The sequence below is a fragment of the Streptomyces sp. NPDC039736 genome, assembly GCF_055596485.1.
The window spans coordinates 288,358-344,655 of the sequence record NZ_JBVIUQ010000001.1 but is presented as its reverse complement, the minus strand read 5'-3'; the positions used below and the strand labels follow the sequence as shown (position 1 = coordinate 344,655).

The 56,298-nt window shown below is 73.5% G+C and carries 50 protein-coding genes (2 of these 50 cut by a window edge); 27 read left to right on the top strand and 23 right to left on the bottom strand.

Annotated features, from left to right (window positions below; all coding sequences use genetic code 11):
• The 4 genes from ACZ56L_RS01445 to ACZ56L_RS01430 all read left to right on the top strand — a co-directional run.
• Window positions 1-776, top strand: the 3' portion of a protein-coding gene (locus ACZ56L_RS01445) for a carbohydrate ABC transporter permease (protein ID WP_471060309.1). The gene continues 226 nt to the left of window position 1, outside the view; 776 of the gene's 1,002 nt are visible here — the last part of the coding sequence; its start codon lies beyond the left edge, outside the window; its stop codon occupies window positions 774-776.
• Between the two features lie 131 nt (window positions 777-907).
• The gene (locus ACZ56L_RS01440; RefSeq protein ID WP_380836622.1) at window positions 908-1,720 is read left to right on the top strand and encodes a carbohydrate ABC transporter permease; all 813 of its coding nucleotides are present in this window, start codon (window positions 908-910) and stop codon (window positions 1,718-1,720) included.
• A 60-nt stretch (window positions 1,721-1,780) separates the two neighbouring features.
• Window positions 1,781-3,067: a glycoside hydrolase 5 family protein gene (locus tag ACZ56L_RS01435; RefSeq protein WP_471060306.1), complete on the top strand. Its 1,287-nt coding sequence runs from the start codon at window positions 1,781-1,783 to the stop codon at window positions 3,065-3,067.
• Between the two features lie 535 nt (window positions 3,068-3,602).
• Entirely contained in the window at window positions 3,603-6,632 is a 3,030-nt protein-coding gene (locus tag ACZ56L_RS01430; RefSeq protein WP_471060303.1) for an alpha-mannosidase, read from the top strand.
• Between the two features lie 473 nt (window positions 6,633-7,105).
• Here the strand turns inward: ACZ56L_RS01430 and cpt are convergent, their stop codons facing one another.
• The gene (gene cpt, locus ACZ56L_RS01425) at window positions 7,106-7,663 is read right to left on the bottom strand and encodes a chloramphenicol phosphotransferase CPT (RefSeq protein WP_471060301.1); all 558 of its coding nucleotides are present in this window, start codon (window positions 7,661-7,663) and stop codon (window positions 7,106-7,108) included.
• A 114-nt stretch (window positions 7,664-7,777) separates the two neighbouring features.
• The gene (locus ACZ56L_RS01420) at window positions 7,778-8,713 is read right to left on the bottom strand and encodes an NAD(P)-dependent oxidoreductase (RefSeq protein WP_471060298.1); all 936 of its coding nucleotides are present in this window, start codon (window positions 8,711-8,713) and stop codon (window positions 7,778-7,780) included.
• A gap of 348 nt (window positions 8,714-9,061) precedes the next feature.
• Between ACZ56L_RS01420 and ACZ56L_RS01415 the strand changes: the two genes are divergently transcribed.
• Window positions 9,062-11,317: a GTPase-associated protein 1-related protein gene (locus ACZ56L_RS01415; RefSeq protein WP_471060295.1), complete on the top strand. Its 2,256-nt coding sequence runs from the start codon at window positions 9,062-9,064 to the stop codon at window positions 11,315-11,317.
• A 126-nt stretch (window positions 11,318-11,443) separates the two neighbouring features.
• Window positions 11,444-11,566, top strand: a complete 123-nt coding sequence (locus ACZ56L_RS01410) for a hypothetical protein (protein ID WP_471060292.1) — start codon at window positions 11,444-11,446, stop codon at window positions 11,564-11,566.
• Window positions 11,567-11,657: 91 nt separating this feature from the next.
• On the opposite strand, the gene ACZ56L_RS01405 is transcribed toward ACZ56L_RS01410, so the two are convergent.
• The 4 genes from ACZ56L_RS01405 to ACZ56L_RS01390 form a co-directional block, all read right to left on the bottom strand.
• Window positions 11,658-12,530: a 5-oxoprolinase subunit C family protein gene (locus tag ACZ56L_RS01405; RefSeq protein ID WP_471060289.1), complete on the bottom strand. Its 873-nt coding sequence runs from the start codon at window positions 12,528-12,530 to the stop codon at window positions 11,658-11,660.
• Window positions 12,527-13,141 carry a 5-oxoprolinase subunit B family protein gene (locus tag ACZ56L_RS01400; protein ID WP_471060286.1) on the bottom strand — a complete coding sequence of 205 codons (615 nt, stop codon included), beginning with the start codon at window positions 13,139-13,141 and terminating at the stop codon, window positions 12,527-12,529. The genes ACZ56L_RS01405 and ACZ56L_RS01400 overlap by 4 nt, the downstream gene beginning before the upstream one ends.
• Window positions 13,142-13,191: 50 nt before the next feature.
• Window positions 13,192-13,959: a LamB/YcsF family protein gene (locus ACZ56L_RS01395; protein WP_471060283.1), complete on the bottom strand. Its 768-nt coding sequence runs from the start codon at window positions 13,957-13,959 to the stop codon at window positions 13,192-13,194.
• A 451-nt stretch (window positions 13,960-14,410) separates the two neighbouring features.
• Window positions 14,411-15,325: a LysR family transcriptional regulator gene (locus ACZ56L_RS01390; RefSeq protein ID WP_471060280.1), complete on the bottom strand. Its 915-nt coding sequence runs from the start codon at window positions 15,323-15,325 to the stop codon at window positions 14,411-14,413.
• A gap of 209 nt (window positions 15,326-15,534) precedes the next feature.
• On the opposite strand from ACZ56L_RS01390, the gene ACZ56L_RS01385 reads away from it, so the two are divergent.
• A complete protein-coding gene (locus tag ACZ56L_RS01385) occupies window positions 15,535-17,295 on the top strand; it encodes an amidohydrolase family protein (RefSeq protein WP_471060278.1) in 1,761 nt (586 codons plus the stop codon).
• A gap of 66 nt (window positions 17,296-17,361) precedes the next feature.
• Window positions 17,362-18,060 (top strand): YczE/YyaS/YitT family protein, encoded by a 699-nt coding sequence (locus ACZ56L_RS01380; RefSeq protein ID WP_471060275.1) that lies wholly within the window; start codon window positions 17,362-17,364, stop codon window positions 18,058-18,060.
• Between the two features lie 4 nt (window positions 18,061-18,064).
• Here ACZ56L_RS01380 and msrB read toward each other — a convergent pair whose 3' ends face one another.
• The 4 genes from msrB to ACZ56L_RS01360 all read right to left on the bottom strand — a co-directional run bounded on the left by msrB (window position 18,065) and on the right by ACZ56L_RS01360 (window position 21,559).
• Window positions 18,065-18,472 carry a peptide-methionine (R)-S-oxide reductase MsrB gene (gene msrB / locus ACZ56L_RS01375; RefSeq protein ID WP_345217703.1) on the bottom strand — a complete coding sequence of 136 codons (408 nt, stop codon included), beginning with the start codon at window positions 18,470-18,472 and terminating at the stop codon, window positions 18,065-18,067.
• 14 nt (window positions 18,473-18,486) lie between these two features.
• A complete protein-coding gene (gene murC / locus ACZ56L_RS01370; protein ID WP_471060272.1) occupies window positions 18,487-19,893 on the bottom strand; it encodes a UDP-N-acetylmuramate--L-alanine ligase in 1,407 nt (468 codons plus the stop codon).
• Window positions 19,894-19,995: 102 nt separating this feature from the next.
• Window positions 19,996-20,466, bottom strand: a complete 471-nt coding sequence (locus ACZ56L_RS01365; RefSeq protein WP_345217700.1) for an indole-3-glycerol phosphate synthase — start codon at window positions 20,464-20,466, stop codon at window positions 19,996-19,998.
• 217 nt (window positions 20,467-20,683) lie between these two features.
• Window positions 20,684-21,559, bottom strand: coding sequence for a pyrimidine reductase family protein (locus ACZ56L_RS01360; RefSeq protein WP_471060269.1), 876 nt, complete (start codon window positions 21,557-21,559; stop codon window positions 20,684-20,686).
• Window positions 21,560-21,595: 36 nt separating this feature from the next.
• Between ACZ56L_RS01360 and zapE the strand changes: the two genes are divergently transcribed.
• From zapE to ACZ56L_RS01340, 4 genes are all read left to right on the top strand, one after another.
• Window positions 21,596-22,705, top strand: coding sequence for a cell division protein ZapE (gene zapE / locus ACZ56L_RS01355; protein ID WP_401758460.1), 1,110 nt, complete (start codon window positions 21,596-21,598; stop codon window positions 22,703-22,705).
• Window positions 22,706-22,753: 48 nt separating this feature from the next.
• Window positions 22,754-23,182 carry an OsmC family protein gene (locus ACZ56L_RS01350; protein WP_345217695.1) on the top strand — a complete coding sequence of 143 codons (429 nt, stop codon included), beginning with the start codon at window positions 22,754-22,756 and terminating at the stop codon, window positions 23,180-23,182.
• Between the two features lie 224 nt (window positions 23,183-23,406).
• Window positions 23,407-24,852, top strand: a complete 1,446-nt coding sequence (locus ACZ56L_RS01345; RefSeq protein WP_471060266.1) for an alkaline phosphatase PhoX — start codon at window positions 23,407-23,409, stop codon at window positions 24,850-24,852.
• 156 nt (window positions 24,853-25,008) lie between these two features.
• A complete protein-coding gene (locus ACZ56L_RS01340) occupies window positions 25,009-25,959 on the top strand; it encodes a PPK2 family polyphosphate kinase (RefSeq protein WP_471060264.1) in 951 nt (316 codons plus the stop codon).
• On the opposite strand, the gene ACZ56L_RS01335 is transcribed toward ACZ56L_RS01340, so the two are convergent.
• Window positions 25,946-26,404 (bottom strand): GNAT family N-acetyltransferase, encoded by a 459-nt coding sequence (locus tag ACZ56L_RS01335; RefSeq protein WP_345219031.1) that lies wholly within the window; start codon window positions 26,402-26,404, stop codon window positions 25,946-25,948. The two genes, ACZ56L_RS01340 and ACZ56L_RS01335, sit on opposite strands and share 14 nt — an antisense overlap.
• A 108-nt stretch (window positions 26,405-26,512) precedes the next feature.
• Here ACZ56L_RS01335 and ACZ56L_RS01330 point away from each other — a divergent pair, with 108 nt between their 5' ends.
• Complete coding sequence (locus tag ACZ56L_RS01330) at window positions 26,513-27,370, top strand: polysaccharide deacetylase family protein (protein WP_471061635.1); 858 nt, start codon at window positions 26,513-26,515, stop codon at window positions 27,368-27,370.
• Between the two features lie 44 nt (window positions 27,371-27,414).
• On the opposite strand, the gene ACZ56L_RS01325 is transcribed toward ACZ56L_RS01330, so the two are convergent.
• From ACZ56L_RS01325 to ACZ56L_RS01315, 3 genes are read right to left on the bottom strand one after another with little or no spacing between them, the layout of a single operon-like run.
• The gene (locus tag ACZ56L_RS01325; RefSeq protein WP_471060261.1) at window positions 27,415-28,092 is read right to left on the bottom strand and encodes an ABC transporter; all 678 of its coding nucleotides are present in this window, start codon (window positions 28,090-28,092) and stop codon (window positions 27,415-27,417) included.
• Entirely contained in the window at window positions 28,089-29,006 is a 918-nt protein-coding gene (locus tag ACZ56L_RS01320; protein WP_471060259.1) for an ABC transporter ATP-binding protein, read from the bottom strand. The genes ACZ56L_RS01325 and ACZ56L_RS01320 overlap by 4 nt, the downstream gene beginning before the upstream one ends.
• Window positions 29,007-29,018: 12 nt before the next feature.
• Window positions 29,019-29,696, bottom strand: a complete 678-nt coding sequence (locus ACZ56L_RS01315; protein ID WP_401758444.1) for an AIM24 family protein — start codon at window positions 29,694-29,696, stop codon at window positions 29,019-29,021.
• A gap of 72 nt (window positions 29,697-29,768) precedes the next feature.
• Between ACZ56L_RS01315 and ACZ56L_RS01310 the strand changes: the two genes are divergently transcribed.
• The 6 genes from ACZ56L_RS01310 (at window position 29,769) to ACZ56L_RS01285 (ending at window position 36,857) form a co-directional block, all read left to right on the top strand.
• Window positions 29,769-30,515: a peptidyl-tRNA hydrolase gene (locus tag ACZ56L_RS01310; RefSeq protein WP_471060256.1), complete on the top strand. Its 747-nt coding sequence runs from the start codon at window positions 29,769-29,771 to the stop codon at window positions 30,513-30,515.
• Window positions 30,516-30,695: 180 nt separating this feature from the next.
• Window positions 30,696-31,460 (top strand): DUF4142 domain-containing protein, encoded by a 765-nt coding sequence (locus tag ACZ56L_RS01305; protein WP_471061632.1) that lies wholly within the window; start codon window positions 30,696-30,698, stop codon window positions 31,458-31,460.
• Between the two features lie 127 nt (window positions 31,461-31,587).
• Window positions 31,588-33,108: an MbnB/TglH/ChrH family RiPP precursor modification enzyme gene (locus ACZ56L_RS01300; protein WP_471061629.1), complete on the top strand. Its 1,521-nt coding sequence runs from the start codon at window positions 31,588-31,590 to the stop codon at window positions 33,106-33,108.
• Between the two features lie 9 nt (window positions 33,109-33,117).
• A complete protein-coding gene (locus tag ACZ56L_RS01295; protein ID WP_471060252.1) occupies window positions 33,118-34,173 on the top strand; it encodes a TIGR04222 domain-containing membrane protein in 1,056 nt (351 codons plus the stop codon).
• A gap of 133 nt (window positions 34,174-34,306) precedes the next feature.
• The gene (locus tag ACZ56L_RS01290; RefSeq protein ID WP_471060248.1) at window positions 34,307-35,074 is read left to right on the top strand and encodes a TIGR04222 domain-containing membrane protein; all 768 of its coding nucleotides are present in this window, start codon (window positions 34,307-34,309) and stop codon (window positions 35,072-35,074) included.
• Between the two features lie 157 nt (window positions 35,075-35,231).
• Entirely contained in the window at window positions 35,232-36,857 is a 1,626-nt protein-coding gene (locus ACZ56L_RS01285) for an alpha/beta hydrolase (protein ID WP_471060246.1), read from the top strand.
• Window positions 36,858-36,949: 92 nt separating this feature from the next.
• Here ACZ56L_RS01285 and hemQ read toward each other — a convergent pair whose 3' ends face one another.
• Window positions 36,950-37,696 carry a hydrogen peroxide-dependent heme synthase gene (gene hemQ, locus ACZ56L_RS01280; protein ID WP_345217673.1) on the bottom strand — a complete coding sequence of 249 codons (747 nt, stop codon included), beginning with the start codon at window positions 37,694-37,696 and terminating at the stop codon, window positions 36,950-36,952.
• A 4-nt stretch (window positions 37,697-37,700) separates the two neighbouring features.
• Window positions 37,701-39,176 (bottom strand): protoporphyrinogen oxidase, encoded by a 1,476-nt coding sequence (gene hemG / locus ACZ56L_RS01275; RefSeq protein ID WP_468683277.1) that lies wholly within the window; start codon window positions 39,174-39,176, stop codon window positions 37,701-37,703.
• Window positions 39,177-39,335: 159 nt separating this feature from the next.
• Between hemG and ACZ56L_RS01270 the strand changes: the two genes are divergently transcribed.
• The 3 genes from ACZ56L_RS01270 (at window position 39,336) to ACZ56L_RS01260 (ending at window position 43,295) form a co-directional block, all read left to right on the top strand.
• Window positions 39,336-40,313: a DUF4349 domain-containing protein gene (locus ACZ56L_RS01270; RefSeq protein ID WP_471060241.1), complete on the top strand. Its 978-nt coding sequence runs from the start codon at window positions 39,336-39,338 to the stop codon at window positions 40,311-40,313.
• A gap of 310 nt (window positions 40,314-40,623) precedes the next feature.
• Window positions 40,624-42,012 (top strand): FAD-dependent oxidoreductase, encoded by a 1,389-nt coding sequence (locus ACZ56L_RS01265; RefSeq protein ID WP_471060238.1) that lies wholly within the window; start codon window positions 40,624-40,626, stop codon window positions 42,010-42,012.
• 143 nt (window positions 42,013-42,155) lie between these two features.
• Window positions 42,156-43,295 carry an abortive phage infection protein gene (locus ACZ56L_RS01260; RefSeq protein WP_471060235.1) on the top strand — a complete coding sequence of 380 codons (1,140 nt, stop codon included), beginning with the start codon at window positions 42,156-42,158 and terminating at the stop codon, window positions 43,293-43,295.
• On the opposite strand, the gene hemE is transcribed toward ACZ56L_RS01260, so the two are convergent.
• Window positions 43,292-44,359, bottom strand: a complete 1,068-nt coding sequence (gene hemE, locus ACZ56L_RS01255; protein WP_345217663.1) for a uroporphyrinogen decarboxylase — start codon at window positions 44,357-44,359, stop codon at window positions 43,292-43,294. The genes ACZ56L_RS01260 and hemE overlap by 4 nt on opposite strands.
• Before the next feature lie 91 nt (window positions 44,360-44,450).
• Here hemE and ACZ56L_RS01250 point away from each other — a divergent pair, with 91 nt between their 5' ends.
• From ACZ56L_RS01250 to ACZ56L_RS01240, 3 genes are all read left to right on the top strand, one after another.
• The gene (locus ACZ56L_RS01250; protein WP_345217661.1) at window positions 44,451-45,146 is read left to right on the top strand and encodes a DUF3000 domain-containing protein; all 696 of its coding nucleotides are present in this window, start codon (window positions 44,451-44,453) and stop codon (window positions 45,144-45,146) included.
• Window positions 45,147-45,401: 255 nt separating this feature from the next.
• A complete protein-coding gene (locus tag ACZ56L_RS01245) occupies window positions 45,402-46,067 on the top strand; it encodes a response regulator transcription factor (protein WP_345217659.1) in 666 nt (221 codons plus the stop codon).
• 263 nt (window positions 46,068-46,330) lie between these two features.
• A complete protein-coding gene (locus tag ACZ56L_RS01240; protein ID WP_345217657.1) occupies window positions 46,331-47,617 on the top strand; it encodes a ribonuclease D in 1,287 nt (428 codons plus the stop codon).
• Window positions 47,618-47,701: 84 nt separating this feature from the next.
• Here the strand turns inward: ACZ56L_RS01240 and ACZ56L_RS01235 are convergent, their stop codons facing one another.
• The 6 genes from ACZ56L_RS01235 to ACZ56L_RS01210 form a co-directional block, all read right to left on the bottom strand.
• Window positions 47,702-48,571, bottom strand: a complete 870-nt coding sequence (locus ACZ56L_RS01235; RefSeq protein ID WP_468683292.1) for an ABC transporter permease — start codon at window positions 48,569-48,571, stop codon at window positions 47,702-47,704.
• Window positions 48,568-49,365, bottom strand: coding sequence for an ABC transporter ATP-binding protein (locus ACZ56L_RS01230; RefSeq protein ID WP_345217654.1), 798 nt, complete (start codon window positions 49,363-49,365; stop codon window positions 48,568-48,570). The genes ACZ56L_RS01235 and ACZ56L_RS01230 overlap by 4 nt, the downstream gene beginning before the upstream one ends.
• Window positions 49,359-50,102 (bottom strand): PIG-L deacetylase family protein, encoded by a 744-nt coding sequence (locus ACZ56L_RS01225; RefSeq protein ID WP_471060227.1) that lies wholly within the window; start codon window positions 50,100-50,102, stop codon window positions 49,359-49,361. The genes ACZ56L_RS01230 and ACZ56L_RS01225 overlap by 7 nt, the downstream gene beginning before the upstream one ends.
• Window positions 50,103-50,137: 35 nt before the next feature.
• The gene (locus ACZ56L_RS01220) at window positions 50,138-50,827 is read right to left on the bottom strand and encodes a papain-like cysteine peptidase (RefSeq protein WP_380836571.1); all 690 of its coding nucleotides are present in this window, start codon (window positions 50,825-50,827) and stop codon (window positions 50,138-50,140) included.
• Between the two features lie 200 nt (window positions 50,828-51,027).
• Entirely contained in the window at window positions 51,028-52,542 is a 1,515-nt protein-coding gene (locus ACZ56L_RS01215) for a glycoside hydrolase family 3 protein (RefSeq protein WP_471060223.1), read from the bottom strand.
• 144 nt (window positions 52,543-52,686) lie between these two features.
• Window positions 52,687-53,919: a hypothetical protein gene (locus ACZ56L_RS01210; RefSeq protein ID WP_468683300.1), complete on the bottom strand. Its 1,233-nt coding sequence runs from the start codon at window positions 53,917-53,919 to the stop codon at window positions 52,687-52,689.
• 444 nt (window positions 53,920-54,363) lie between these two features.
• Here ACZ56L_RS01210 and ACZ56L_RS01205 point away from each other — a divergent pair, with 444 nt between their 5' ends.
• The gene (locus tag ACZ56L_RS01205; protein ID WP_345217646.1) at window positions 54,364-55,587 is read left to right on the top strand and encodes a thiolase family protein; all 1,224 of its coding nucleotides are present in this window, start codon (window positions 54,364-54,366) and stop codon (window positions 55,585-55,587) included.
• Window positions 55,584-56,298 carry the start of a 3-hydroxyacyl-CoA dehydrogenase NAD-binding domain-containing protein gene (locus ACZ56L_RS01200; protein ID WP_471060218.1) on the top strand. The gene runs 1,418 nt beyond the window's last position, so the window shows 715 of its 2,133 coding nt (coding positions 1-715); it begins with the start codon at window positions 55,584-55,586; its stop codon lies beyond the right edge, outside the window. The genes ACZ56L_RS01205 and ACZ56L_RS01200 overlap by 4 nt, the downstream gene beginning before the upstream one ends.

The window sequence follows — 56,298 nt, the reverse complement described above, 5'->3', positions numbered from 1 at the left end:
TGTCGCTGACGGACGCCCAGATCCTGCGGGGCGGCGGGTTCGTGGGCTTCGACAACTACGTGCGGGCGCTCCAGGACGACACGTTCTGGCTGGCGCTGGTCAACAGCGTCGTCTACACGGTCGTGGTGGTGCCGTGCCTGGTGTTCCTGCCGTTGGCGCTGGCCGTGCTCGTACAGAAGAAGATTCCCGGGATCGGGTTCTTCCGGTCGGCCTTCTACACGCCGGTGATCGCGTCGGCCGTGGTGGTCGGGCTGATGTGGCAGTGGATCCTGCGCAGTGACGGGCTGGTCAACACGGTCTTCCAGGAGCTGAGCCTGATCAGCGAGCCGGTTCCGTTCCTGACCGACTCCACGATGCTGCTGGTCTCGGCCATGATCGTGACGGTGTGGAAGGGCCTCGGCTACTACATGGTCTTCTACCTGGCCGCGCTCGGGAACGTGCCGACCTCGCTGTACGAGGCCGCGGCAATCGACGGCGCGGGGCCGGTGCGCCGGTTCTTCTCGATCACCGTGCCGACGGTGAAGCCGATGATGCTGCTGGTGGGGACGCTGTCGGCGATCTCCGCGCTGCGGGTGTTCACCGAGATCTACATCCTGGGCGGCGAGAGCGGCGGTCCGGGCGGCGACTCCCGGACGCTGCCGTTCCTGATCCGGCAGGTGGGCCTGGGGTTCGCGGGCGAGACCGGGTACGCGGCGGCGATTTCGATTCTGCTGTTCCTGCTGACGCTGGTGTTCAGCGTGCTGGGACACCGGCTGTCCAAGGGGGACGAGAATTGAGCACGACAGGCCCGGCCGCCGCGAAGGCTGTCGCACAGGCCGCCGCGGAGGCCGGCACGCAGGCCTTCGCGGGGGCCGGCCCGGAGGAGCGGGCCGCCGGCGCCCGGAAGCCGAAGCGGTACAGCAGGCGGGTGATCGTCGGCCTGTCCGGCCGGTACCTGACGCTGTGTCTGATGCTGGTGGTGCTGGTCGGGCCGATCGTCTGGCAGTTCCTGACCTCGCTCAAGGGCCGTGGCGAGAACGTGTACGAGGGGGTGCTGCCCAGCGACCCCACACTCGACAACTACACGCGCGTCGCGGAGGCGTTCCCGCTGTTCCAGTACGTCGGGAACACGCTGGTCGTCGCCGCGCTGGCCATCACCTCCAACTGCCTGTTCGCGGCGATGGGCGGGTACGCGCTGTCGCGGGCCGGGTGGCGGGGGCGCAAGACGGTGTTCACCGTGCTGATCGCGACGCTGATGTTCCCGTTCGAGTCCGTGATGATCTCGATGTTCCTGACGGTGCGGGAGATGGGTCTGGTGGACACCCTGGTGGGTGTGTGGCTGCCCGGCGCCGTGTCGGTGCTGAACCTGATGATCATGCGGGCCGCCTTCCTCGCCGTGCCGAAGGAGGTGGAGGAGGCGGCCGTGCTGGACGGGGCCAACGAGTGGCAGCGGTTCCGGCGGGTGTTCGTACCGAGCGCCAAGGGCGCGCTCGCGGTGGTCTGCATCACCAGCTTCATGGGGGCCTGGGACGACTTCCTCTGGCCGCTGATCGTGCTGACGGACAGCGACAACTACACCTTGCAGCTCGGGCTGAAGACGCTGGCCGGGGCCACCACGGTCAATGACCAGCGGCTGATCGCCGCCGGGGCGATGGCCGCGCTGCTGCCGATGCTGCTGCTGTTCTTCGCGTTGCAGCGGTACTTCTTCCGGGGGGTCGGAGAGGGCGCGATCAAAACCTGACCCGCCCCTCCTTCCTTCTCCGAACTTCCGTTCCGCGCACGTGAAATGGGGATTCCGCAGATGAACGCCGCCGTACCTCCGCGCCCGCGCTTCGGGGCCAACTACACGCCGTCGGTGGGCTGGTTCCATCACTGGCTGGACTTCGAACTCGACGACGTGCGGCGCGACTTCGACTCCCTGGCGGAGCTGGGGCTCGACCACGTGCGGGTCTTCGCGCTGTGGCCGCTGTTCCAGCCGAACCGGTCGTTGATTCGGGGGCGGGCCGTCGAGCAGCTCGGACAGGTGGTGGACGCGGCGGGCGAGCGAGGGCTCGACGTCGCGGTGGACGCCCTCCAGGGACACCTGTCGAGCTTCGACTTCGTACCGTCGTGGCTGACGACGTGGCACCGGCGGAACATGTTCACGGACCCGGAGGTGGTGGAGGCGGAGGCACGGTACGTGGAGACGCTCGCGTCGTCCTTGGCCGGCCGGCCGAACTTCATCGGCATGACGCTCGGCAACGAGGTCAACCAGTTCTCCGACCGGCCGCATCCGGACCCCGATCCGTGCACGTACGAGCAGGCGGGACGGTGGCTGGAGCGGCTGCTCGCCGCGTGCGAGCGCGGAGCGCCAGGGAAGCTGCACACCCACTCGGAGTACGACGCGGTGTGGTTCCAGCCCGGGCACCCCTTCACCCCGGCGCATGCCTCGCGGCTCGGGGACATCACCACGATCCACTCGTGGGTGTTCAACGGGACGGCGCAGCGGCACGGGCGGACGGGGGCGGCGACGGTCCACCTCGCGGAGTACCTGGTCGAGCTGTCGCGCGCGTGGGCGCCGGCGGGCCGGCCGGTGTGGCTCCAGGAGGTGGGGGCCCCTGCGCCGCTGATACCGGCGGAGCACGCGGCGGAGTTCGTGACGGAGACCGTGGAGAACGTCTTGAGCTGTGAGGACGTGTACGGGGTCACCTGGTGGTGTTCGCACGACGTGTCGCGGTCGTTGGCGGACTTCCCCGAGCTGGAGTACGGGCTCGGGCTGCTCACCTCGGACCGGGTGGTGAAGCCGCAGGGCAAGGCGCTCGGGGACATGGCGGCGCGGGTGCGGGCGGGCACGGCTCCCGCCCCCGTGCGCAGGACGACCGCGCTGGTGCTCGACGCGGGGGACGCGGAGACGGCCCCGGGCCGGGAGGTGTGCGCGCCCGGTGGGGACTTCTTCGAGGCGTGGGGGCGGTTGGCCGCGGAGGGGGTACGGGCGGGCGTGGTGCTGGCGGAACGGGCGGGGGACGGGGGGTATCTGGCGGAACGGGGCATCGAGGAGCTGCTCCGGGTGCCGGACGTGCCGGGCCGCACGCGTCTCGCTTCCCCGTGACCTGCTCCCCCGAAGCACCCTCGCCCGCTTCGACTCCCCTTCACTTTCGCTTCCTTGCCCCCCGTCCCCTTGCCCATCGCAGCCACCCTGCCGCCCGCGTCCCCTCGGGCGTCGCAGCCGCCCTCCCGCCCCCGTCCCCTTGGGCGTCGCAGCCGCCCTGCCACCCCCGCTCCCTTGGGCGTCGCAGCCGCCCTGCCACCCCCGCTCCCTTGGGCGACGGGGCCGCCCCAAGGGGGCGGAACGGGCGGGCAAGGGGGCGGCCCCTCCCGCTCCCGGCCCACCCGGGTGCCGCCCCTGCCCGAGCACCTGTGCCGGACGCGCAACCCCGCCCAGGCCGTGAGCTCAGCCCCGGCACCGGACGCCTCAGCCCCGCCCGGCTCGGGCAGAGAGGCCCCGGACCCGCCCCTTTCCCTAAAGCGCTCGCCGCGCAGCCAGGCGCACGGTTCCGTGCAGGAGCGTCGTGGCTGGGCGCGCAGTTCCCCGCGCCCCTAAAGGGGCACCACCCCTCCCCCTCGATCACCTACGGAGTACCCCCATGCACGACGACCGCAGCATCGTGGAACACCGCCTCCAGCGCGTACTGCGCGACCGCATCCGCCCCGCCGTCCACACCCAGCCCCTCCCGCTCACCGTCGAACGCTGGGAGGCACCGGGCGAGCCGGTGCCCGTGGCGGAGGGGCTGGCCGCCGAGTACGGTCCGGCTGCGGCCGGTGAGCCGTGGGGGCCGGCATGGGGCACGACCTGGTTCCGGGTGACCGGGCGGGTGCCCGCCGAGTGGGCGGGGAAGACCGTCGAGGCCGTCATCGACCTGGGCTTCGACCGCAACATGCCGGGCTTCCAGTGCGAGGGCCTGGTCTACCGCCTCGACGGCGAGGCCGTGAAGGCGCTCAATCCGCGCAACGACTGGGTGCGGATCGGCGGGGACCGGGTGACGGGCGGCGAGGAAGTGCTGCTCTACGTCGAGGCGTCCTCGAACCCGATCCTGGTCGACCACGCCCCGACGTACGAGGGCGACCGCCTGACGGCACGCCAGGACCCGCTGTACCGCATCGAGCGGATGGACCTGACGGTCTTCGAGACCGAAGTCTGGGAGCTGGTCCAGGACTTGGAGGTCCTGGACTCCCTGATGCGCAACCTCTCCGAGGACGACGCCCGGCGCTGGGAGATCCTGCGCGCCGTCGAGCGCTGTCTGGACGCGGTCGACCTGACGGACGTCGCGGGCACCGCCGCCCGCGCCCGCGCCGAACTGGCCGAGGTACTGGCCTCGCCCGCCTCGCGCTCCGCGCACCGGATCAGCGCGGTCGGGCACGCGCACATCGACTCGGCCTGGCTGTGGCCGCTGCGCGAGACGGTGCGCAAGGTGGCGCGGACGTCGTCCAACATGGTCAACCTCATGGACGACCACCCGGAGTTCGTGTTCGCGATGTCGCAGGCGCAGCAGCTCGCCTGGATCAAGGAACACCGGCCGGAGGTGTTCGCGAAGGTCAAGAAGAAGATCGCGGACGGGCAGTTCGTACCGGTGGGCGGCATGTGGGTGGAGTCGGACACCAACATGGTCGGCGGGGAGGCGATGGCGCGCCAGTTCCTCTACGGCAAGAAGTTCTTCCTGGACGAGTTCGGCATCGAGACCAACGAGGTCTGGCTGCCGGACTCCTTCGGATACACCGCCGCGATGCCGCAGTTGGTGAAGCTGTCCGGGTCGAAGTGGTTCCTGACGCAGAAGATCTCGTGGTCCCAGGTGAACACGTTCCCGCACCACACCTTCTGGTGGGAGGGCATCGACGGGACGCGCGTCTTCACGCACTTCCCGCCGGTGGACACGTACAACTCGGACCTGGGCGGCGAGCAGATGGCGCACGCGGCCCGCAACTACCGTGAGAAGGGCCGGGGTTCGCGCTCGCTGGCCCCCTTCGGCTGGGGCGACGGCGGCGGCGGCCCCACCCGCGAGATGCTGGCGCGGGCGGAGCGGCTGCGGGACCTGGAGGGCTCGCCGAGGGTGACGGTGGAGAAGCCGTCGGCCTTCTTCGCCAAGGCGGAGGCGGAGTACCCGGACGCGCCGGTGTGGGCGGGCGAGCTGTACCTGGAGCTGCACCGGGGGACGTACACCTCGCAGGCGAAGACCAAGCAGGGCAACCGGCACAGCGAGTCGCTGCTGCGCGAGGCGGAGCTGTGGTCGGCGACGGCGGCGGTCCGCGTGCCCGGGTTCGCCTACCCGCGGGCGGACTTGGAGCGGATCTGGAAGACGGTGCTGCTGCACCAGTTCCACGACATCCTGCCGGGTTCGTCGATCGCCTGGGTGCACCGGGAGGCGCGGGAGACGTACGCGCGGGTGCGGGCGGAGCTGGAGGCGATCACGCTGACCGCGCAGACGGCGCTCGCGGGCGAGGGCTCGGCTCCCCTGGTCTTCAACTCGGCCCCGCACGAGCGGAACACGGTGGCGGCGATGGGAGCTGCGGCCGTTCCGGCGCGTACGGCCCGTGCGGTCACGGCGACCGCCCGCGACGGCGGCTTCGAGCTGGCGAACGGGCGGCTGCGCGTCGTGATCGACGGGCGCGGGCTGGTCGTGTCGGCGTACGACGTCGAGAGCGGTCGGGAGGCCGTCGCGCCGGGCCTGGCGGCCAACCTCCTCCAGGTGCACCCTGACTTCCCGAACATGTGGGACGCGTGGGACATCGACGAGTTCTACCGCCACAACGTGACGGACCTGACGGCGGTCGACTCCCTCGAACTCACCGCGTCCGGCGAGGACCTGGCGGCGGTCACGGTGTCGCGCTCCTTCGGCGCGTCGACGGTCGTCCAGCGGCTCGCCCTGCGGGCCGGGGCGAAGGTGCTCGACATCGAGACGGACGTGGAGTGGCACGAGACGGAGAAGTTCCTGAAGGCGGCGTTCCCGCTGGACGTGAAGGCGGACCGGTCGGCGGCGGAGACGCAGTTCGGGCACGTCTTCCGGGCGACGCACACCAACACCTCCTGGGAGGCGGCCAAGTTCGAGATCTGCGCGCACCGGTGGATCCAGGTGGAGGAGCCGGGGTGGGGCGCGGCGCTGGTCAACGACTCGACGTACGGGCACGACGTGACGCGTGACGTACGGGAGGACGGCGGCCAGACCACGACCGTCCGCCTCTCCCTGCTCAGGGCTCCGCGCTATCCGGACCCGGAGACGGACCAGGGCTCCCACCGGCTGCGCTTCGCGCTCGCGCCCGGGGCCTCGGTGACGGACGCGGTCCGCGAGGGCCACTGGATCAACCTTCCGGAACGGACGGTGTCCGGTTCCGGCGCGGAGGTCGCGCCGCTGTTCCGCGTCTCCGACGAGCGGATCGTCGTGGAGGCGGTGAAGCTGGCGGAGGACGGAAGCGGGGACGTGGTCGTACGGCTCTACGAGTCGGCGGGCGGACGGGCGACGGGAACGCTGACCGTGGACTTCCCGGCGTCGTCCGTCACGGAGACGGACCTGCTGGAGCGGGCGCTGCCGGAGGCGGGGACGTATGCGCTCGGCGCCGGGGGCGAGGTGGAGGTGTCCCTGCGACCGTTCCAGATCCTGACGCTGCGGGTGGGACGGGACTGAGGTCCTCCCCGGGGGGGGCGGGAGGCGAAGGTGCGACGCGGCTGATCGGCATCCGGTGCCGGGGGGGGCTGCGCGTGACACGGGAATGAGGCCCCCCGGGGGAGGTGGAGGCGCCGGGCGGCTGGTCGGCACCCGGCGCCACGGAGGTCACGCGTGACGTAGGGCTCCGGTACCCGTGGGGTGGTGGATGTGCGAGCCGCTCATCGGCACCCGGCGGCGGAGGGCTGGGGATGACGCGGGGTTGAGGTCCCCAAGAGTGCGGGCAGGGGAGGTGCGCGGCGGCTCCTCTGCCCCCGGCACCGGAAGGGACAGGTGTCGCGGAGCTCAGGTACCCGGGTGATGGAGATGCGCGGCGACTCACCGGCACCCGGTGCCGGGGGGGGACCTCCGCCCTCCCTGTGCCCCGCGCCCGGCCGGCCGAGCACTCCGGGTGCAGGGCCCGGACCGGGGCCGGCCGCCCCGCCCCCGCCCCCTCACTTCACGTGCGCCGCGATACGCCGCGCGCACTCCAGCGACTCGCTGTGCGTGGTGTCGACCTCCAGGTCGTACCGCATCCCCCGGTGCACCTGTCCCGCCTGCCCGGCGGCCATCCCCGGCACCCGGTCACCGCGGGCGATCTCCCGCCCCGTCGCCACCTCCGCGTCGCACCGTACGCCGACCCACAGCACCTCGACGTCCCCGCCGAGCGCCTTCTGCCAGCGCTCCTGGCCGGCCCCGCCGCCGAGGAACACCTCGTCCACGATCACCCGGGCCCCGGCCCGCGCCATCGCCACGACGCCGGCGACCCACGCGTCCTGCAACCGCAGGAACTCCTCCCCCACGGTCACCGTCCCGTCGGCGGCGATCACCAGCCCCTTGCCCGAACCCGCCCCCTCCGCCTCGGGCTCGCACATCGACAGCGGCAGCAGATCGACGAACACGTCCGTGCCGACGGCCAGCCAGGGATCGGGCAGCACCGCTTGCAGGCAGCGGACGATGCCCGTCTTCCCTGAGCTGGAACCACCGTTGAGCACGATCATCTGCGTCGTCATGCACGCCACGGTAGGGGCCCCGGAAGACCGCCGCCAGGCAGTTCCGCCCGCCCCGCCCCGGGGGTGGTCGGCCGTTCCGCCACCCGGGCTTCCGGGCCACCCCCCACCCCGGGATCAGGCATGCGGCCCGGCGTCCGCGGAACGGCCGGGCCCGTCGGGGTCCCCGGCCGTCCCCTCCCCCTCGAAGCTCGCGAAGTACACGGCGGCCATGTCCTCCCCGCCGTGCCCCTGCGCGGACGCGCGCGCGAAGCGGTCGCGGGCCGCCTCGATGCCGTCCAGGCGCAGGCCGGTGCGGCGGGCGGCCTCGGCGGCGAGCCGCGCGTCCTTCTCCGCGTTGTCGACGCTGAAGCTGGGGGTGAAGTCGCCGGTCAGGATGGCCCCGGACTTGCCCTGGAGGTACCCGCTGTCGAGCGGCCCGCCGGTGATGGCGTCCAGGAAGAGCTTCGGGTCGACGTCGAGCCCCTTGGCGAGCGAGAGGGCCTCGCCTACGCCGTTGGTGAGGGCGACGACCCAGGTGTTGAGGACCAGCTTGAGACGGCTGGACCGGCCTTCGGCGCCGTCCTCGCCGACCCACACGGTGCGCGAGCCGATGGTGTCGAAGAGCGGCTGGACCGTCTCCCGTACGGACTCGGGTCCCGCCGCGAGGACGGTCAGCTCGCCGAGTTCGGCGGGCCGGCGGGTGCCCAGCACGGGGGCGTCGACGAGGACGAGCCCTGCCTCGGCGGCGTGCGCGGCGATCGCGTCGATGTCCTCGCCGACCGTACTGACCTGCACCCAGACCGTGCCGGCGGTCAGCTTCGGGGCGGCGGCACGGACGGCTTCCAGGACGCGGGGGCCGTCGTTGAGGACGGTGAGGACGACATCGGCCCCGTCGACCGCGTCGGCCGGGGTGTCGGCGACGTGCACGCCGTCGGCGGCGAGCGCGTCGGCCTTGGCGCGGGTGCGGTTCCAGGCGCGGACGGTGAAGCCGCCCCGGGCGAGGTTGCGGGCGACGGGGGCGCCGATGATTCCGGTGCCGAGGACGGCGACGACCGGCCGGGGGGTGGTCATGGCGGACTCCTGGGTTCAGACGTGGGGTTCAGACATGGGTTCACACGTGACGGGTTCGAGAATTCTCGTACCTCCGCACCCCGGGGACACCGGCGGGGGCGGGACGGGCCGCCGGCGGCAGGCGGAGGCGGCCCACGAGCGCGGCCGGGCCGTCCCGGACCGTTTCCGCTCCCTTACGGGCATGAAAATCCCGCAAAGCGCAGCAAGCAGCGCCGGGATCTGCTGGTATGGGTCCGTCGCAGGGACGAGTGATCATGGAGGTCCGCCGGTACGACGTCCCTGTCGAGGTACGCCCGGCACGACACCACCGTCGTCCCACCCACCGCACCAAGGGAGCGAGCGACCCGCATGAGCCTGGCCCAGCTTCACTACACCTCGGCCGCCGGGTTCACGGCGGTCAGCCCCGACGTCCCCCGCGAGCTGCTCGACGAGGCGGAGGAGGTCCTCGCGGCGTTCCCCGCCCCGGCCTTCTCGCTCACCCAAATGTCCGACGGCAGCCGCCTGTTGAGCCGTACGACGACGGACCCGGAGTCCGGCGCGGCGCACACCCACGCCGTCCACCTGCCCGCCGGGGAGCGCCTGCCGGGCGGCGCACTGCCCGTCACCGCGTGGGACTCGCCGCGCTGGGCGCCCGTCGCGCCCGCGCCGGGGAGCACACCCGAGCCGCTCGACCTGCTCACCCCGGCCGCCGGTTTCTTCGACCGGGAGGGGCTCGCAGCCTTCGCGGCGGCGTGCGGGGAGCGGCTGGCGGGCGTGCTGGCCGATGTGCGCGCCCTGTGCGAGGACCCGGGCGCGCAGCCGGTGGTCCTGGTGGCACAGGACCCGGCGGACATCGCGCGCTGGGTGGCGGTGGTGGGGGCGGCCCTGCCGCGGGAGCACGCGCACGGGCTGACCTTCACGACGTACGCCGAACGCCCGGAGCACGCGCTCCAGCAGATCATCGGCACGTCGCCGGACGTGGTGTTCCCGACGGCGGGATTCCGCGTCCACCGCTGCGATTCCGGCCCGTCGGTCACGGGCGCGGGGTCCGTCCCGTCCGTTGCGGGCGGGGGGCCGGCCGTTTCCGGTACGGGTGCGGGGCCGGACTCCCCCGATACGGGTGCGGGGCCGGCCCGCGGCGGCGACGACGCGTGGGCCGCGGTGGCCGCGCAGGTGTGGCGGGCGGGGCGGCCCGAGCTGTTCAAGCGCGCCGCCGCCCAACCCTCGCTCTCCAACGGGGAGTTCGAGGAGGGACCGCTCGCCGCGACCGCGCTGAGCGCCGGGGTGCCGTTGGACTCGCGGGGGCGGACGGCTGCCGCCCGGTGGGCCGAGCAGCACGCGGACGGGCTCAGCGCCTCCGACTGGCCGGCCCTGGTCGGAGCCCTCTGCGCGCCGGTCCCCGGGCCCCGCCCGGACGGCGAACTCGATGCCCTGGCACGCCTCGCCGAGCGCGTCGACGGCAAGGTGCCGACCGAGATCCTGGCCCCGCTGGCGGCGCTCTTCGCGGCGGAGGACGACAACCCGACCGCCGTACCGGAGTTGGCGCGTCAGCTCGCCCACGAACTCCTCGCCGATCCGGAGCGGGCCCGCAGCGCGGCGGTCCGCGAGGCCCTGGACCGCCACACGGACCTGCACGCCCAACTCCTCTTCCACCTCGACGGCCTGGCTCCGGACAACCCCTTCTCGGTGGTGCGGCTGCTGCACACGGCGGACCTGGTGCGGGGCGTCCCGGACGGGCTGCCCCACCTGCGGATGTGCGCCGCCTACCCGCTGCCGGGGGCTTCCCGGCAGGGCTCCGACGAGGACCGGGAGTCCACGCTGCACACGGTGCTGCGAGCGGCCGGGGTGTCGCCGATGGTCGAACCCCTGGTGCTGCGGACCGGATTCCGGCTGGTGTGGCCCGAGAACCTGCTGCCCACGCCGCAGGAGGCCCGGTGGATCCTCGGCGAGACCGGCTCGGACGCACACCGCACGGCGGGGACCTATCCGGAGCTGATCCGGGCCGCGCTGGAGGGTCCGGCGGACGACCCCGACGTGACGCCGCTGGCCGCCGACCTGATCCGGTGCTTCCCGCACGAGATCGACGCGCGGCAACTGGGGGCGCTGCGGATGCTGGAGTTCGCGGAGTCCCTCGCCGAGGGGCGGGCGGGAGCGGGGCCGGTGGCCACCGCGCTCACGCTGAGATCGGCGGCGCACCCGGTGGAGCCGACCGTCCTCCGGCGGACGTTCGGGCTGGTGGCGCGGGACCTGTTGGCGGAACAGCGTCCGGTGGGCGAGCTGTCGGCGCTCGCCCGGTCGGGGGACGCCGACCTGATCGGTGCGTACGGGGCGGCGGCCCGCACGGCCCCGCTCCTGGACCGGCTGCGGACCGCGCCCTCCTACGCGGCGGACTGCTTCGTGGCGTGGACGTCGCATGTGGGGGCGAGCGGGGTGTGGGACGAGACGCGGGGCGCCCTGCTGGAGGAGGTGCTGCGACCGGCGCTGCAACACATGACGAGTCGTGAGATCGCCTCTCTCCTGGACCACTTGGACCGTTCCGGCGGGACGCATGCGGCGGACTTCCGCGCGTGGCACAGGCCAGGGGGGACCCTGGGCCGCCTGGCCCGCCGCTTCGGCCGCCGCTGACCGGCGCCCTCCCGCCCACGGCCCACCCGGGTGCCGCCCCCCGCGCAAGCGCCTGCACCGGCCGCACGCCCCCGCCGGGCACTGACACCGCGCTGGGAAACGCCCCGCTCTCGTACCGGTCGGCTCATGGCCGAGCTCGGCGCCGACAGCCGTTTCCAGGCGGGCTACCTGCTCGCCCTGCGCGGCCACGCCCAGGAGACCGCGCCCCCGCCCGAGACCCCGCCGGCGCGCGCGGGACCGGGCGGCTGAGCGGCCTGCCCGTGACAGCGGGAGTGCGGGAACGGCGGCCCGGCCGGCGGCCGCCCTCCGGGGGCGACGGGGATGGGGTACGCGACAGCCGTCAGGCGTCCCGCACCGTGAAGCGGACCGGGGTGCCGGGGACCGCCTGGGCGGCCGCCGCGAGGCACCGCTCGGGGACGACACCGACCACCGGGTAGCCGCCCGTCACCGGGTGATCGGCGAGGAAGACGACCGGAAGGCCGTCCGGGGGCACCTGGACGGCCCCCAACACCATTCCCTCGCTGGGCAGTTCGTCCCCCTTGGCACGGGTGAGGGCGGGCCCCTCGGTACGCAGGCCGATACGGTTCGCGGCCGGGGAGACGCGATGGCCGCCCCCGGCGAGGGTCCGCAGCGACTCGGGGGTGAACCAGTCGTGGCGGGGGCCGAGGAACAACGGCAGGACGAGCTCGCGGGGCGGCGCCCGGAACGAGGCGGCGTCCGGGGCGGGCGGGGTGAAGCGGGCCGCGCCCAGCGGCAGTTCAGCACCGTCCACGAGCGGGGCGGGCCCGAGTCCGGAGAGCAGGTCGGTGGCCCGGCTGCCGAGCACGGGCTCGACGTCGACGCCGCCCGCCACCGCCACGTACGAACGGAGCCCGTCCGTCGCACGCCCGACGTCGAGGACGGCCCCGGCCGGAACGCGCACCGGCGCCCCCCACGCGACGGGCCGCCCGTCGACGCGCACCGGGGCGGGCGCGCCGGTGACCGCGACGATCACAGGGGTACGGGGGCGGAGGGCGACGCCGTCGAGCGTGGTCTCCAGGGTGGCGGCGGCGCGGGCGGGGTTGCCGACGAGCCGGTTGGCCAGCCGGTGGGCGGGGACGTCCAGGGCGCCGGAACGCGGCACCCCCAGGTGGGCGTGGCCCGGACGCCCCTCGTCCTGGACGGTGGTGAGGGCTCCGGCCCGTACGACGTCGAGGACGGCGGCGGTGTTCACGTGCGGGGCTCCTCGGTGAAGCGCACCCGGGTGCCGGGGGCGAGCAGGGCGGCCGGTTCGCGGCGGGGGTCCCACAGGACGGCGTCGGTGGACCCGACGAGTTGCCAGCCGCCGGGGGACGAGCGGGGGTAGATGCCCGCGTACTCGCCCGCGAGGGCGACGGACCCGGCGGGCACGGCGGTGCGCGGGGTGGCCCGGCGCGGCAGACGCAGCTCCTCGGGCAGCCCGCCGAGGTAGCCGAAGCCCGGGGCGAACCCGCAGAAGGCGACCCGGAGTTCGAGCCCGCCGACGATCGCCGGGACCCGCCCGACGGGCACTCCCCAGAGCCCGGCGACCTCCGCCAGATCGGGCCCGTCGTACCGGACCGGGATCTCGATCAGCGGTCCCGCGCCAGCGGTGAGCGGCGGGATCTCCCACGCCCGGATCTCGGCCGCGAGCCCCTTCGGGTCCTCGACCCCGTCGAGCAGAACGGTCCGCGCGGCCGGCACGACGTCCCGCACGGCGGGCAGGGTCCCGGCGGCCCGCCGCCGCAGCACCTCGGCGTGCAGGGCCTGGGCATGGGCGAGGTCGCCGAGCTCGACGAGGAGGGCCCGGCGCCCGACGGCAAACACCTGAAGGGGCGAAGCACCACCTCCAGCTCCACCCCCACGCACTCCTCCCCTCACGCGAAAGCCCCCAACTCCACTCCCGCACGCACCAGTTCGTCCCGCACCCGCACGGCCAGCCCCGCCGCCCCCGGGGTGTCCCCGTGCAGGCACAGGGACCGGGCCCGAACGGAAACCCTCTCGCCGCTCAGGGCGGTGACCGCGTGCTCGGTGGCCATCGCCAGGGCCCGGGCGACGACCGCGTCCGGATCATGGACCACCGCCCCCGGCTCCCCGCGCGGAACCAGCGCCCCCCGCGCGGTGTACGCCCGGTCCGCGAACGCCTCGCTGACGGCCGGGAGTCCGGCTTCCTCCGCCGCCGCCAGAAGCCGCGACCCGGGCAGCCCGAGCACGGGCAGCCCACCCGCCAGCCGCACACCGGCCACGACCGCGGCAGCCTGCTCGGCGTCGTGCACGGTGCGGTTGTAGAGCGCACCGTGCGGCTTGACGTACGCGACCCGGCCCCCGGCGGCCCGCGCGAACACGTCCAACGCCCCTACCTGATAGGCGACTTCGGCGGCCAACTCCTCCGCCGGAACATCCATCGCCCGCCGCCCGAAGCCCGCCAGATCCCGGTACGACACCTGCGCCCCGATCCGCACCCCTCGCGCGACGGCCGTCTCGCACACCCGGCGCATGGTCACGGGATCACCGGCATGAAACCCACAGGCGACGTTCGCACTGGTCACCACGGCGAGCAGGGCTTCGTCATCCGTAAGGGTCCACCGCCCGAACCCCTCCCCGAGATCGGCGTTCAGATCGATGACGCCGGGCTTGTCGGTCATGGTGCGTCCTCCGCGAGTGCCGTGAGGGTGTCGAGAACGAGACGTCGGGATGCGCTGCGGCGCCCTTCAACTCCGTGCGTGCCGCCCCGCGTTCCCGTACTCCGCCGAATCGTCGGATTGTTGAGCAATACCTTACTGTCCTCGGCCCACAAGCACCCGTACCCGACCCACATCCCCTGCGCCAAGATCCCGGGCATGGACACCGCACCGCACACCTCCGAACGGACCTGCTGAGATACGCGGACGCTCCCCACCCACGGCTGCGGCAACTCGCTCTCAAGAAACGGAGACGACGCCCGATCCTGTCGAGCGCTTCACCTTCGACCCGCATGAGGACACGGCCCGCAATGTGCCAACCCCGCCCGCCGTCGCCCGCCGTCGTCCGGTGGACGGCAGGGGAACAGGGGCCCCACTCCACCTCATCTCTCCGAGGGGGCCGCAGCGACCAGCCTCACCCCACCGGCCCCCTGACCACCGATTCCAGCGTTCCCAGCACCTCCTCCGCGAACAGCAGCCCGGCCGGGCCGTGGCCATGGCCTTCGCGGCGGACGAGGGCGAGGATGTTGTTGCTGAACGCCCGGTCGCGTACCGGCCGGAACACCAGGATTCCGCTCTGCCGCTCCTCGGCCATGTCGAATTTGCTGAGAAAGGCGATGGCGTCGCCCGAGACGGCGAGCTTTTTCATCGTCTCGATGGAATTGGTGCGGAACGCCGGCTCGACCTTGATTCCGGCCTCGTTGAAGGTGTCGGCGATGATTCCGTGAATCGTCATCGAGCGGTCCGCGAAAACGAGGGGATGGGCCGCACACCGCGCCAGCGGAATGGCTTCCATGGGAGCCAGGGGGTGGGTCGGGGCGAGCACCGCTCCGAGGCGGGTGGCCAGTTGCCAGCAGGTTTCCAGTTGCGGGGAGGGCGGGACGTTGAATCCCAGGCCGAGGTCGGCCTCGCCGTTCTGCACGGCCCGCAGGATGTCGTGGCTCGACATCACCCGGATCGAGATCCGCACCTCGGGATAACGGGCGCGGAAACTCGCCGTCGCGGCGGCGACCACACCGCTGGCCAGCCCGGTCATCGTGGCGATCGCCACCTCCCCGCTGGGCAGCGCGTGCAGGTCGCGCATCGCGCTCACTGCCTCGCGGTAGTCCCGCATGGTCCGCCGGGCGTGCGCGAGAAGCACCTCACCGGCGGGCGTCAGCCGCATCCCGCGCGGCATGCGCTCGAACAGCTTCTCCCCCAACTCCTTCTCCAGCAGCAGGAGTTGGCGGTTGATGGCCGACGGCGCGACGTGCAGCCGGGCCCCCGCCGCCCGGATGGATCCGCAGCGCGCCACCTCGTCGATGTAGAGCAGCAGGCGTGAGTGCAGCATGTCGGCCTCCCCGAGCCCGACCGTACACAAAAAGCGCACGGTCCGTGCGAAAACGGCTGCTTGTCAGCAACAGTCGCCTGCCCTTTCATGTCCTCACCGCACACAAGGCATTTCCGTCTCCCGCACGGCGATCGGCGGTCCGCGGTCGGCGATGAATGCGCGGTGGCGGACGACGGCACACAGCAGACCAACGACGAGGCGAGGACATCATGGTGCAGGCGCACAGGGACAACCGGACGGACATCGCGCATTCCGTTCCCCTTCACGACGAACACGTCCGGACGGTGTTCGGCATTCTGCACGGCGAGCGGGAAGCCGATCTCCTGCTGCGGAATCTGAGCATTCTGGACGTGCACAGCGAGACGGTGTTCCAGGGGTCGATTCTCGTGCACGGCGGACGCATCATCGCGTTGGACCCCGACGAGTCCGTCGTCCGGCCCCGGGAGGTGTTCGACGGGCAGGGCCTGTATGCCATCCCCGGACTCATCGACGCGCACCTGCACTTCGACGCCCAGCTCGCGCACCCCGCCGCCTTCGGCGAGGCGATCGTGCCGAGCGGCACGACGACCATCTTCGCCGAGACCCTGGACTTCGCGAGCGCGGCCGGTGACGAGGCGGTCGAGGCGGTCCGCGCCCTGTTCCGGGACCACGAGAAGCTGCCCTACCGGATCTACGCCTTCGCACCGGGCAAGAAGACCTCGGTCGAGGTCACCGAGGCCATGCTGAAGATGGACCCGGTGATCGGCCTCGGCGAGCTCGCCCACCTCTCGTACATGACCGGCAACGACGACGACTTCCGCAGGGCGGCCCTGGGCCGCGCCAACGGCGGCTGGGTGAACAGCCATTGGGGCGTGACCGCGCTGCCGGACATGCTCCTCAACTACCTGCCCGCGATCGGCGCGCACAACAACCACGACGTCTGGAACGAGGACGACATCGAGAAGAGCGTCCGCTACGGCCTGCGCACCCAGATCAAGTTCGGCGTGGGCAGCCCCGAGGTCATCAGGACGATGCTGCGCGCCCTCGTGAAACGCCGCTGGCCGGCCGAGAACTTCCAGTTGTGCGCCGACAACATCTCCGTCGACCGCGTCCTGACCAGGGGCCACATCGACTGGGTGATCTCCCTGGCCGTCGAGATGGGCATGAACCCGATCCACGCCATCAAGATGGGCACGCTCTACGCGGCCCGCTCCTTCGGGATGGACAACGAGTTCGGCTCCCTCGCCCCCGGCCGGTTCGCCGACATCGTGCTGACCGACAGCCTCTCCCGGATCAATCCGCTGTACGTGTTCAAGGGCGGCGAACTCGTCGCCCGGGACCGCAGGCTCCTCAAGGCCGCCGAACTGGACTACTCCGGCATGGTGCAGGAGCCCCGCCCCGGGCTCGCCGGCCTGTCCCCCGGGCAGCTCGACCTCACCCCGACCGAGGTCTCCGCCGACGGAAGCCGGGCCAAGGTCCTGCTCTTCGACGTGTACGGGCGCGGCCACCTCAAGTTCGCCCAGGAGGTCTGGGTGCCCTTCCGGGACGGCGCGGTCGTCCCGGAACTGGACGGCGAACCGCTCAACCGGATCTCGGTCGTGCAGCGGTACGCGGACGGCGAGCGCCACGTGGTCAACGGCCTCTTCAGGGGCGTGTCGATCTCCCGCGGCGCGGTCTCGACGTTCTGGCCGGCGCCCCGCGCCTACTTCGTGGCCGTCGGCTCCGACAGCACCGAGATGCACGACAGCCTCACCGGGCTGGACGCCCGCGTCGGCGGTTGCCTGGTGACCGAGGGCGGACAGGTGAGGGCCGAGCTGGCGCTGGACATCTACGGCGTCATGGCCGACATGAACCTGTCCGAACTCCTCGCCGCGACCCGCTCGATCGACGCGGAACTGGAGAAGCTGGGCCACCACAACGAGGGCGAACCGGTCGTCAACAAGCTCTTGACGCTCTTCATCTCGCTCGACCGCTTCGGGTTCATGATCTGACGAACGCCTCCCGTCCGGTCAGCAGACACCGCCTCCCCATCCGGTCAGCAGACACAGGAGAAGCCCGTGTTGCAGCACGAACGGCACGAACAGGAAGTCGGAGTCGTCGACACCGGAGGTCTGCCGCGGCGGTGGATCACCTACGCGGCCGGCATCTACCTGCTGACGCTGGGCGTCAACCTCGCCATCAGGGCCGGCATCGGCATCTCGCCGCAGAGCAGCCTCACCCGCACCATGACCCTGGTGTTTCCCGGGATGAGCCAGGGGACGTTCAACTTCCTGCTCGAACTCGTCATGCTCGCGCTGACCTACCTGGTCATGCCGAAGGCCTTCCGGCTCAGGAACTTCCTGTCGCTGGTCCCGGCCCTCGCCCTGGCCACGTTCCTCGACCTGAACCTGAGGCTGACGCAGTGGATCGTGCCGGACGCCTACGCCGCCAGGTTCGCGCTCCTGGTCTTCGCGGACGCGCTGCTGGCCTTCGGCCTGTTCCTGATGATCCGCGCCAACCTGGTCCTCATGCCGGTCGACATGTTCGTCAATACCGTCTTCCGGCGGAAGGGCTGGAAGTGGGGCAACATCAAGACGGCCTTCGACTGCACCCTGCTCGTCGTCTCGGTGGCGGTCGGCCTGATCTGCCTCGGCGCACCGCACTTCGTCCGCGAGGGCACCGTCATCAACGGCGTCCTCGTCGGACAGTACGTACGGCTCTACTTCTTCCTCTTCCACCGGTTGCGGCCGCGCCGCGAACGTACGGACCGGGGGTGAGCGGTCACCCCTCGTCGGGCGTCAGCCGCAGGGAGATCGAGTTGATGCAGTAGCGCTGGTCGGTCGGGGTCGGGTAGCCCTCGCCCTCGAAGACGTGGCCCAGGTGCGAGCCGCAGCGCGCGCAGCGGACCTCGGTGCGGACCATGCCGTGCGAGGTGTCGGAGACGAGCTCGACCGCGTCGGTGTCCTTCGGGTCGTAGAAGGACGGCCAGCCGCAGTGCGACTCGAACTTGGTGTCGGAGCGGAACAGCTCGGCGCCGCAGGCGCGGCAGGAGTAGACGCCCGTCGTCTTCGTGTCGGTGTACTCGCCGACGAAGGCCGGTTCCGTGCCGGCCCGGCGCAGGACCGCGTACTCGGCGGGGGTCAGTTCCTCGCGCCACTGCTCGTCGGGCTTTTCGATGTCGTACGGCATGACCTTGAGTCCCCTTACTTGTCGGCCGGGCTCGCCAGGCGGGCCAGGATCCGCGGGCCCAGGTCCGTCACGTCGCCCGCGCCCATGGTGAGAACCAGGTCACCGGGCCGGGACATTCCCGCGATCACGTCGGGGACCGCGGACATGTCGGAGACGGCCGTCACCTCCGCGCCCGCCGCCTTCGCCGCGTCGATGATCAGGGCGCTGGTGACGCCCTCGACCGGGTCCTCGCGGGCCGGGTAGATGTCCAGGACCACCGAGGCGTCGGCGAGGGCGAGGGCCTCGCCCATCTCCTGGCCGAGTTCCTGGGTGCGGGAGAAGAGGTGGGGCTGGAAGACCACGAGGAGGCGGGCGTCGACCGCCGCGCCCCGCATGGCCTCCAGGTCGGCGGTCATCTCGGTCGGGTGGTGCGCGTACGAGTCGATGACCTGCACGCCCTGCTCCTCGCCCTTGAGCTGGAGGCGGCGCTTGACGCCCGTGTACGTGCCGAGGGCGGAGGCCAGGTTGTGCGCCGGGAGGCCGAGGGCGACGCCCGCGGCGAGCGCGGCGACCGCGTTGTGGGCGTAGTGGGCGCCGGGGACGGAGACCGTGAAGGTGAGGAACTTGCCGTTCAGGAGGACGGTGACCTCGCTGGACAGGCCGCGCGGGGTGATCTTGTGGACGCGGACGTCGGCCTGGGCGGAGTCGCCGTAGGTGACGATGTTGAGCAGTTCCTCGCCCCGCAGGCGCTGGGCGAGTTCGACCGCGCCCTCCTGGTCGGCGTTGACGACCAGCGTGCCGCCCGGGACGATCTTGCGGGCGAAGGTCTCGAAGGACTCGTAGATCTCGTCCATCGAGGCGTAGTTCGCGTGGTGGTCGAGTTCGACGTTGAGGACGATCGCGACCTGGGGGTCGTACTTCTGGAAGCTGCGGTCGCTCTCGTCGGCCTCGGCGACGAAGATGTCGCCCTCGCCGTGCAGGGCGTTCGTGCCGGGCCCGGCCAGGTCGCCGCCGATGGCGTACGAGGGGTCCAGGCCCATGTCGGTGAGGGCGACCGCGAGCATGGAGGTCGTGGTCGTCTTGCCGTGGGTGCCCGCGACGGCGATGGCGCGCAGGCCGTCCATCAGGGAGGCGAGCGCGTCGGAGCGGTGGACGACGGGGATGCCCAGCTCGGCGGCGCGGACCAGTTCCGGGTTGTCGGCCCGGATCGCGGACGACACCACGACGGCGGTGGCGTCGTCCGCGAGGTTGCCGGCCGCGTGGCCGATGTGCACGGTGGCGCCCAGTTCGCGCAGGGCCTCGGCGGTGCCGGACTCCTTGGCGTCGCTGCCCGCGACCTTCGCGCCGCGCTGGGCGAGGATCTTGGCGATGCCCGACATTCCGGCGCCGCCGATGCCGATGAAGTGCGGTCGGTCCAGGGCGGTGGGAATGCCGGGTGCCATGCGGTTCTCCGTACGTTTCGGTCGTCTTGCGGTCGTCAGGCGGTCGTCTTGCGGACTTCGTGCAAGCCGCTTGCGGCCTTCTCGGCGGAAGGCAGCCCCACCCTATTCGCTGTGCGAGAAGAGCTTGAGCACCGGGACGCCGACCTTGTGACGCGCCCTGGACGCCCAGTCGCGGTGGAAGAACTCCTCCACGTAGTGCGGTGCGGTCAGGACGATCACCTCGTCCGCGCCCGTCTCGTCGACGACGGACTTCAGCAGGTCCAGCGGGTGGTCCTCGACCACCCGGCCCACCGCCTCGCTGCCCGTGGCGCGCAGTGCCGTGAGGGAGACCGCGAGGCCCCGCTCGGCGATCGGCCGGGCGTCCTCGCCCTCGGGCTCGTCGCCCTCGCGGACCGCCTCGTCCAGTTCGCCCATCGCCACGTCGTCAATGGCTCTCAGCAGGACGTCGGCCTGATCGCCCCGTGGTTGCATCAGCACCACGAACGAGACCTGCTCCTCCCCGTGCAGGGTCGTGACGAACTCCACGTCGGCCGCGGTGAGGGGCTTCTCGATCATCAATACGCTCGTGAACATGTCGGGCGCCCTTTCTCCTTCTCTGGCCCTGTACGCCAGTGGGTCTGTACGCCTGGGTCTGTACGCCTGACCTGTACGTCTGCGCGCTCCGGCCGGCGCGAAACCTCGCGGAAACCATCGTTCCCCGCGCGGGCACGGGAACCGCTGGGGTTAAGTGTGCCCACCCGGGCTAAAGCGGAACGACAAATTCCACCGTTTGTCGGCCTGTGGCAAATGATCACATGTGACGCTGTTTCCGACGGTACTGGGTGAACAGGAACCCGGCCTCTTCCAGAATCGACGCCAGGACGAAACGATCCGGAACCGCGAGCCCCGGCCCGTCCGCGATCCGCTGGGCGTGCCCGGAGGTGAGCATCGGGGACAGGGTCAGGCACAGCTCGTCCAGCACGCCGTCCGCGACGAACTGGGCCAGCAGCCTGGGCCCGCCCTCGGTGAGCTGGCGTTTCAGGCCCCGCTCGGCCAGGACCCGTACCGCCCTGCCCGTCTCCACCCCGGCGCCGTCCCCGGCGACCAGCACCTCGGCCCCCGCCGCGCGGGCCGCGCGCACCCGTTCCGGAGGGGCAGTGGCGCCGGTCAGCACCAGGGTCGGGACGAGGGGCTCGGTGAAGAGCGGCAGGGCGAAGTCCAGGTCCAGGCTCGCGCTGACCACGGCGACGGCGGGGGCCGGGCCCTGGCCCGCGGCCTTCCGGCGGGCGGCGAAGGCGTCCCGGGCGCGGGCGGGCCGGTAGCCCTCCTGCCGTACCGTTTCCGCACCCACCACGATCACGTCGGCCAGCGCCCGCAGGGTGCCGAAGATCCGCATGTCGGTGTCGGAGGAGATCGGCTGGGAGCGGCCGTCGTGCTGGGCCGCACCGTCCAGCGTGGAGACCATGTTGGCGCGCAGCCAGACGTCCGGCCCGGTGGGGTACGCGTAGGCGTCGGCCAGTGCGTCCAGGCTCCAGGTCCCGGCCGCCGGGACTTCCTCCGGGACTTCCGCCGAGGTCCGCGCCGGCGCTTCCGCCATGGCGTCCGTCGGCGCTTCCACGGAAGCTTCCGCCAGCGCTTCCGCCGCAGCGCGGGATGTTTCGTCGGTCACAGGGAACAGGCGTCGCATGGGGGCAGTCTGGCACGGCACATAGAGTGGACGGTTGTGTCGTCCTCACAGCCGTCTCCGTCGAAATCCGCCGCTCAGGGCCCCGGCAGCCCCATAGCCGACGCGGCCCCCCTCTCGCTGTCCGCCCGCGAGCCGCACGTCCCGGCCGACCGGCTGGTGGCCGAGATGGTGCCGCCGCCGCGCTTCGACTCCGTACGGTTCGATACGTACATCCCCGACCCGAAGCAGCCGAGCCAGCCCGAGGCGGTCCGGGTGCTGAGCGCCTTCGCGGCGGGGCTCGGGTCCGCGCCGTCGGCCGGGAAGCGGCGCTGGTTCGGCAAGAAGGCCCCGGCGAAGGCCACCGGGCCGCGCGGGGTGTACCTGGACGGCGGCTACGGCGTCGGCAAGACGCACCTGCTGGCCTCGCTCTGGCACGCGACGCCCGCCGAGCCGCAGCTCAAGGCCTTCGGCACGTTCGTGGAGCTGACGAACCTGGTCGGCGCGCTCGGCTTCCAGCAGACGGTGGCGACCCTGAGCGGGCACCGGCTGCTGTGCATCGACGAGTTCGAGCTGGACGACCCGGGCGACACCGTGCTGGTGTCCTCGCTGCTCAGCCGCCTGGTCGAGAGCGGGGTCGCGCTCGCCGCCACCTCCAACACCCTGCCCGGCAAGCTGGGCGAGGGCCGGTTCGCCGCCGCGGACTTCCTGCGGGAGATCCAGGGCCTGTCCGCGCACTTCCGCCCGCTGCGCATCGACGGCGAGGACTACCGCCACCGGGGCCTGCCGGAAGCGCCGCCTCCGTACACCGACGAGCAGGTCACGCGGGCCGCGCACGCCACGGAGGGCGCCAGCCTGGACGCCTTCCCGGAGCTGCTGGACCACCTGGCCAAGGTGCACCCGAGCCGGTACGGGGCGCTCACCGACGACCTGCGGGCCGTCTGCCTGACCGGGGTGACCCCGGTGCCCGACCAGTCGACGGCGCTGCGGCTCGTGGTGCTGGCGGACCGGCTGTACGACCGCGAGGTGCCGGTGCTCGCGTCCGGGGTGCCCTTCGACAGGCTCTTCAGTGACGAGATGCTGAACGGCGGCTACCGGAAGAAGTACTTCCGGGCGATCTCCCGGCTGACGGCCCTGGCGCGGGACGCGAAGGGGCTGGTGGCGCAGTAGGTTCTGGGTGTTGTCCGTCATTTCTGCGAATCTGCGAAGGGTTTCACCATGGCCACCACCCGTAACGCGCACACCGACTGGACCGGCAGCCTCATGGAGGGCGAGGGCACCGTCTCCCTCGACTCCTCCCGGGTCGGCAGCTACGCCGTGTCCTGGCCGTCGCGCGCCGAGGAGGCGAACGGAAAGACCAGCCCCGAGGAGCTGATCGCCGCCGCCCACTCGTCCTGCTTCTCGATGGCCCTCTCGCACGGCCTGTCCGGCGCCGGTCACACCCCGACCCGGATCAGCACCGCCGCCGCGGTGACCTTCCAGCCGGGCGAGGGCATCACCGGCATCCACCTCACTGTGGAGGGCGAGGTCCCGGGTCTGGACGAGGCGGGCTTCCAGGAGGCCGCCGAGAACGCCAAGGCCAACTGCCCGGTCAGCCAGGCGCTCGCGGGCGTCAAGAACATCACGCTGGACGCCAAGCTGGTCTGAGGTCCCGGGGCGTGTCCGGAATCCCGGGGCGTGTCCGGGTGACTTCGGGCGCCCTCTGATCCAGTGGTGCCTCCGGGTGACTCCGGGCGTCTGCTGATCCAAGGGTGTTTTCGGGTGACTCCGGGCGTCCGGCGGGGAGTTGTGGCCCGCATGGTTCACGTGTCACCGGTTGCGTGATACACACGTGCGGGTCACATTCCTGTCCGCCAGCAGGGAGTTGCCTCATGTCAGCAACCGAGAAGTCCCCGACGCCCGGCACGTCTCCGGCGTCCGAAAAGCCCCCGGCCGCCGACGCCTCACGACGCCAGGTCCTCGCCCGCACGGGCGCGTTGGGTGCGGGCATCGCCTTCACCGGGGCCCTCTCCGAAGTCTTCGCGGGTACGGCCCTGGCCGGACCGCGCGGCGGCGGGGGCCGGCACCGCGCGGGATACGGGCCGCTGGTGCCCGACCCCGAGGGCCTGCTCGACCTCCCCCGGGGCTTCCACTACCGGGTCCTCTCCCGCGAGGGCGAGCCGCTCAGATCCGGCGAGGGCCCGGTGCCCGGCAACCACGACGGCATGACGGCGCTCCGGGGCCGCCGCGGCCGCGTCCACCTGGTCCGCAACCACGAGAACCGGCAGAGCGCGCGGTACGGCGTGCCCACCGTCAAGGGCCTGACCTACGACCCGGCCGCCAAGGGCGGCTGCACCTCGCTCACCCTGGACGGCCGCGGCAACGTCCTGGAGGAGCGCGTCGGCATCGCCGGCACGGCCGTCAACTGCGCGGGCGGGCCCACCCCCTGGGGTACCTGGCTCACCTGCGAGGAGAACGAGGACAAGGCCGGGACCGCCGGGTACACCAAGGACCACGGCTTCATCTTCGAGGTGGACCCCGCCGACCCGCACCGCACCGGCGCGGTCCCGCTGACCGCGATGGGCCGCTTCCAGCACGAGGCGATCGCCGTCGACCCGAAGAGCGGCATCGTGTACGAGACGGAGGACGCCTTCGCGTTCCCCTTCGGCCTCTTCTACCGCTTCCTGCCCGAGAAGCCCTGCGGCGGCGTGAACTCGCTGCGGGCGGGCGGCGCGCTGGAGGCCATGCGGGTCCCCGGCGTGCCGGACCTCTCCGCCGTCCACGAGGCCGGCCGCAGCTTCGGCGGGGTGGAGTGGGTGCCGGTGCCGGACCCGCTCGCCGAGCAGACCCCCGTCCGGCTCCAGGACTTCGGCAAGAAGGGCATCACCCACGCCCAGAAGCTGGAGGGCTGCTACTGGGGCGACAACGCCGTCTACTTCGTCTCCAGCTACGCCAGGACCAAGGAGGGCTCGCTCAAGGACCACTTCGGGCAGGTCTGGAAGTACGAGCCGAACCGGCGCCGGCTCACCCTGGTGGTGGTCTTCGGCCCGGACACCGACCACCGGCTGCCCGGTGAGTACCCGGACAACATCTGTCTCGCGCCGAGCGGCGGCCTGATGGTGTGCGAGGACGGGGACGGCGCGCAGCACGTGTTCGGTCTGAGCCGCCGGGGCCAGGTCTACCCGATGGCCCGCAACCGGCAGAACATCGGCACGCCCGAGGCGCCCGAGTGGGGCGAGTTCGCCGGGGTCACCTTCTCGCCGGACGAGTCGACGATGTACGTGAACTGCTACACCCCCGGGACGACGTTCGCGGTGACGGGACCCTGGGACGACTGACCCGAGGGGCCGGGGGCGGGCGGGCCGGTGCGCCCGCTCCCGGCCCCGCCGGCCCCCTCGTCCGCCGGAAGGCGGCTGAGGACGGCTTCCAGGGCTCGCGGAGGGGAAGGATACGGCGCAGGATCGAGGGAGCCGCCCGCCCGGACAAGGAGCCCCATGCCCAAGAAGGAACGGCACGAGAAGGACCCGCACGAGAAGGGTCGGCCGGAGAAGAACCGGCGAGGGAGGGACCGGCCGGAGCAGGACCGGCAGCAGGCCCGTCCGCAGCCCTCCGTACGGGACAGCCTGCGCGTCCCTCCGGGCTCCCGGGTCTCCCTCGCCTCGTACGCGGCGAACGCCACCCCCGTCGGCCCGCAGGACAAGGCGACGGGAGCGGCCGCCACCGCCCTGCTCGGCGGACCCCTCGCCGACCTGCAAGAACGCCTGTACGCCGCCAGCACCGCGGGCGACAGGCGCCGCCTCCTCCTGGTCCTCCAGGGGATGGACACCAGTGGCAAGGGCGGCACGGTCAAGCACGTGATCGGCCTGTTCAACCCGTCCGGCTGCCGCATCCGCGCCTTCAAGGCCCCCACCGAGGAGGAGCGCGCGCACTCCTTCCTCTGGCGGATCGCCAAGGCGCTGCCCGAAGCGGGCGAGATCGGCATCTTCGACCGCTCGCACTACGAGGACGTCCTGATCGGCCGGGTCCGCTCGCTGGCCCCGCCGGAGGAGATCGAGCGCCGCTACGAGCAGATCAACACCTTCGAGGCGTCCCTCGCGGACAGCGGCGTCACCGTCGTCAAGGTCTTCCTGCACATCAGTTACGAGCAGCAGAGGCGCCGCCTCCTGGAACGGCTGGACAACCCGGACAAGCACTGGAAGTTCAGCCCCGGCGACATCGAGGAGCGCGCCCTGTGGCCCGCCTACCAGGAGGCGTACGAGATCGCCCTCGCCCGCTGCTCGACCCCCGCCGCCCCCTGGTACCTGGTCCCGGCCGACCGCAAGTGGTACCGCGACTGGGCCGTCAGCAGCCTCCTCCAGGAACACCTCACGGCGCTCGATCCGCGGTTCCCGCCGGCCGGTTTCGACGTGCGGGAGTGCCGCGGGCGGCTGCTCAGCGAAGGGTGAGCACCAGTTCCGGCCGGTCCCAGCGCACGGCCGGCGGGTTCGCCCGGACCGTGCCGACCGGCACCGCCCCCACGCTCCGGTAGAAGCCCTCCGCCGGGGGGTGGGCGACGATCCGCACCTCGGTCAGCCCCGCCTCCCGGGCCCGCCCGGTGAGGTGGCCGAACAGCAGGCGGCCGACGCCCGTGCCCTGCGCGGCGTCGGCGACGAACATCAGGTCGAGCTCGGGCGGGTCCAGGACCAGCGCGTAGAAACCGAGGACCCGCCCGTCCGGCGACTCGGCGACGTACACCTCGTGGTGCTCGATGTAGTCGGGGCCGACCCGGTACCCCTCGACCATCGAGGCGTACGGACCCTCGTAGGCGCGCGAGGTGCGGACGAGGCGGGTGAGGCGCTTGGCGTCCCGAGCGACGGCACGCCGGACGCGGGCGGGCCCTTCCGGCGTCATGTCTGAGATCACTCCGGGAGTATGACCTGCCCGGGGTACGCCGTGCCGCAGCCGTACCCGCTCGTTCTGATCGGCTACTTTCCGTCGGTGACCACTTTTGTACGAAGAATGCTCGCGGCGGCTGCTCTGGGCGCGGCTCTCGCCGGATGCGGGACCGGCAGCACCGACGGCGGGACCGGCAGCGACGGCACCGCGTCCCGCCGGTCGCCCTCCGCGCCCGCACCGTCGACGCCGGCCGCTCCCCCGGCCGCCCCGGCCCCCGCCCCCACCATCGCGGCCGGCCCCGGCGGGCTCACCCCCGTGTTCGAACGGGCGCGCACGAAGGGCGGCGACAAGGTCGTGGCGCTCACCTTCGACGCGGACATGACCGCCGACCAGGGGCCCCGGGCGGCCCGCGGCGAGCACTTCGACAACCCGCGGCTCATCGCGTCACTGCGGAAGTGGAAGGTGCCGTCGACGGTGTTCATGACGGGGCGGTGGGCCGAGGAGTACCCGGACCAGGCACGTTCCATCGGCACCGATCCGCTCTTCGAGATCGCCAACCACTCCTACAGCCACCACGCCTTCTCCTCGCCCTGCTACGGACTGCCGACGGTCGGGCCGAAGGCCATGAAGGCGGACGTGGACCGGGCGTTCGCCGCGTTCCGCGCGGCGGGGGCGGTCAACGTGGTGCCGTACTTCCGCTTCCCCGGCGGCTGCTACGACGACCGCGCGCTGCGCAGCCTGGCCCCCGCGAAGGTGACGGCGGTGCAGTGGGACGTGGTCAGCGGCGACGCCTTCGCCACCGACGCGGACGCGGTCGCCGAGCAGGTGCTGGCCGGGGTGAGGCCCGGCTCGCTGGTGGTCATGCACTGCACCCGCAGCGCCGCCCCGACGACGGAGAAGGCACTGCGGCGGGTGGTGCCCGAGCTGCGGAAGCGGGGCTACCGCTTCGTCAAGGTCTCGGACCTGATCGCCCGCGGCTAGCCGGCGCCCCGCCCGGAACCGGGGCCTGTCGTACGCGTGCCCGCTCAGCCCCGCCGGGAGCTGAGCGCGCACACCGCGGCCCCGACGGCCCCCGTCAGCAGCACCGCCACCGCGAACGGCACCGGCGACAGGACCACCGCCCCCGAGTGCGAGCCGCTGACTAGGGCGTTCACCGCGAGGCGGGCCGGGGAGCCCGCCGTGACCAGGGCGAGCAGCGAGCCGGTGGCGGTCAGGGCGATGCTCCAGCCGGTGCCGTGCAGCACCGGGCGGCTGCCGAGCGCGCCCACGGCGGTGCCGAGCAGGGCGCAGGTGAGGACGGCGAGGAGGCCGGCCCCGGCGGCGCTCAGCGGGTTGATCCGTACCTGCCCGTCCGTGTCCGCCCACCTGCTGACCAGCACCACGAAGGCGGTGGCCAGGGCGCCGAGCGCCGCCGCGCAGCCGAACGCGGTGAGCAGCGCCGCGAGGTGTGTCCGGGCGGGCGAGGCGGCGGCCGCGGCGCAGTGCCGGGCGGCGGGCGGCTCGCCCGTGACGCAGAGGCGGGTGAGCCAGGCGGCGACGGGCAGCAGGGCGGCCGCGCCGTAGCCGAGCGAGTCGAGGACCGGCTGCCCGCCCTGGACGCCGACGGCGACGAAAGCCGCGTACAGCAGGACGGGCGCCAGCCAGCGCTGCGACCGGGCGAGCAGGGCGAGTTGGTAGCCCGCGAGGGGGGCGAGGGCGGTCATGCCTGGTTCCATTCCGGCGCCCGGGCGGGTTCGGGCAGGCGGGCCCGGTCCGCCGGCGGGTGCTCTCGTACGACCGGGGCGGCGGCCGGGGCCACCGACTCGACGTGCCAGGGGGGTTGGGCCGCGAGCAGCGTCCGCAGCACTCCGTCGGAGTGCACGGCGGCCACGGTGAGCGCCGTGGTCCCGTCGCCCTCCGGTACGACGAGGGGCGCGCCGGGAAGTGCGGGCGGGAGCACCGCGCCGGGCGGGCCGGCGGCGACGATCCGTACCCGGGGACCCGAATCCGGCTCCGCCGGGCGGTGGTCGACGGCTCGCAGCCCCAGGCCCGCCACCTCGTAGGCGGCGTCCACCGCGCCGGCCAGCCGGCGCGGGTCGTGGTCGACGAAGGCCACGGTCGCCCCGGCGGCGACGCGTTCCGCGACGGCCCGGTCCAGCTCGCCCCGGGCGGCCTCGTCGAGGCCGGTCCACGCCTCGTCCAGGACCAGCAGTCCGGGGGCGGCGAGCAGGGCCTGGGCGACGGCGACCTTCTGCGCGGTGCCCTTGGAGAGTTCGCGGACGCGGGTGCGGGCGTGGCTCGCGGCGCCGAAACGCTCCAGCCACGCCAGCGCCTCCGTGCGGGCCCGCGCCCGCCCCAGGCCGTGGATGCGGCCGAGGTGGACGAGGTAGCCGAGCGCGGTCAGCGGCAGGGCGCCGGGGAAGCGTTCGGGCACGTACGCGACCCGGCGGGGGCGGTCCTCGACGCGTCCCTCGGTGGGCGCGTCGATCCCGGCCAGCACCCGCAACAGGGTCGACTTCCCGGTGCCGTTGGCCCCCCGGAAGCGGACCAGGGAGCCGGGGCGCAGCTCCAGGTCGAGGTCCCGCAGGATCCAGTCGCCGCGCAGCCCGTAGCGCCGTCCCACCCGTACGCATCGCATCCGGGGATCTTCTCAGTTCGCGGTGGGCTTCGTCTGCGTCAACTCGCTCGGCCGGACGATCACGAAGCCCTCGCCCTGGAGGACGAGCTGCACGGCCTCGCCGGAGCCGCCGCGGATCATCGACCCCACGGACTGCGAACGGTGCAGCGAGGTGTTGAGCTGGGCGCTCCAGCCGACCACCGCGTCGGTGTCGACGTACACCGGCATGTTCCCGGTGACGGGGATGACGATGGGGTTGCCGTCGCAGATCACGGCGAGCCTGCCGTAACCGGTGAAGAGGCTGTTGAAGAGGCCGCCGCCGGTCATGCCGGCGCCCTTCACCATCTTGATCTCGTAGCTGAGCGTGGCGTCGAAGCAGAGCACGTTGCGGCCGTTGACGGTGAGGGCGTCGCCCTGGTCCAGGTCGACGATGAAACAGTTCTGCGCCTCGTGGGCGAACCAGGCCTCGCCCTGGCCGCGCACCGCCATCAGCGGCAGGCCCTCGCCGGTCACGGCGCGCTTGAGCATGCCGCCGATGCCCTGGCCCTTGCGCTCGAACTGGAGGTTTCCGCGGTAGGCGATCATGGAGCCCTGGCGGGCGTGCATCTCGCCGTTGACGGCGTACTTCACCGACTTCGCGTTCTGCAGGGTCATGCCGGGGGCGGTCGCCGGCTGGACCATGTTCTCGGAGGCAAAGATCTCGCTCTTCATGCGGCTCATCCTCGCGCGCCGGGTTTTGGTCCGACAAGGAGCCGCACGTCACGCCCTGGCAAACTTGGCCCCATGAGCAGCAACGACACCACCGGCGCGCCGCCCGCGTCCGCCGACGTCCAGTCCGTCTCCGCCGAGCGCGACGCCGCGCCGCAGTTCGTCCTTCCGCTGGTGGCGCACATCGAGAAGACGGACCCGCCGGCCCGCACCGACGCACTGGAGACGGCCGCGCGGGCGGTCCTGACGATCCTGGCCGACGAGCGTTCGCTGGGCGAGGGCGAATGGGCCGGGGTCATGCGGGACTGGCAGGACGCCCGCATCCGCAAGGTGGTGCGGCGGGCGCGCGGCGCGGAGTGGCGCAAGGCGTCCGCGCTGCCCGGGATCACCGTCACGGGCAAGGCGGCGGAGGTACGGGTCTTCCCGCCCGTCCCGCTGGACGGCTGGCCCAAGGAGCTGGCCAAGCTCCAGGTGTCGGGCACCGACCTGGACGACCCGCAGGACCCCGGCGCCCCGGACCCCGGCGTTCCGGTCCTCTGGACGAGCCCGGACCTGGACATGTCGGCGGGCAAGGCGATGGCCCAGGCGGGGCACGGCGCGCAGCTCGCCTGGTGGGACCTCGCGGACGCGGACCGCGCGGCGTGGCGTGCGGCGGGCTTCCCGCTCGCCGTCCGCACGGCCGCTCCCGAGCAGTGGCGGCGGCTGACCGCGTCCGGTCTGCCGGTGGTCCGCGACGCGGGCTTCACGGAGATCGCCCCGGGCTCCGAGACGGTGATCGCGGACCATCCGGCGCTCGGCAGCCGGCCGGCCGGGCAGCACTGACAGCGCCCCCTCCGCCCCCGCACCACGCTCCCCTGAACGTGCCGGGTGTCTCACACGTACGCACGGATGCCGCCAAACCCCTGAAGGATCAAGGCACTTGGCGGTTGATTCGTTCGCGTACCGCAGCACCACGCACAGCGTCCGGGAGATTCGTCCATGCCCCCCGTCCTCTTCGCCCTGTTGCGCCGGATCAACGGCACCGCGCTCATCGTCACCGCCCTGATCGCCACCCTCGCCGCGCTGGCCTTCCCCATCTGGTCGTACGCCGACCGCTCCGGCACCGGGCAGGCGGACCTCGCGGCGTCCTCCGTGCCCACCAAGTGGGGTCCGCTGTCGGCCGCCGACCGGGACCTGCTGGTCAAGGTGCGCCTCGCCGGGCTGTGGGAGCTGCCCGCCGGGCAGCAGGCCATCGAACGCGCGCCCAGCCAGTCCGTCAAGGCCGCCGGGGACCACCTCGTGGTCGGGCACACCGACCTGGACGCCCGGGCCCGCGCGGTCGCCGCCCGGCTGGGCGTCGAGCTGCCCAACCAGCCGACCCCCGAACAGCAGGGCTGGCTGCGGGAGTTGTCGGCGGCGAGCGGGACGACGTACGAGCGTCTCTTCGCCAACCTGCTGCGGCGCGCCCACGGCAAGGTGTTCGCCGTCATCGCCCAGGTCCGCCACTCCACCCGCAACGCGCTGGTCCGACAGCTCGCGGACGCCTCCAACCAGACCGTGCTGGACCACATCACCATGCTGGAGGCGACCGGCCTCGTCGACTTCGACGCGATCGCCAACGAGGCGGCGGGCAACGCCACCGCCGGCCCTACGGGCCCTCCCCCGCCGGTGCCCGGCGTGCCCGTCCCGGTTCCGCCGCCCGCCCGGCCGACCGGCACCCAGACCTTCACCTCGCTGCCGTCCGCGCCGACGGTCGGCGAGATCGGCAGCCCGGCCGCCCGGCCGTGACGCGCGGGGCGGAACCTCAAATCAACCTCTGAACGTCCCCCCTCGTGGGTTCAGCGCCCCGCGACGGGGCCATGACCCCTGCACGGCACGCACCGAGGGGGACGGTATGGAACGCGAGGACCAGGGACTGAGGCTCGGCGTCGGCATCGGCTGGCGGCCCGAGATCGCCGACACGGTCGAGGCGCTGCCCGGCGTCGACTGGGTGGAGGTGGTCGCGGAGAACATCTGCCCCGGCCACCTCCCCGCCTCCCTGCTGCGGCTGCGCGAGCGCGGCACGAAGGTGATCCCGCACGGCGTGTCGCTGGGCATCGGCGGGGCGGAGCGCCCCGACCCGGACCGCCTCGCGTCCCTGGCCGCGCGCGCCGAGGCGCTGGGCGCGCCGCTGGTCACCGAGCACATCGCGTTCGTACGGGCGGGCGGACGGCTGACCGCGTCCCGGCCCCTGGAGGCCGGGCACCTGCTGCCGGTGCCGCGCACCTGGGACGCGCTGCGGGTGCTGTGCGAGAACGTGCGGATCGCCCAGGACCAGTTGCCGGTGCCGCTCGCGCTGGAGAACATCGCGGCCCTGTTCGCCTGGCCGGGCGAGGAGTTGACGGAGGGGCAGTTCCTGGCGGAGCTGGTGGGGCGCACCGGTGTACGGCTGCTCGTCGACGTCGCCAACCTGCACACCAACCGCGTCAACCGGGGCGAGGACCCGGCGCGGGCGCTGGACGAGCTGCCGGTCGAGTCGATCGCGTACGTCCATGTGGCGGGCGGCGTCGAGCGGGACGGTGTGTGGCACGACACGCACGCCCACCCGGTCACGGAACCGGTCCTGGAGGTGCTCGCCGAACTGCGCTCGCGGATCTCGCCGCCCGGAGTCCTGCTGGAGCGCGACGAGAACTTCCCGGAGGCGGCGGAGCTGGCCGGGGAACTGGACCTGATCCGCGGCGTGCTGGACTCTCCGCGGCTGGTGGGCGCGGGAGCCCCGGTCGGCGCCCCGTCGAGGGGGACGGCGGCGCGCACCGCCACGTCGGCGCAGGCCCGTACGTCAGCCCGCACCGCCACGTCGGCGCAGGCCCGTACGACAGGCCGCACCGCCACGTCCGCGCGCACCGCACCGGAGAGCACGCCCGCCCGCACCGCACCGGAGAGCACGGTCGGCTCGCCGGCGCACGGCGGCGAGCGGGCCCGGCCCGGCGGTGCTGCTCCGGTGCCCGTGCGGCCCGTGGCGAGCGGCGGCGCGACCGGCGACCCCGCGGCCGAGGCCGCCCGGGGCGGTCTCGCCATCGCGCAGGCCTCCCTGCTGGAAGCCCTCGTCGCCGGCGGGCCCGTGCCCGAGGGGTTCGACGGGCCGCGCATCCGGGTGCAGGCCAGGGCCCTCGTCGCCAAACGGGCCGGGATCGTCGCCAAGGTGGCGCCCGAGCTGCCGCGCATCCTCGGGGACGGGTTCCGGCCCGCGTTCGTCGCGTACGCCAGGCCGCGCCCGCTGTGCGGCGGATACCGCCGGGACGCCCTGGACTTCGCCGCGCACGCCCTCCTCCACGCGGACCTCGACCCCGCGCGGCGCCGCGAGCTGACGCACTGGTGGCGGGACCGGGCCGACGCCCGGCCGCCGTCCCTCGCCACCCGCCTCGTCCGGGCGGCGGCGGCCCTGGTCGGGAGGTGAGCCGTAGCCGTGGAGAACCCACTCGTTCTGATGTTCGCGGTCCTCGTCACCTGCTGCGCCCTCGGCTCCGGCCTCCGCCTGGCGGCCACCGTGCGCCGGGGGCACCGCCCCGAGGGCGTCGGACCTGGCCGTCTCGACCCCATGGAGGCCGCGTTCCTGATCGGCGGTCCCCTGCGTGCCGTGGACGCCGCCCTGACCGCCCTGCACCAGGACGGCCGGATCAGCGTCGGCGCGCCCGGCGTCGTCGTGGTGCACAGACCGAGGGCCCGTGACACCGTCGAACGCGCCGTGCTCCACGCGTACGGGACCACGGGCGGCGGGGCCCTGCACACCCTGCGCCTGGCGGCCGCCCACCACCCCGCCGTGCAGGAGATCGGCGACAGCCTGGCCGCACGCGGGCTGCTCCTGCCGCCGGACCGGAGCAACCTGTGGTCCGTCTGGGGCCATGTGCAGGCCCTCCTGTGCTGGATCGGGACGGTGTTCACCGTGCCCCTCGCGGTCGTCCTGCTGGTCGTGTCGGACGACGGGACCCCGTTCGTGGACTACGTCCCCTTCGCTGCGCCGACGCTGCCCGCCCTGTTCTTCGGCGTGTTCACCGGCCTCAGGTGGGGCATCCGTGCCAAGCGCTGGGTCACCGATCCGGGCCGGGCCTCGCTGCTCGCCCACCGCGCCGACCCGGCGAACGCCCTGACGCCCGCTCAGCAGGTCGCGCTGGGCGGCCTCGCGGCCGTCCCCGACCCCGGTCTGCGCCACCAGCTCCTCGCGGCGGCCCGCGTCCGCCCGGGGAGGACGCGGGCGCGTTCGGGCTCGCCGGTCCCGTACGTCCCCGCTGTGGCGACGGTCTGGTGCGCCGCCCACGCGCCGGGCAGCGGCAACCCTCGAGCAGGGTGCGGCGGCGGCGCGGGAGGCTGCTCGGGCGGCGGAGGGGGCTGCTCCGACGGAGGAGGCTGCTCGGGCGGAGGAGGCTGCTCCGGCGGAGGGAGCTGCTCCGGCGGAGGCGGCGGAAGCGGGGGCGACGGAGGCGGAGGAGGAGGTGGCGGCGGAGGCGGCGGGGGCGGTGATTGACCCCCGCGCGCCGCGCGCCCAAACACCCCACCGCACCCCACATCCCCCACGCCCGGTCACGAATACACAACACCCCGTCGACATCATGGACACGACACAACGGCGGGGTGTTCTCCTCACGTAGAACTCCGCCATGTTCTGGCTCCCGCTCCTCGCCCTCGCCTGGGCCGCCGCCATCGGCTCCTGCACCCGGCTCCTCCGTGCCGCCACCGCCGTGGCGGCCGTGGGCGACCACGCGCCCGACGTCCCGCCGCACGACGGCCCGCTCACGCTGCACGAGACCGCGTTCCTGTGCGGGGGCCCCGACCGGGTGGCCGACCTGACCCTGCTGACCATGCACGCCGACCGGCGCCTGCTGCTCGCCCACACCGGCTGGGCCACCGTCGTCACCCCGCACGGCCACAACGCCCTGGAGCGCGCGGTCATCGCCGCGGCGGGCCCGGAGGGCCGCTCCCGTACGTCAGCGGTACGCGCCGCGGTGGCCGCCGCCGACGCCGTACGGGCCCTGGCCGACCGCCTGACCGCCTCCGGGCTGGCCGTCCCCGCCCCCCTCCGGCAGGCGGAACGGCACGGGGTCCGCGCGGTGCGCGCCGCGAGCGCGCTGATCCTCGCGCTGGGCGCGGCGGCCGCGTTCGCCCTGCCGCAGGAGCCCGGCGGGTCCACCCCGGTCGCGCTCTGGTTCTCGCTGCCCCTGCTCCTCACCCTCGGCTGCCTGGCCGTCGCCCGCTTCGAGGTGCACCCGTACACCCAGTGGGCGTCCACGGCGGGCCGGATCCGGCTGCGTGCCCTGCGGGGCGACGCGCCGGGGGACGACCGCCGCGCCCTGCTCACCGCCGTCGCCGTGTCGGGCGTCCGGGCGATACCCGACCCGCGGCTGCGCACCGCGCTGACGGGGCCGTGAAGCAACGGGGTCAATGAGCCCGACACCGGACACCGGTGCTTTACATAGCCAACTGCCTTGCCAAGTATCCCTTTTGTCCAGCACGCCAGCCGAGCACGACAGCCGCCCCGGGCGCGACGCCCACAGCAGCGGCCGGAACAAGGGATCAGGGATCGCGATGAGAGCACTAGCGCTGTACGGAGCCGCCACCCTCGGCTCCCTGGTCCTGACGGCCCTCGCGGCGGCCCCCACCGGGGCGGCGGGCGGCCCCGGCGGGTCCCCGGAGGCGCGCGGCGTCGCCCTGGCCGCCCAGCGCGCCTCGGTCTCCGGGACGCCCTTCGGCCCGTGCCCGGAGTCGGAGCAACTGCCCGAGGCGGTGCGCTGCGCCACCGTCAAGGTCCCCCTCGACTACGCGAAGCCCGGGGGCAGACAGATCGGACTGACCGTCAGCCGCCTGAAGGCCGGCGGCAAGGACCCGAAGACGAAGAAGCCCGTCGCCCGCCAGGGCGCCCTGGTCTACAACCCGGGCGGCCCGGGCGCCTCCTCCATGTACTTCCCGCTGGTCTCCGGGATGCCGGAGTGGCGGAACATCGCCGCCGCCTACGACCTGGTGGGCTACTCGCCGCGCGGCGTCGCCCGCAGCGCCCCGCTGTCCTGCGCGGACCCCGAGGACTTCGGCCAGGCCCCCACCCAGGCGCCGGTGCACCCTTCGGAGTCGTACAAGAAGGAGCGGATCGCCCGCGCGAAGACGTACGCGAAGGGCTGCGCGCGGAAGGCGGGCGACGCGCTGCGCCACTACCACTCGCTCAACAACGCCCGTGACCTGGAGGTCCTGCGCGCCGCCCTCGGCGAGCCGAAGCTCACCTTCATGGGCGCCTCGTACGGAACCTACTTCGGCGCGCTGTACGCGGCCCTCCATCCCTCGCACGTGCGCCGGATGGTGTTCGACTCGGCGGTGAACCCCGATCCCGCGCAGATCTGGTACCGCAACAACCTCGACCAGTCGGCCGCCTTCGAGCGCCGCTGGGAGGACTTCCGCACCTGGGTCGCCAAGCACGACACGACGTACGGGCTGGGCGACACCCCGGAGGCCGTGCAGCACAGCTACGCCAAGGTCCGCGCCGAGCTGGCCCACAGGCCCGCGGGCGGCAGGGTCGGCCCCGGCCAGCTCCAGGCGGCGTACCTGCAGGCGGGCTACTACGACGACGTGTGGGCGATGCGCGCCACCGCCCTGTCCGAGTACCTCAAGGGCAACCCGAAGCCGCTGGTCGACCAGGCGGCTCCCCGCCCCGAGGCGGCCCGGGACAACGAGAACGGCACCGCCGTCTACACGGCCGTGGAGTGCAACGACGCCCCCTGGCCGGGCGACTGGCGGACCTGGGACCGCGACAACACGCGGCTGGCGAAGCGCGCCCCGTTCGAGACCTGGGACAACGCGTGGATGAACCTGCCGTGCGCCTACTGGACCCAGCCCCGGCAGCGGCCGGTGGACGTCCGGGTCGCGAAGGGGGCCCTGCCGCCGACCCTGATCCTGGCCGCCGAACGTGACGCGGCGACCCCGTACCGGGGCGCGCTCGAACTCCAGAAGCGGCTGCCGGGCGCGGCGCTGGTCACGGAGGAGGACGCGGGCACGCACGGCATCGGGGGCGGCGCGAACGCCTGCGTCAACAAACACCTGGAGACGTATCTGCTGACCGGTGCCACACCGGTGCGGCGCGCTGTGTGCGCGCCGCACCGGGAGCCGAACCCGGTGTCGCTGGACGGACGTGCCCTCCCCCTGCGGGGGATTCCGGCCGCCGTCTGATCTTCCGGGCTGGGGCGGTCCCCCTGGTGAATACGCACCAGGGAGACCGCCAAGTCAGGTGTTCCGTACGGAAGCCGACCGTACGGGAAGGGTCAGGCGAGCCCCGCCACGAGGTCCGCCACGCTCTTGCGGCGGCCGGTGTAGAAGGGCACCTCCTCGCGGACGTGCATCCGGGCCTCGGAGGCGCGCAGGTGGCGCATCAGGTCGACGATGCGGTACAGCTCGTCGGCCTCGAAGGCGAGCAGCCACTCGTAGTCGCCGAGCGAGAACGAGGCGACGGTGTTGGCGCGCACGTCGGGGTAGCCGCGGGCCATCTTGCCGTGGTCGGCGAGCATGCGGCGACGGTCCTCGTCGGGCAGCAGGTACCAGTCGTACGACCGCACGAACGGGTACACCGAGACGTAGTCGCGCGGGTTCTCGTCGGCGAGGAACGCCGGGATGTGCGACTTGTTGAACTCGGCGGGGCGGTGCAGCGCCATGTTCGACCACACGGGCTCCAGCGCGCGGCCCAGCTTCGTGCGGCGGAAGAGGTTGTACGCGCTCTGGAGCTCGTCCGCGGTCTCGGCGTGCCACCAGATCATGACGTCGGCGTCGGCGCGCAGCCCGGAGAGGTCGTAGGTGCCGCGGACGGTGACGTCCTCGGCGGCGAGCTTGTCGAAGAGCGCCTGGACCTCGTCGGCCCAGCCGTCGCGGTCCTCCGGCAGGACGTCGCGCAGCTTGAAGACGGACCACAGGGTGTAGCGGATGACCTCGTTGAGGTCCTTGGCCTTCTTGCCGGCGTTCGGGGCCTTGCCGCCGTTGGCGGGGACCTCGTTCGCGGCGTTCTCCTGAGCAGTCATGAGGCTATTGTCCCGTGCCGCCTGCCGTGCCCTCCACCAGGGTGGGCATGACCAAGATCTCTTCCGCGAGCGCGTCGGCTGCCCGCTGCCCGCTGCCGACGCAGGCGGGGATGCCGACCCCGTCGTACGCGGCCCCGCAGACCCGCAGTCCGGGCAGCCGCCCGACGGCCTCCCGGATGCGGGCGACGCGCGCGAGGTGGCCCACCGGGTACTGCGGCAGTCCCCCGATCCACCGGGTCACCCGGGTCTCGACGGGCCTCGCGGCCAGGCCCGTCGCCGCCCCCAGGTCCTTCAGCGACACGTCCACCAGCTCGGCGTCGTCGCGGTGCAGGTGCTCCTCCTCGCCGTACCGCCCCACTGACGTGCGCAGCACGAACAGGTCGGGGGAACGCTCGCTCACCCACCCCCACTTGCGCGAGGAGAAGGTGGACGCCTTGATGGTGTGCCCGTCCACGGGCGGCACCAGGAACCCGGACCCGGCCGGCAGCACGTCCTCCACCTCCTCGCGGGCGAAGGCCATGGTGACGAGGGCCATGGACGCGTACTCGACCTCCCGGAGCTCGGCGGCGGCGGCCGGCGCGACCTCGGCGAGCAGCGCGGACGCGGACCAGGCGGGAGCGGCGAGAACGACGCCGTCGGCCCGCAGTCCGCCGGTTTCGGTGCGTACGGTCCACTGCCCGTCCGTCCTGGTCAGGGCGAGTACGGGGGTCTCGGTACGGATCTGCCCGCCCCGCGCGCGCACCGCGTCCGCGACGGCTTCGGGAAGGCTGCCGATGCCGCCGTCGATGCCCATGAAGACGGGCCCGGTCCGCTGCTGGGCGGCGGCGCGCTCCTGCACCTCGCGGACGCCCTCCAGCAGCGAGGCGTGCGTGCGCGCGGCTTCGAAGAGGGCGGGCACGGCGGCCCGCAGCGAGGTCCGGTAGACGTCCCCGGCGTACACCCCGCCGAGCAGCGGTTCGACGAGCCGGTCGACGACCTCGCGCCCCAGCCGGGCGGCGATGTACTCGCCGATGGCGATGTCCTCCCCGACTTCGGTGCGGGCCAGCGTCCGGTCCTCCGCCACCCGGGAGAGACCCGCGGCGGACAGCACGCCGCCCAGCACGGCCGGGTCGCCCGGCACTCCCATGACGTGCCCTTGGGGCATGGGGGTCAGGACGCCCCGGTTCCAGAGGGAGGCGGTGGCGGTGGACGGCGGCTGGAGCCGGTCGCCGAGCCCGACCTCGCGGGCCAGGGCGACGGCCTCGGGCCGGCGGGCCAGCATGGACTCGGCTCCGAGGTCGACCCGGGTCCCGGCGATCTCCCCGGTCTCCAGCTTGCCGCCGAGCCGGTCGGTGGCCTCCAGGAGGGTCACCCGGGCCCCGGCGCCGGTGAGCCGGTGGGCGGCGGCGAGGCCGGCGATGCCGCCTCCGACGACGACGACGTGCGGGGCGCTCGCTCCCGCGTGCGCACCGGTGCTGGGGGGGCTGTCCGTACCGTTCATGTGTCCACTGTCTCAAACGCCGTGCCGCGTCCCGACCGTGACCTTCGAGTCCCGACCGTGACCGGTTCGGGGCCGCTTCGGAACCGGGAACCGGCAACCCGCGCCGCCACCCCACACGTCGAACCGGCAACATCCTTCACCACTTTCGGGGGGACCGAGATGCGGGCAGCAGTGACGACGGCGGGCGGCAGGACACGGCGGATTTCCATGATCGGGGCGGCGGTGGTGGCGGCGGCGCTCGCGCTCGGCGGCTGCGGGGCGGGCGACGAAGGGGGCCGCTCCGACCACGGCAACGACAAGGCCGCGGCGCCCGAAGCGGCCGCGAAGCAGCCGGGCACGGGGGCCGGGGCGGACGCGGCGAAGCCGGGCGCGCCGTCCGCCGCGCGGCCCACGGCCCCGGTGGCCAGGGCTCACGTGATCCGCACCGCGGAGCTCCACATGGAGGTCAAGAGCACGGTCCGGACGCTGACCGAGGCACGGGCGACCGCCGAGACGGCGGGCGGCTACGTCGGCAACGAGTCGACGGAACGCGACGACGGCGACCACATCCACTCCCGGATCGCCCTGCGCGTTCCGCAGGACAGGTTCTCGGAGACCCTCGCCGCGCTGGAGAAGAAGCCCGGCAAGATCCTCGGCCGCAAGGTGGACGCCAAGGACGTCACCGGCCAGGTGGTGGACCTGGCGAGCCGGATCAAGTCGCAGCGGGTGAGCGTGGCGCGGGTCCAGGAGTTCATGGACCGCGCGACGAAGCTGAGCGACGTGGTCACACTGGAGGCCGAACTCTCCAGCCGACAGGCGGAGTTGGAGTCGCTGCTCGCCCGGCAGAACACCCTGGCCGACCAGACGGGCATGAGCACGATCACGCTGGTGCTGACGGAGACGCCGCCGAAGAAGCCCGCCGAGGAGCCGGAGGAGGACGGACCGGGCTTCCTCGACGCCTTGGGCGGCGGCTGGGACGCGTTCCTGACCACGGTCAGGTGGATCGCGGTGGTGGCCGGCGCGGTGGCCCCCTTCGCGGCGGCGCTCGCCCTGCTCTGGCTCCTGTGGCGCAAGGTCCTCGCCCCGCGGGTCCCGCGCAGGGCCGTGGGGAGCGGGCCGTCGGCTCCCGGGGAGGGCGGGGCGCCGGAGGAGGGGTAGCCCGGTCGGGGGGTGGACGGTTCCGCGCGGATGCGTTGCGGCTGGTCGCTCGCGCGCGGCGAAGCCGCACACCCACACGGCCCCGCGCCCCTGCCAGGGGTGCGGGGAACCGTGCGAGCAGCCCGCCACCGGGCCGCGCGGCCGCGCGCTCCGGGTGAAGGGGCGGGGCCGGGGCGTCGCCGCAGGCAACCGGGCCCCCGGCCGCACGCCGCAGCCGGGGCCGGGCACGGGGCCGCCAGGAAACGCCCCGCACCACGCGCGAGGAACCCGCCCGCCACCCTCCGTCAAGGAGAGGCCATAGCGTGTGCTCATGACTTCCACCTCCCCCGAGACCCTGATCGTCATCGGCGGCGACGCCGCCGGCATGTCCGCCGCCTCCCAGGCACGCCGGCTCAAGAGCCCCGCCGAGCTCAAGATCATCGCCTTCGAGCGCGGCCGGTTCACCTCGTACTCCGCCTGCGGCATCCCGTACTGGGTCGGCGGCGACGTCTCCGACCGGGACGACCTGATCGCCCGTACGCCCGAAGAGCACCGGGCCCGCGAGATCGACCTGCGCATGCAGACCGAGGTCGTCGGGATCGACGTGGAGGGCCGCCGGGTGAAGTCCCGCAACCTCAAGACCGGCAACGACGTCTGGACCTCGTACGACAAGCTCGTCATCGCGACCGGCGCGCGCCCGGTGCGCCCGCCGATCCCGGGCATCGACGCCCCGGGCGTCCACGGCGTGCAGAATCTGGGCGACGGCCAGGCCCTCCTGGACACCCTCGCCGGCACCGAGGGCCGCCGCGCGGTCGTGGTCGGCGCGGGGTACATCGGCGTCGAGATGGCCGAGTCCCTGATGAAGCGCGGTTACGAGGTCACCCTCATCAACCGCGGCGAGCAGCCGATGTCCACCCTCGACCCCGACATGGGGGCCCTGGTGCACGGGGCGATGACCGGCATGGGCATCACCGTGGTCTCCGACGCCGAGGTCACCGAGATCCTCACCGGCGCGGACGGCCGGGTGAGCGGCGTGGCCGCCGGCGCGGCCACCTACCCCGCCGACGTGGTGGTCCTGGGCGTCGGCGTCACCCCGGAGACGACGCTCGCGAAGGCCGCGGGCCTCCCCGTCGGCCCCTCCGGCGGCCTGGTCACCGACCTGTCCATGCGGGTGCGCGGCCACGAGGACATCTGGGCGGGCGGCGACTGCGTGGAGGTCCTGGACCTGGTCTCGGGCCGGCTGCGCCACATCCCGCTCGGTACGCACGCCAACAAGCACGGCCAGGTCATCGGCTCCAACGTGGGCGGCGACTACGCCACCTTCCCGGGCGTGGTCGGCACTGCGGTCAGCAAGGTCTGCGACCTGGAGATCGCCCGCACGGGCCTGCGCGAGAAGGACGCCCGCGCGGAGGGCCTCCAGTTCGTGACGGTACGGATCGAGTCGACGAGCCGCGCCGGGTACTACCCCGGGGCGTCCCCGATGACGGTCAAGATGACCGCCGAACGCCGCACCGGCAGGCTGCTCGGCGTCCAGATCGTCGGCCGCGAGGGCGCGGCCAAGCGGGTGGACATCGCGGCGGTCGCCCTCACCGCGAACATGACGGTCGACCGGATGACCGCCCTGGACCTGGGGTACGCCCCGCCCTTCTCGCCGGTCTGGGACCCGGTCCTGGTGGCGGCCCGCAAGGCGGTGGCAGCGGTGCGCAGGGCGCGGGGATAACGCCTGGGAGGGGCGGACCGTACATCCGGGGCGGTCCGCCCCTCCTCCCGAGGTCTGCGCGCCGTAGACCATCGGCGGATGCCCGCGAGGACCCGCGCCGGGCCAGAGTGCGACCGGTAGGACACCGGACCACGGGAGGCACCATGCGCGACGCGGGACTCAGCAGAGCGGCGTTCCTGACCGGCACGGCGGCGGCCGCGCTCACGGCGGCGACGGGCCCGGCCCCGGCCGCCGGACGCGGCGCCGCGCCGCGGACGCCCGGACGCCCCGGCCTGACCCACCACGGCGTCGGCTACGAGATCGAGGACGGCGAGCACCCGGAGACCGGCTGGCACGCCGACCGGATGCGCCGCGACCTGCGGGTCATCGCCGACCGCCTGCACGCGAGCTCGGTCTCCCTGTTCGGCACGGGCATCGACCGCCTCGCCGCCACGGCGGCCGAGGCCGCCGAACGCGGCCTGCACCTGTGGCTCCAGCCCCGGCTCGCCGACGCCCCGCACGCGGACATCCTCGACCACCTCGCCGAGACCGGCCGGGTCGCGGAGCGCCTGCGCCGCCAGGGCGCACGGGTCGAACTCAGCGTGGGCTGCGAGTTCGTCCTCTTCGTGCCCGGCATCGCGCCGGGGGCCGACGCCGTCGAACGGATCAAGAACCTCACCGAGGGGAACTTCGACCCGGTGCGACTGGCGCGCGGGCTGAGCGAGTTCATCGCCCGCGCGGCGAGCACGGGCCGGTCGGTCTTCCGGGGCCCGCTGACGTACGGCGCCGCGCACGAGGACGACGTCGACTGGCGCCTCTTCGACGTGGTCGGCGTCAACTACTACGGACACCACCGCCGACGCTCCGGATACATCAAGGACCTGACGCGCCATCAGAAGTGGGGCAAGCCCGTGGCCGTCACGGAGTTCGGCACCTGCACCTTCGAGGGCGCACCGGAGAAGGGCGGCATGGGCTGGGACGCCGTGGACCACACCAAGGACCCGCCGGAGATCGTCGGCGGCCCGGTCCGCAGCGAACGCGCCCAGGCCGCGTACCTCGCCGACGTGCTCGACGTCTTCGAGTCGCTGAACCTGTACGCCGCGCAGGCCTACCAGTTCGTGGCGCCGGACGCCCCGCACCGCCCGCACGATCCGCGGCACGACCTGGACCTGGCGTCCTACGCCCTGGTCAAGCCGCTCTGGAAGAGGCAGGACCGGCCGACGGCGGCCTGGCACTGGGAGCCGAAGGAGTCCTTCCACACCCTGGCCCGGCACTACGGCCGGGCCGGGGAACGCCGGTCCTAGCGCGCGGTCCGGGTGTGGACGTACTCGACGAGCCGGGACAGCGCGTCCGGGTCCATCGACGGCAGCACCCCGTGCCCGAGGTTGAAGACGTGCCCCTCCAGGTCCTTCGCGGCCGCCAGCACCTCGTCCGTCTTGGCCATGACGGCCTCGGGGCCGGCGAACAGGACGGCCGGGTCCAGGTTGCCCTGGAGCGCCTTGCCGGGGCCGACCCGGCGGGCCGCCTCGTCCAGCGGCACCCGCCAGTCGACGCCCACCACGTCCGCACCGGCCTGCCCCATCAGCCCCAGCAGCTCGCCGGTGCCCACGCCGAAGTGGATGCGCGGCACGCCGTAGGGGGCGACGGCCTCGAAGACCTTCGCGGAGGCGGGCATCACGGACTTCACGTAGTCGGCCGGGGACAGCGCCCCCACCCAGGAGTCGAAGAGCTGGACCGCCGAGGCGCCGGCCTCGATCTGGACCTTGAGGAAGTCGCCGGTGATGTGCGCGAGGCGGTCCACGAGGTCGGCCCAGAGCTGCGGGTCGCCGTACATCATGGCCTTGGTGTTCTCGTGGTTGCGGGACGGGCCGCCCTCCACGAGGTAGCTCGCGAGGGTGAACGGCGCGCCCGCGAAGCCGATCAGCGGGGTCCCGCCGAGCTCCTCCACCAGCATCCCGACCGCCTCGGTGACGTACCAGACGTCCTCGGGGGTCAGGTCGCGCAGCCGGTCCAGGTCGGCCCTGGTGCGGATCGGGTCGGCGACGACCGGGCCGACTCCGGGCTTGATGTCCAGGTCGACGCCGATGGCCTTGAGCGGGACGACGATGTCGCTGAAGTAGATCGCCGCGTCCACCTGGTGGCGGCGCACGGGCTGGAGGGTGATCTCCTTGACCAGCTCCGGCATCATGCAGGAGTCGAGCATCGGGATGCCCTCGCGCACCTTCAGGTACTCGGGCAGCGAGCGCCCCGCCTGCCGCATGAACCACACCGGCGTGTGCGGCACCTCTTCGCGCCTGCACGCCTTCAGGAAGGCCGAGTCGTACGTCTTGCTCTGCGGGCGGCCCGTGGGGGCTTCGTTGGCACTCACGTACCAAATCTTCGCACGCGCGCGGAAGCACTCGCCCCGGGCCGGGTGTCCCTCCCGCCGTAGGGGCTGCCTTCCGCCTACCCTTCCCCGCATGGCTCCGGCTCAGGGACGATTTTCAGATGACGCGCACGGTCACTCGCATGGCAGCAACGACAGGGACGGCATGGAGGAGAACACCGCCCCGCTCCCCTTCCGCCAGGCGGTGGACGCGCTGCGCGCCGCCCGGCTGCGTCCCGAGGTGGAGATCGACCCGACGAAGCCCCCCAAACGGCTCGCCCCGTACGCGTACGCGCTGGAGGCGGCGGTGGTCGACGGCGACGAGGACCTGGCCGACGGCCGTCTCGTCCTGCTCCACGACCCGGCCGGGCACGACGCCTGGCAGGGCACCTTCCGCCTGGTGACCCTGCTGCGGGCGGAGCTGGAGCCGGAGATGGCCGCCGATCCGCTCCTGCCGGAGGTCTGCTGGTCCTGGCTGACGGGCGCGATGGACGCCCGCAACCTGTCGTACGGAGAGGCCAGCGGCACGGTCACCCGGGCCGGTTCGCACTACTTCGGGGGCCTCTCGGACCGCAGGCCCGCCACCCAGATCGAGATCCGGGCCTCCTGGACCCCGCGCGAGGGACTCGGCGGGGTGCCGGACACGGCGTCCTATCTGGCGGCCTGGTGCGATCTGCTGTGCCAGGTCGCCGGTCTGCCCCCGGCACCGGTGAACGGTCCCGAGACCGGCCTCTCGGGCCTGCCGGGCGTGGTGTCACTGCCGCAGCGGCGCGGCCCGCAACTGCCCTGACCTGCGGTGACGGCCCGTCAGCCGGTCCGCGGCGGCTTCTGCGGCGGCGCGCTGACGGGGCGTTCGGGAGTCGCTCCCACCGGGGGCCCTCTCGATCGTCCGTCCGAATTGCCCGAAATGTTACTCATCAATTCGTGATCTTTCCCTAAAGCCGGGCGGGGTTGCTGCCGAAGGAGTCATTGACCCTTCCAGCACGGTTCGCCCCGGCTTGACCCCCATCAGGCCGGTGCCTTCCGCCACTCTTCCGGAGGCCTGGTGTCCGTTCTCCTTGAGCAGCCCGCAAGCATTGGCGCCTACCGGCCGAACAAGCCGACCGCCATGGTCGTCGTGGCCGATCCGCGCGTACGCTCCACCGTCACCCGCCACCTGTGGGCCCTCGGGGTACGTGACGTCATCGAGGCGTCCTCCATCGCCGAGGCCCGGCCGCGCGTCGGCCACCCCCGCGACATCTGCGTCGCCGACGTCCACCTGCCCGACGGCTCGGGTCTGACCCTGCTGTCGGAGACCCGTGCCGCGGGCTGGCCCAACGGGCTCGCCCTGTCCGCCGCCGACGACATCGGCGCCGTGCGCAACGCCCTCGCGGGCGGTGTGAAGGGCTACGTCGTCACCGGCACCCGCAACAACATCGGCCAGCACCCCGGCCGCCCCGGGGCCGCCCCCATCGGCGCCGCAGCCGCCCGTATGCACCGCCGCCCCCCGGGCGCCCCGAGCCACCCGGGCGGCTACCGCGAACTCTCCGGCCGTGAGGTCGAAGTACTGAGACTCGTCGCGGAGGGCCAGTCCAACAAGGCCATCGGCGTCTCGATGGGCCTGTCCGCCCTCACCGTCAAGAGCCACCTGGCGCGCATCGCCCGCAAGCTGGGCACCGGCGACCGGGCGGGCATGGTGGCGGTGGCCCTCCGCACCGGCATCATCCACTGACCTCTCCCCCGTCCCTTTTCCCTCCCTCCCCCTCCTTCCCGTCCTTCCCGTCCTTTCCCTGCGTCTCTCGTTCTCCCGGTCACGGCCGTGCCCGCGGGTCTTCCGCCCCGGGCGTCCTCGCCGGGTGAACCTCCGGGTTCCCGGCGGACCCGGTCCCGGTGTGACCCCCGCGGCACCGGAGCCCGGCGGCGGAACGTTCCGCCGCCGGGCTCTTCCGTACGCTCGGGCGTCGTGCCGCTGTCATACCCCTATACCCTTGACAGGTGACCGACGCCCAAGAGACCGCAGCAGAAGCAGACCTGCGAACCACCGGGGGCGGCCCCCCGGACGACGTCGAACCGGCGCCGATCCCACTGTTGGAGCCACGGGAGGGCATCCCGCCCGTCGTGGCGACGCAGGAGGCCCTCGACGAAGTGATCGCGGCATTCGCCGCCGGAACCGGCCCCGTCGCCGTCGACGCCGAGCGCGCGTCCGGCTACCGGTACGGCCAGCGGGCCTACCTCGTCCAGTTGCGCCGCGAGGGCGCGGGCAGCGCGCTGATCGACCCGGTCGGCTGCCCCGACCTCTCCGGCCTCGGCGACGCGATTGCCGACGCGGAGTGGGTCCTGCACGCGGCGACCCAGGACCTCCCCTGCCTGCGCGAAATAGGCATGATCCCCACCCGGATCTTCGACACGGAGCTGGCGGGCCGCCTCGCGGGCATCCCCCGCGTGGGCCTCGGCGCGATCGTCGAGAACCTGCTCGGGTACGCCCTGGAGAAGGGCCACTCCGCCGTCGACTGGTCCACCCGCCCCCTCCCCGAGCCGTGGCTGCGCTACGCCGCGCTGGACGTCGAGCTCCTCGTGGACCTGCGGGACGCCCTGGAGAAGGAGCTGGACCGGCAGGGCAAGCTGGACTGGGCGCTCCAGGAGTTCCGCGCCATCGCCGAGGCCCCGCCCGCGCCGCCGCGCAAGGACCCCTGGCGGCGCACGTCCGGGATGCACAAGGTGCGCGGCCGCCGCCGCCTCGCGGTCGTGCGGGAACTGTGGAACACCCGCGACACGATCGCCCAGCGCCGTGACGTCTCCCCCGGCAAGGTCCTCAGCGACGCCGCGATCGTCGAGGCGTCCCTCGCGGTGCCCCTGAACGCGAACGCGCTCGCCGCGCTCCCCGGCTTCGGCCACCGGATGGGCCGCCGTCAGCTCGAACAGTGGCAGGCGGCCATCGACCGGGCCAAGGCGCTCCCCGACGTCGAGCTCCCGCAGCCGGGCCAGGCGGTGGCGGGCCCTCCGCCGCCGCGGTCCTGGGCCGACAAGGACCCGGCCGCGGCGGCCCGCCTCTCGGCGGCGCGGGCCGCAGTCTCGGCGCTGGCCGAGGAGCTCAACATGCCGCAGGAGAACCTGATCACGCCGGACACGGTGCGCAGGGTCTGCTGGGAGCCGCCGAAGCCGGCGACGCCGGAGCAGGTGGCCGGGACGCTGGCCTCGTACGGGGCGCGCCCCTGGCAGGTCGAGCTGGTCACCCCGCTGCTGGTGGCGGCCCTGGCGGCGGAGCCGGCGCCGCAGGCGTGAGCGCGCGGCGCTCCCGCAGGCGGTACGGGTGAGCGGGGCCCCCGGTCCCCCCGGACCGGGGGTCCCGCCCGTGTCGGGCGGTCCTCAGGAGTAGCGGGTCACCAGCCCCTTGCGCCGGAAGGTGCGGAGCATCCGGCGCAGGGCCAGCAGGCTCAGCAGCATCAGCACCGCGGTCCCCCCGGCGGCCGGCGCGAACTCGCCCCACGGCATCGGCTTCCCGGCGGCCAGCGTGCGGCCGACGGCGAAGACGTGGGTGGTGGGCAGGACCTGCGCGACGGGCTGGAGGACCGTGGGCAGGGTGGTGATCGGGTAGAAGACGCCGGACAGCGGCATGACCACCGAGAGGGCGCCCCACACCAGGGCCTCGGCCCCGCTGCCGTACCGCAGGACGAGCCCGACGACCAGCAGCGCCACCGCCCAGCCCGAGGCGAGGAGCAGGGCGGCCACCGGGATCAGCCCGAGGCCCAGGCGCGTGACGTCGAAGGCGTACGCGGCGAAGGCGAGGGCGGCGACCGCGACGGTGCTGGCGGCCGTGCGCACCAGGGCGAACAGGCCGACGCCCGCCAGGTACTCCCAGTCCCGCATCGGGGTGGCCAGCAGGCCCAGCACGTTGCGCGACCAGGTTTCCTCCAGGAAGCCGGTGGCCAGCGAGATCTGGGTCTGGTGCACGAGGTGCCACAGGACGGTGCCGCTGAGCAGGTAGACGGCGACGGCGGTGGCGGCGTTCGGCCCGTCCCCGGCCGCCTCGGCGGCGAAGAGTCCGATCGAGCCGTACAGCAGGGTGTCGACGAGCGGCCAGACCAGCACGTCGAAGAAGCGGTGCGGGCTGCGCTTGAGCACCAGCCAGTGGCGGCGGGCGACGGCCCGCACCCGGTGGGCGGAGGCGGCGGCCGGGGAGCGGAGGGCGGGGCCCTCGGTGTCCGGGAACGGGGTGCGGGTGGGGCTGCTGCTCATGGGGTGGCCGCCGTTTCCCGGGCGCGGTCCCGGCGGGCGCGGTCCTCGTCCCGTTCGGCCGCGAGGTGGAGGAAGACGCCTTCGAGGTCGTCGCGGCCGAAGGCGCGGGCGACGCCCTCGGGGGTTCCGTCGGCGGCGATGCGCCCGCCGTGCAGGAAGACGACGCGTTCGCAGAGGCGCTCGACCTCGGTCATGTCGTGGCTGGTGACCAGGAGGGCGGTGCCGCGTTCGGCGGACAGGGCGAGCAGGGCGGTACGGACCCGCAGGGCGATGTCCGGGTCGAGGGAGGCGGTGGGCTCGTCCAGGATCATCAGGCGCGGCCGGTGCAGGGCCGCCTTGGCGATGCCGACCAGGGTGCGCTGGCCGCTGGAGAGCTGGGTGCCGATGGCGGCGGCGAGGTGGCCGATGCCGAAGCGTTCCAGGGCTTCGGAGACCGCCGACCGGGGGTCGCGCAGCCCGTACAGGTCGGCGTACAGGCGCAGGTACTCCGAGACCCTGACCCGGTCGGGCAGCGGGAGGTAGCCCGCGACGAAGCCGACGCCCCGCATGGCGCGGGCCCGTTCGGCGGGCAGCCGGTGGCCGAGGATCTCCACGCTGCCCGCGTCGGGTTCGACCGCGCCGAGGCTCATCAGGAGGGTGGTGGTCTTGCCCGCGCCGTTGGGGCCGAGCAGCCCGAGGCGCTCGCCCGCGCGGACGGTGAGGGAGACGCCGTCGACGGCGCGGCCCCGGGCGTACTCCTTGACGAGGTCGCGGGCCACCAGGACCGGCGGGCGCGCGTCGGCGGGCGTCAGCATGCGGACTCCAGGGACCAGACGAGTTCGGCGCGCAGCGGGCCGGTGCGGGAGAGGAAGTTGCCGTGGTCGGCGGCGACCGGGGCGAGCTGGGAGCCGTAGCACTGGGCGGCCGCGCGCTTGGCGGCCCACTGGGCGTCGTCCGGCACCAGGTGGTGGTGGACGGTGGTGCGGTGGGCGCGCAGCAGTTCCTGGTAGGCGAGACCGCACATCGGGCTCTTCGCGAGGGCCTCGCCGGCCCGGTCCGTGCCCCACTCCGGGAGGTGGCCGGTGTACGGGAGGTCGGCGTAGACGCGGGGCAGGGGGGCGCCGAGACGGTCGAGGGCCCGGGAGGCGCGCAGCCGGACGTTCTCGTGGTCGGTCTGGTTGCTGCCCAGGGGCGCCCAGACGTCGGTTCCGGCGGGGAGCCCGGCCAGGAAGGCGTCCAGGCCCGGGAGTTCGGGGCCGTCCGCGTAGGGGCCGTCGGGGTGGTCCAGGACGATCTGCTCGACGCCGATCATCGCCAGGGCGGCGGCGTCCTCGGCGACGCGGGCCCGGTGCGCCTCCCGCGCCGACGAGAAGCCGCAGGCGGCGTCCCACCAGGAGACGGGCGCCCCGGGCGGGGGCGCGCCGCCGTGGACGGTGACCACGGCGGTCGGTCCCGGCAGGCCCGCCAGGGTCGCGGCGAGGGAGAAGACGGCGTCGTCGAAGTGCGGGGAGAGGACGACGGTGTGCCAGGGGCGGGGCGGGGTGTGGGGCATCGGGATTCCTCCGGGGCGTTGCGGGCGCGGGAAGCTCAGGACGTGGCGGCGGGCCAGAGGGCGGCCGGGTCGAGCGCGGCGAAGACGCGGTCCCAGTCGGCGTCGGAGCCCTGCCACCGGCCGGGCGCCTCGGGGACGGTGTCCCAGACGACGCCGGGCGGCAGCGCGGCCACGCTCGCGGGCGGGGTCCGGCGCAGCCAGAGCACGGCGGACCGGTGGCCCGGAAAACGCTGGGCCAGCAGTTCCGGCAGCCGGGCCACATCCGCGTCGGTCAGCTCGTCGAAGGCGTCGTGGTGGACGTACAGCGTCCGCTCGCCCGAACGGGTCCGCGTCCGCCATCTCTCGGCGAGGCTGAGGAACTTCTCCCGTACGGCGGGGAGTTGACGGTCGATGTCCGCCTGGGTGAGCCGGTCGCCGGCGGCCGGGCGGAACTCGTGGAAGAAGCGGACGCCGGTCCCCCGGTCGTGCGCGCAGCGCCCGTCGCTGAACGGCTCGGAGCCGCCGGGCAGCAGCACGTCGCGGAAGTCGGTGTCCAGGAGGGCGAGCACGGACGCGTAGTCCAGGTCGAGCCAGTCGAAGAAGTGGGCCCGCGCGTCGCCGGTGATGCGGCGGATCTGGTGGGTGGACTCGCAGTGGTAGCCGAGGCCGACGCAGGTGTCGTAGGGCGGCGCGGGCGGTTCGGGCAGGGTGTCGTGGCGGGGTTCGGGGTGCTGCGCCGGGGTCACGTGGCTCTCCGGGGTGGGGTACGAGGGGGTCGGGGTGCGGTACGGGGCGTGGCGGGCCTCTTCCGGGACGCGGGGCCGTGCGGGGCGCGCCCGTGGGGGCCGGAGTGCGCGGCGGCCGGAGCGGGCTCGGCGGCCCGCCCGCTCGCACAGGCGCGCGGAGCCCGCCCGCACGGCGCGCGAACGCGGTCCGGGGCGCACGGTCAGGCCCGCAGGGGGCCCGTCCAGCGGCGACCGGTCAGCAGTTCGGCGGCCGCCACGGCGTTGGCGAGTCCCGCGCCACGGGTCAGCAGCGTCGGCGCGTCCGGCAGGGGCACGGGCGTCAGGCCCATCTCAACGGCCAGCAGACCGGGGCGCCTGGCGCGGAGAGCGGCCAGCGTCTCCTGCTGCCAGGGGTCGCGCACGGCGTCCCGGACGACCACGACGACCGGCGCACCGGCGTCGTCGCCGTCGGGCAGCCCGATCCGGTGCGGGTCGGTGCCGGGCTCGACGTCGGTGGCGGAGCCCAGGGCGCCGAGGCGCTCCAGGCTCCGCGCGAGGCCCCAGGGCGCTTCGCCCACCGCCAGGTTGGCCCCCACGGCCAGCCGCAGGACGTGGACGGGGGCGGCCACGGGGAGCGCGGGGAGCGCCGCGCCGGCCAGCGCCCTGCGGGCCGCGACCAGGCCGACACCGGCAGTGGTGCTGGCGGTGGCGGCAGGCGTGGGGGCCTCGGCGGTGGCGCGGGGGGCGGCCCAGGCCCGCAGTGCGGCGATCCGGGCGGCTGCCTCCTCCAGCCGGTCGATCGTCAGCTCGCCCGTCTCCAGGGCCCGTTCCACCGCCGCGTGCACCTCGGGGAGGATCTTCTCGCCGTCGGTGGCGCCGAGCAGGACCAGGTCGACGCCCGCCGCCCAGGCGAGGACGGCCGCCCCGCCGAAGCCCCAGCGGTCGAGGATCGGGGCCATCTCCAGTGCGTCGCTGATCACGACGCCGTCGTACCCGAGCTCCTCGCGCAGCAGACCGGTGACCACGCGGCGGCTCAGGGTGGCGGGCAGGCCGTCCACCTGGGGGACGCGGATGTGTCCCGTCATCACGGCCTTGGCTCCCGCGTCGAACCCCTCGACGAAGGGCGGCAGTTCGAGGGCGCGGAGCTCGTCGAGCGAGCGGGGTATGTCCGGCAGCCAGGAGTGGGAGTCCGTGCCGGTGTCGCCGTGGCCGGGGAAGTGCTTGAGGGTGGCGGCCACGCCGCGCCCCTGGAGGCCGGCCACGAAGGCACGGGTGTGCCGGGCGACCAGGTCGGGGGACGCGCCGAAGGACCGTACGCCGATGATCGGGTTGCCGGGGCGGGAGTTGACGTCCGCGCACGGGCCCAGGCAGAGGTTGACGCCGGTTTCGAGGAGGTCGTCGGCGACGGCCTCGGCGACCCGGCGGGTCAGGGCGGGGTCGTCCACGGCGCCCAGGGCGTGGTTGCCGGGGTAGACGCTGCCCCGGTGGTAGTCGACGCGGGTGACGTCGCCGCCCTCCTCGTCGAGGGCGATCAGGGCGTCGGGGCGTACGGCGCGCAGGGGGTCGACGATGTCCTCGCGGAGGGGGCCGCCCGGAGGGAGGAGGTTGGTGCCGAAGAGGCCGACCCCGGCGAGGCCCTGGTCGAGGGCGTGCTTGACCCAGTCGGGCGGGGTGCGGCCGTCGTAGGCGGGGAGGAGGCAGGCGTTCACCAGGGGGACGAGGGCATGGCGGGTCATGACGGGTCACCTTCGGGAGGGAGGAGTGCGGGGACGCCCGGCCCCGGCGTACGCGCGGCGGCGCGGCGGGCGCGCGCACGGGGGCACACGGGCGGGCGCGGCGGCGCGGTCCGCCCGACGGAAGGGGCGGTGCGGGGCCCTGGTTCAGCGTGCGGTGGCGTTCCGGCGCAGTGCGATTCCCGTGCTGCCGCGCTTGCTCAGGTAGGCCCGGCCGCCGCACACCGGCTCCAGGGCGGGGGCGACGAGCACGGTCTCGTCCACCTGGGTCCAGCGGGTGCTTCCGGCGAGCCACGGGCGGACCCGTTCGGCCAGTGCGGCGGGCTCCAGGGCGAGGAGTACGAGATCGGTGGGGAGGTCGTCGAGGAGGTCGAGGTCCTGCCCGTAGTAGAGCATCTCGATCAGGAGGTACGCCGTCCCCGGCAGCCTGCGCGTCGCCGCCAGCGCTTCGAGGGCGTCGCCGTGCACGCGAACGGTGTCGTAGCCGGTCTCCGGGCGTCCGGCGAGCCGGTCGCGGAAGAGCGCGTTGGGTTCGGTGGCGTCGATCTCGTAGCCCTTGGCGGCGAGCCGTGCGGTGAGGGCGCCTTCGCACGCGCCGACCTCGACGAGCGGCCCCTCGGCGGGGGCCCGGTGCCCGGCGACCCACAGGGTGGTGGCTTCGAGCCGGGACCTCTCGTAGGCGGAGGTCTCGAACTCCCACGGGTCGGCGACGGTGGCGGCCTCGTCGTCGAGACTGGCGAGCAGGGCGAAGAGCCCCTCGCGCTCGCGGGCCCCTTCCGTGGTGAAGAAGCGCTCGGCGGCCGGGACCCGCGCGGTGTAGACCACGAACTCGGGTGAGTCGGTGCTGAGCAGCGGCGCGCAGTGCCGGTTGACGAAGTCGAGTTTCGCGGCGACCAGGGCGCGGTCCAGCGGACGGTCCTCGTCACTGACGAACTGGAGGTACGGGGAGTAGCCGACCGCGTGCCGCACCGGCAGTCCGTGGTCGCCCGCGGCCACGTCGCGTCCGATCCGGCCGCGGCCGCGGCGGTTGTCGGCGGGCGAGTGGGTCCAGACCCGGGCGGCCCGGCCCTCGGCGGCTTCGCGCAGCAGCCGGGAGAGCGCTTCGGGGCCGGGCGGGTCGCAGGGCGCGTCGGGGGCCCTTACGTGCGGGGCGAGGGCGGCGAGCCGGTCGGCGAGGGAGTCGCCGGGCGCCAGGTCGATCCACTGCCGCGTGTCGCAGCACAGCACCCGCACCGTCCCGCCGCGCGACCCTTCCACGGGGTCCGGAGCCGCCCGGCCGGAGTGTTCCCCGGCCTCCTGGTCCGCCGAAGCGGAACCCCGGGTCACGGAGAGGAAGTCGAGGACGGCGTCCTCGGCCCGCAGTACCACCACTAAGTCCATTACAGGGAGCACGTCATGCACGGTCTATCCCGTCGATCGGCACAGCACAGCAGAAAACGGCAGGTCAAAGCGGTATCGCACGTCCAGAACGGGCGATCTGGTGGCGAGCCTAAGCGCTACCGAGCAGTATGGTCCAGACCAATTTTCCGGCCGTAAAAGGGAACCGAAAGGCCCTGAATCCCGTACGGGTGAGCCGAGTCGGAACCCTCCCGCGCGGGCCGGGCCACCGCCGCCCGCACCCCGCCGCCATCGGTGCACCGGCGACTTTCCGCCACCCCCGGCGCCCGATGTCCGCCGACGCGGAGTGTGACCTTCGCCGCTTGGGCCGTGGGGACTGGGCAGCATGGTTACCCGCAAGTAGCATGACCTTGTACGGGCCCGCCCACCTCGGCGTACCCGCATACCGGCAGCAGCACCACCCCGCACCCCGGAGGAGAGCCAATCGTGCCTCGTACCGTCAGGGACGTCGTCTTCGTCGACGGCGTCCGCACCCCGTTCGGCAAGGCGGGCCCGAAGGGCATCTACCACGAGACCCGGGCCGACGACCTGGTCGTGAAGGCGATCCGGGAGCTGCTGCGCCGCAACCCGGACCTCGACCCCGCGCGCGTCGACGAGGTCGCCATCGCCGCGACCACCCAGATCGGCGACCAGGGCCTGACCCTGGGCCGTACCGCCGGAATCCTGGCGGGGCTCCCGACCTCCGTCCCCGGCTTCTCGATCGACCGCATGTGCGCCGGCGCGATGACCGCCGTGACGTCCGTGGCGGGCGGCGTGGCCTTCGGCGCGTACGACATCGCCCTGGCCGGCGGCGTCGAGCACATGGGCCGCCACCCCATGGGCGAGGGCGTGGACCCCAACCCGCGCTTCGTCTCCGACAAGCTGGTCGACGAGTCCGCCCTCTTCATGGGCATGACCGCCGAGAACCTGCACGACCGCTTCCCGGGCATCTCCAAGCAGCGCGCGGACGAGTACGCGGTGCGCTCGCAGGAGAAGGCCGCGAAGGCGTACGCCGACGGCAAGATCCAGGCCGACCTGGTCCCCGTGTCGGTGCGCCGCACGAACGCCGAGGCGGGTGAGACGGGCTGGGGCCTGGCCACCGCCGACGAGCCGATGCGCCCCGGCACCACGCTGGAGTCGCTCGCCCACCTCAAGACCCCCTTCCGCCCGCACGGCCGGGTCACCGCGGGCAACGCGGCGGGCCTGAACGACGGCGCCACCGCCTCCCTCATCGCCGCCGAGGACGTCGCCCGCGAGCTGGGCCTCCCGGTCAAGATGCGCCTGGTGTCGTACGCCTTCGCGGGCGTCGAGCCCGAGGTCATGGGCATCGGCCCGGTCCCGGCGACCGAGAAGGCCCTCGCCAAGGCGGGCCTGTCGATCGAGGACATCGGCCTGTTCGAGATCAACGAGGCCTTCGCCGTGCAGGTGCTGGCCATGCTGGACCACTTCGGCATCCCCGAGAACGACCCGCGCGTGAACCAGTACGGCGGCGCGATCGCCTTCGGTCACCCGCTGGCCTCCTCCGGCGTGCGTCTGATGACGCAGCTCGCCCGGCAGTTCGAGGACCAGCCGCACGTCCGCTACGGCCTGACGAGCATGTGCGTCGGCTTCGGCATGGGCGGCACGGTCATCTGGGAGAACCCGCACTTCAACGGAGGCGACGACAAGTGAGCACCACCACCGCCGAGCTCCTGAAGGGCGCGGCCGAGCTGTTCCCGGACGAGGTCGTCACGCAGGCGCACGTACGCCACCTCGAACTCCCGAGCGGCGCGGGCAACTTCGCGCTGATCACCCTGGACAACGGGCTGGACCACACCAAGCCGACCACCTTCGGACCGCAGTCGCTGGCGAACCTGAACCGCGCCATCGACCAGGTCGAGAAGGAGGCCGCCGAGGGCACGATCGTCGGCATCGGCATCACCGGCAAGCCGTTCATCTTCGCCGTCGGCGCGGACCTGAAGGGCGTCGAGCTGCTCGGCCGCCACGAGGACGCGCTCGCCATCGGCAAGGGCGGCCACGACGTGTTCCGCCGCCTCTCGCACCTCGCCGTCCCGACCTTCGCGTACTACAACGGCGCGGCGATGGGCGGCGGCGTCGAGGTCGGCCTGCACTGCTCGTACCGTACGGTCTCCACCTCGATCGCGGCCTTCTCGCTGCCCGAGGTCTTCCTCGGCCTGGTCCCGGGCTGGGGCGGCTGCGCGCTGCTCCCCAACCTGATCGGCGCCGACAAGGCCGTCTCGGTCATCATCGAGAACTCCCTCAACCAGAACCGCCAGCTCAAGGGCGGTCAGGTCTTCGAGCTCGGCATCGCCGACGCGATCTTCGAGGGCGCCGACTTCCTGGAGCAGTCGCTGCTGTGGACCTCCGCGGTCCTGCGCGGCG

Excerpts from the sequence above, each read along its gene's own strand:
- ACZ56L_RS01225 (WP_471060227.1), bottom strand. The coding sequence starts at position 50,102 with ATGCCCCACACCCCGCCCCGCCCCTGGCACACCGTCGTCCTCTCCCCG.
- ACZ56L_RS01430 (WP_471060303.1), top strand. The coding sequence starts at position 3,603 with ATGCACGACGACCGCAGCATCGTGGAACACCGCCTCCAGCGCGTACTG.
- hemG (WP_468683277.1), bottom strand. The coding sequence starts at position 39,176 with ATGAACGGTACGGACAGCCCCCCCAGCACCGGTGCGCACGCGGGAGCG.
- ACZ56L_RS01385 (WP_471060278.1), top strand. The coding sequence starts at position 15,535 with ATGGTGCAGGCGCACAGGGACAACCGGACGGACATCGCGCATTCCGTT.
- ACZ56L_RS01345 (WP_471060266.1), top strand. The coding sequence starts at position 23,407 with ATGTCAGCAACCGAGAAGTCCCCGACGCCCGGCACGTCTCCGGCGTCC.
- ACZ56L_RS01270 (WP_471060241.1), top strand. The coding sequence starts at position 39,336 with ATGCGGGCAGCAGTGACGACGGCGGGCGGCAGGACACGGCGGATTTCC.
- msrB (WP_345217703.1), bottom strand. The coding sequence starts at position 18,472 with ATGCCGTACGACATCGAAAAGCCCGACGAGCAGTGGCGCGAGGAACTG.
- hemQ (WP_345217673.1), bottom strand. The coding sequence starts at position 37,696 with ATGACTGCTCAGGAGAACGCCGCGAACGAGGTCCCCGCCAACGGCGGC.
- ACZ56L_RS01395 (WP_471060283.1), bottom strand. The coding sequence starts at position 13,959 with ATGACCGACAAGCCCGGCGTCATCGATCTGAACGCCGATCTCGGGGAG.
- ACZ56L_RS01365 (WP_345217700.1), bottom strand. The coding sequence starts at position 20,466 with ATGTTCACGAGCGTATTGATGATCGAGAAGCCCCTCACCGCGGCCGAC.
- ACZ56L_RS01215 (WP_471060223.1), bottom strand. The coding sequence starts at position 52,542 with ATGACCCGCCATGCCCTCGTCCCCCTGGTGAACGCCTGCCTCCTCCCC.
- ACZ56L_RS01285 (WP_471060246.1), top strand. The coding sequence starts at position 35,232 with ATGAGAGCACTAGCGCTGTACGGAGCCGCCACCCTCGGCTCCCTGGTC.
- ACZ56L_RS01360 (WP_471060269.1), bottom strand. The coding sequence starts at position 21,559 with ATGCGACGCCTGTTCCCTGTGACCGACGAAACATCCCGCGCTGCGGCG.
- ACZ56L_RS01315 (WP_401758444.1), bottom strand. The coding sequence starts at position 29,696 with ATGAAGAGCGAGATCTTTGCCTCCGAGAACATGGTCCAGCCGGCGACC.
- ACZ56L_RS01330 (WP_471061635.1), top strand. The coding sequence starts at position 26,513 with ATGCTCGCGGCGGCTGCTCTGGGCGCGGCTCTCGCCGGATGCGGGACC.
- ACZ56L_RS01415 (WP_471060295.1), top strand. The coding sequence starts at position 9,062 with ATGAGCCTGGCCCAGCTTCACTACACCTCGGCCGCCGGGTTCACGGCG.
- ACZ56L_RS01265 (WP_471060238.1), top strand. The coding sequence starts at position 40,624 with ATGACTTCCACCTCCCCCGAGACCCTGATCGTCATCGGCGGCGACGCC.
- ACZ56L_RS01250 (WP_345217661.1), top strand. The coding sequence starts at position 44,451 with ATGGCTCCGGCTCAGGGACGATTTTCAGATGACGCGCACGGTCACTCG.
- ACZ56L_RS01435 (WP_471060306.1), top strand. The coding sequence starts at position 1,781 with ATGAACGCCGCCGTACCTCCGCGCCCGCGCTTCGGGGCCAACTACACG.
- ACZ56L_RS01230 (WP_345217654.1), bottom strand. The coding sequence starts at position 49,365 with ATGCTGACGCCCGCCGACGCGCGCCCGCCGGTCCTGGTGGCCCGCGAC.
- ACZ56L_RS01340 (WP_471060264.1), top strand. The coding sequence starts at position 25,009 with ATGCCCAAGAAGGAACGGCACGAGAAGGACCCGCACGAGAAGGGTCGG.
- cpt (WP_471060301.1), bottom strand. The coding sequence starts at position 7,663 with ATGACGACGCAGATGATCGTGCTCAACGGTGGTTCCAGCTCAGGGAAG.
- ACZ56L_RS01335 (WP_345219031.1), bottom strand. The coding sequence starts at position 26,404 with ATGACGCCGGAAGGGCCCGCCCGCGTCCGGCGTGCCGTCGCTCGGGAC.
- ACZ56L_RS01410 (WP_471060292.1), top strand. The coding sequence starts at position 11,444 with ATGGCCGAGCTCGGCGCCGACAGCCGTTTCCAGGCGGGCTACCTGCTC.
- ACZ56L_RS01420 (WP_471060298.1), bottom strand. The coding sequence starts at position 8,713 with ATGACCACCCCCCGGCCGGTCGTCGCCGTCCTCGGCACCGGAATCATC.
- ACZ56L_RS01290 (WP_471060248.1), top strand. The coding sequence starts at position 34,307 with ATGTTCTGGCTCCCGCTCCTCGCCCTCGCCTGGGCCGCCGCCATCGGC.
- ACZ56L_RS01325 (WP_471060261.1), bottom strand. The coding sequence starts at position 28,092 with ATGACCGCCCTCGCCCCCCTCGCGGGCTACCAACTCGCCCTGCTCGCC.
- ACZ56L_RS01235 (WP_468683292.1), bottom strand. The coding sequence starts at position 48,571 with ATGAGCAGCAGCCCCACCCGCACCCCGTTCCCGGACACCGAGGGCCCC.
- ACZ56L_RS01310 (WP_471060256.1), top strand. The coding sequence starts at position 29,769 with ATGAGCAGCAACGACACCACCGGCGCGCCGCCCGCGTCCGCCGACGTC.
- ACZ56L_RS01260 (WP_471060235.1), top strand. The coding sequence starts at position 42,156 with ATGCGCGACGCGGGACTCAGCAGAGCGGCGTTCCTGACCGGCACGGCG.
- ACZ56L_RS01320 (WP_471060259.1), bottom strand. The coding sequence starts at position 29,006 with ATGCGATGCGTACGGGTGGGACGGCGCTACGGGCTGCGCGGCGACTGG.
- ACZ56L_RS01210 (WP_468683300.1), bottom strand. The coding sequence starts at position 53,919 with ATGGACTTAGTGGTGGTACTGCGGGCCGAGGACGCCGTCCTCGACTTC.
- murC (WP_471060272.1), bottom strand. The coding sequence starts at position 19,893 with ATGGCACCCGGCATTCCCACCGCCCTGGACCGACCGCACTTCATCGGC.
- ACZ56L_RS01350 (WP_345217695.1), top strand. The coding sequence starts at position 22,754 with ATGGCCACCACCCGTAACGCGCACACCGACTGGACCGGCAGCCTCATG.
- ACZ56L_RS01390 (WP_471060280.1), bottom strand. The coding sequence starts at position 15,325 with ATGCTGCACTCACGCCTGCTGCTCTACATCGACGAGGTGGCGCGCTGC.